This window comes from Rhodococcus sp. IEGM 1302 (assembly GCF_030056935.1).
Taxonomy (GTDB): domain Bacteria; phylum Actinomycetota; class Actinomycetes; order Mycobacteriales; family Mycobacteriaceae; genus Rhodococcus_F; species Rhodococcus_F qingshengii.
Genome location: NZ_JASHKY010000021.1, coordinates 1 through 57671 on the forward strand (window position 1 = coordinate 1; position 57671 = coordinate 57671).

The following is a 57671-nucleotide window of genomic DNA, read 5'->3' on the forward strand; positions in this document are numbered from 1 at the left end:
TCCTTGTTTCAGTCTTCAGTGCCTGCCTGAGCAGACTCCGTCTCTTCAGCGCCTGCCTGAGCCGACCCTGTTGGTGTGTTGCGATCAGAGTAGATCCGGCCACCGACAGACTTTTCGATCTTGCTTTAGCGCTTGTCGATCACCGCGTTTGTAGGTCACCGCGTTTGTAGAACATCGAAAGTTCGCAGTTACCAAAGGAGCGTCACCACCGAACAGGTTCAGCATAGACGAACACGTGTTCGAACAGAAGATGGGAGACGTTCGACACGCCGAAGAATCAGCGGCGGGCGGGTGGTACGTCGAACTCCACACAGAGCGCACGCCACACCTCGCGAGGCTCCCAGCCTGCTTCGACGGCCTCCGCGGCAGTCATTCCGTCGAGACTCTGGAGTACATGGTCGATCAGCATCGAGTCGCCTCGTACCTGCCCGAACTCTTCGCGCACCATTTCATGAAATTCGGTCAACCGCACAGCCGCCACCGTAGTCCACAGAGCGGTGCACCTGCATTCAGGCGCAACGTGCTCACGCCGTCACACCACCGTTGACCACCTGTCGGCACACCGCCACCGGATCGATGACCTGCGACGCAGTCGCGGCAGCAGACTTCGCAGCTTCCGCGAATCGTCCGTCGGAGAGCACCTGCAGTACCGCATCGCGAATCGACTGAGCATCTGCGGGCCGCACGATCACCGACGTCCCTGCCCGCGCAGCGCGATTGGCCAACTCCCACTGGTCCCCGCCCCCGGGAACGACGACCGTCGGCACGCCGGCCAGCAGGGCCTTCGCCAACATGCCGTGCCCGCCGCCGCATACCAACACCGACGCGTCACGCAGCATCGCGTCCTGGCGTCCGAGACCTGCACGAACCCAATCAGGATGCTCACCTTCAGCCCCGTCGAGCATCGACGCGATCAGCCGCACACCGGCTCCGCCGAGTCCTTCGACCGTGCCCTCGAACATTCCCACTGCGCCGGTGTGCGCCGTGGACGGCGCCACCATAACCAGCGGTTCGTCACCTGGCGGTGGATCCAGAATCACCTCGGTCGGCTCCCACAGAAGCGGTCCGACGACGTGAGCGCGCTCCGGCCAGTCGGGGCGAGGCACTTCGAGGGCCGGAAGTGTTGCGATCAGCCGCGCTTGCGGACCGGGATCCAGAGCGGGCAGTCCGACACCGACACGGGCCTGGGATCGCTGGGCCAACCCTTGCTTGATCGAACGTCCCGTCGCTGCGCGCATCAGGGTATCGCGGAGTCGACCACGAATTCCGACGCCGGGCGCGAGCCCACTGCCGATCGGCGGCAACCCCCGTGAAGGTGAGTACAGCGGGTGAGGCGAGAGTTCCACCCAGGGGATGCCAAGTCTTTCGGCGGCCAATCCGCCTCCGGCAGTGAGGATGTCGGAAACGACGAGATCCGGGGAGACGGACTTCAGGTCGGGAAGCAGTTCGGTGGAAATATAGGCGGCGCGCGAATGAATCCGAGCGCCTGCATCAAGATCGTCGTCTCCCGGCCGCGGGGCCAAGCCCTTGAGCGGCTCGGCTTCCACGCCGGCTGCTCGCGCTGCCTCGACCCACCGGGTCCCCGTGTACAGGATCGGTTCGTCGCCGGCCTGGATCAACGCCAGCGACAACGCTATTGCGGGAAAAGCATGACCCGGGTCCGGCCCGGCAACAACGGCTACACGCACCGGATCAGAGTGTCACACCGAGTGAAAGGCCTGTTCCGCCGCACCCAGTGCGCGTTCGCGATCCGAAGCCACCAATCCGATTCTCGTCCTGCGATCGAGGACGTCGGCGACGTCGAGGGCGCCTTCATGCGACACCGCGAAATCGAACTCGGCACCGCAGATCTCCAAGTCCGCAACCGACCGGAGACGATCGCCGCTCGCCGCGGCAACGACCTCGGCCTCGGTGCCGTATCGCGCCACCAATGACGCGGGTGCCTTGATCTTCTTCAATTCCGCCGGTGATGCAGCGCCTACCAGCGGCAACGCGCGTGTCCGACATGCCCCGGCGCTCAGCGACCCGACCTCGACCGCAGCGTCGACGGCGTCTTCGGCCATCTTGCGGTACGTCGTGAGTTTTCCGCCTACCACCGTGACCAAGCCCGAGTCCGAACGGACTACAGCGTGATTGCGCGAGAGGTCGGCCGTCGAGCCTTCACCGGTGTCCAGCAGCGGACGCAGACCCGCGAAGGTCCCCAAGACGTCCCCACGGGTCAGCGGAACTTCCAACGCCGTGTTCACGGTGTCGAGCAGGAAGTCGATCTCGTCCTCGGACGCCGTCGGTACGTCAGGCACCGGTCCCGGCGCTGCTTCGTCGGTCAACCCGAGGTAGATCCGGCCGAGCTGGGCGGGCAGGGCGAAGACGAAACGGTTGGTCTCGCCGGGAATCGGCACGGTCAGCGCTGCCGTGGGGTTCCCCAATCGCGCTGCATCGAGCACCAGGTGCGTCCCGCGGCTGGGGCGCAGGGTGATGCTGGAGTCGACCTGATCAGCCCAGACACCGGTCGCATTGACCACGACGCGGGCACGCATCAAGAACTCGGATCCAGTCAACTCGTCGCGCAAGGTGGCCGACGTTCCGGATACGTCGTATGCACCGACGCGGGTCAGGATTCGGGCGCCGTGCGACGCTGCGGTTCGGGCGATACCGACGACGAGGCGGGCGTCGTCGATGAGCTGCCCGTCGAACGCGGTCAAGGCGCCTCGTAGGTTCTCCTGCTTGACCGCGGGAGCCAATTCGCGCGCCCGCGCAGCGCTGACCGTCCGTGATCTGGGCAGCACCGAAGCCGGGGTTCGCGCCGACATGCGCAGAGCGTCACCGGCCAGGAAACCGGTACGCACCAGGGCCTTCCCGAAGAACGACGTTTCGGGCAACAGCGGTACGAGTTGAGGCATGGCGCGAACGAGGTGCGGCGCGGTGCGCGTCATGAGAATGCCGCGCTCGACCGCACTTTCACGCGCTATACCGACATTGCCGGAAGCCAGGTACCGAAGGCCGCCGTGTGCGAGTTTCGAACTCCAGCGGCTGGTGCCGAACGCGAGGTCGTGCTTTTCGACCAGCGCAACACTGAGCCCACGAGTCACAGCGTCGAGAGCGACACCGACACCGGTGATTCCGCCGCCGATCACCAGGACGTCGACCGAATCGCCGTTCGCCAACTGCTCGAGTTCACGAGTACGCCGTTGTGCGTTGAGCGCTGAATCGCTGCCTGCTGAATCTAGGGGGCTCACAGCTATTCTCCCGAATTCTTGACGGGTGCCAGATAAGCAGCGACCGCATATCGAAGTTGCTCGACCGACGCATCGGAGGAAAGCTCCGGCTCGAGAGTCGGCGCAGAAATGACGACGGACTGAGCCATCAGTAGAACCATCGCCGCGATCTCGTTGACGCTTCCCTCGCGAATCGAACCGTCTTGTTGGCCGGCCGCGACAACGGATGTGATCAGCTCGAGAATCGACTTCTGGCTCGCGCCGAGCCGGTCCACGATGTAGGTCGTCAGCAATTCTTGATCAGCTTGCCGAATTTTCACGAAGAGCGGATGGTCGCGAATCTGGCCGACGACGTCACCGATCGCCTCCACGAGCAACGTGCCGGCAGACCCGTTGAAGGTCACCTCGGGCAGCACCGATCGGATCTCCCGGGTGAGCAGGTCCGCGACGACAGCTCGCGTGTCCGGCCATCGCCGGTAGACCGTCGGTCGGCTCACGCCGGCGCGACGCGAGATCTCGGCAAGTGTGGTTCGCTGCATTCCGAAATCGAGGACACACGACCTTGCTGCGTCAAGAATCACGTCGTCGATCTCGCGGCTGGGGATGCGCTGACCATCTGCCTTGCGAGGGGCAAATGAGTCATCTGCGTTACGGATTACCATCGTGTGTAACACAATACCGGACAAGTCACCGGTAATCCCGTCGGGACTTGCGATTTCTCTCGCTCAGAGATCATCAGAAATAGTACAACTCGAAACCAACTGCTCGCTCGGCGTCGAAACCAGGCTTCGGTCCGCTGACCATGTCGATCTGTGCGCGCGCCTGTTCCCGGATCGGCGTGGAACTCAGCGCCGCCAGATATCGCGCATGTTCCGCGAGCGAATCCACGGCGCGATCGACCGTCGACGTCACGTCGACGCAGTGTGTGGGAGTCATCGTATTGACCGCAACCCACCGAACACCGGGCCACGGCGCCAGTCCCTGCGCCGTCAACGAGGGAAAGATCCATTCGTTTGCTGCGTCGGCAGTTGCGTCGAGAACGCTGATCCCGAGTGCACGGTGATCTGCGCTGTTCAGATAGCCGGGGCCCCAGGTGTGGGAGAAGTTCATCGTCACCACCAATTCCGGACGGTGGCGGCGAATTGCTGCGGCGAGAGTCGAGCGCAACTCCAAGCCTTCCGCGAGACGACCGTCGGGCAGGCCGAGGAACTCCACCTCACCGACACCGACGATCGCGGCCGAGCGACGCTCTTCTTCCTCGCGGATCGGGCCGGACTCCTCGGGCGACAGACCGGCGATTCCGGCCTCGCCGCGCGTGGCCAGGACATATCGCACGTCTTTGCCGCGATCGGTCCACTGCGCCACTGCTGCGGCTGCGCCGTATTCGATGTCATCGGGATGCGCCACGATGACAATCGCGCGCTGCCAGTCCTCGGGGAAGTTTTCCATAGGGCAGATCTTGCCCGTCAGAACCGCGAAGCGGGCGAATTGTCGTCACTTCCCGACATCGCCTTCACCAGGAAGTAGATTCCGAAGCCGACAGCGCCGACCACCAGAACCCAGAAAAGCCCCTTGATCAGCGCACCGACCACCGCGAGTGCGACCCACACCAGTACGACGGCCAAAACGATCTTCCAAAACATGCTTACCTCCAACGTGCCGTTGAATAATCAGTCGAATCGGACAGGTGCTGCGTCGTCCGTAGAACCAGCCTGACAGGTCTGGCGTGACAAAGCAGCAGCTCAGCGGCAAGTTCAGGTAAAGATCAGGGTTCACCCCGAGACCGGCCCTCACGCAGGTCAGGTGTCCAACCCATGGGAGCTTGCTCCTGGCGTAAACTCGCGAAGTTCGATCCCGTATGCCGAAGGAGCACGTCCGCAGTGTCTACGACCCGTTTCCCCGCTCGCGATCTCGCGCATGTAGCCGTCTTCGCCGCACTCATCATCGCGCTGGGCCTACCCGGGTCGATCAACATCGGCATTTCCGGCGTGCCGATCACCCTTCAGTCCATGGGCGTCATGATGGCCGGCGCTCTACTCGGACCGCGCAAGGGTGTTCTCGCCGTCCTGACGGTCATTGCTCTGGGATTGGTCGGTCTACCGGTCCTTGCCGGCGGTCGCACCGCACTCGTGTCTCTATCGAGCCCGACAGCCGGATTCCTCATCGGTTGGATCCCGACGGCGTTTGTCATCGGATGGCTGACCGCCAAGATGCTGCCCAAGTACCGGATCATCGCGGGCATCGGCATCAACCTTCTCGGCGGCGTCGTCGTTCTCTACGCGTTCGGCATCGTTGGAATGATGGTCCGCGGACACATGAGCTTCGTTGCCGCATGGTCGGCCAACGCCGCCTTCATCCCGCTCGACGCCGCAAAAGCAGTCGTCACCGCGTTGGTCGCGTCCCAGGTTCACCGGGCATACCCGGCACTACTGCGCGACTCGGTGATCTCGTCGAACAAGACCGTGGTGGCGAATTAATCTCCGATGAGTGAGATCGTCTTCGAGAACGTCGGACACAGCTTCGGTGAACGAACGGTCCTGCAGCAGATAGATCTGCGACTGAGCGAGCAGCGAATCGGAATCGTGGGTGCGAACGGAAGCGGCAAGTCGACGCTCGCTCGCATGATCAACGGACTGGTCGTTCCGACGGAAGGACACGTCCACGTCAACGGCTTGGACACGGCGAAGAAGGGCCGCGACGTACGCAAGCAGGTCGGATTCGTCTTCACCGATCCCAACCACCAGATCGTGATGCCGACGGTTGCCGAGGACATCGAATTCTCGCTCCGCCGTAGCGGATTGGGCAAAGCCGAGCGCGCCGCAAAGGTGGCCTCGGTGCTCGAACGCTACGGCCTCGCCGGGCACGCCGACCATCCCACCCACCAGCTTTCGGGCGGGCAGAAACAGCTCCTCGCGCTCGCGGCCATCATGGTGACGGAACCGAACGTACTCGTCGCCGACGAACCCACCACGCTCCTCGACCTTCGCAACTCTCGGCTGATCAGCTCGGTATTCGAGTCACTCGATCAGCAACTGATCGTCGTGACCCACCAACTCGATCTCCTCGAGTCCTTCGAACGGGTGTTGGTCGTCGACCAAGGCCGCGTCGTCGCTGACGGCTCCCCCGCCGACTCCATCGATCACTACCGGTCGTTGGTCTCGTGACCACTCTCGGCGTCTACCGTCCGGGCCGCTCACTCCTGCACCGGATGCCGACGGGAATCAAGCTCTTCGCCTTGGTCGTGGCCATCCTCGCCGTCTCGATCTTCGTGCGTGAGCCGTGGCAACTGGCAGCTCCCACGATCGTCGTTGTGGCCCTGTACGCGATTGCGCGCATTCCTCCGATGACTGCAATCCGGCAGCTGCGTCCGGCGCTGTGGATGTTGCTCTTCATCGGGGCGTTCCAGCTGGTAGTCGCGGGATGGCAGCGAGCGGCCGTCGTTTGCGGGGTTCTGATCATTTCGATCGCCTTCGCGGCGATCATGGGTCTGACCACACGGATCTCCGAGATGCTCGACGCGATCACCAGATTTCTGACACCCTTGCGACGCTTCGGCATCAATCCCGAACGGATCGCCTTGCTCCTCGCAATGACGATCCGGTGTATCCCGCTGATGTTCGAGGTCATCACACAGGTGTCCGAGGCACGCAAGGCGCGAGGGCTCGGATTCTCGCTGCGATCCTTCGCAGTGCCGGTCATCGTCGGCACCCTGATGACCGCGGACGCAATGGGCGAAGCATTGGCGGCCCGCGGCGCCGACGACTGAGATGTCGAACAGTGTGCATCGATCAGGCGCGAGAGCCGATCAGTTGTACTTGCGGGTGATGTCGTCCACCTCGCCGATGGCGTCGGCAAGCGCCGAGAGCCGCTCGGCGGCCGCGTGCAGCGCCGAAAGCTCTCGGTTGAATCCCACGAGCGCCGACGGGCCGTGAGGCGCTGTCAGAGCAGCTGCCGAAGTCACCAGATCCTCGTACTGATCCAACCCCGACTGCAACTCACGGACTGCGCCGTCGATGGTGGGATCAAGAGGTTCGGTTACCTTCGGCGTCGCGGCCACAGCGCGTTCCATCGCGACGACATCCGAAGACACCGCGAACATCGCTCTCAGTGCCGAATCGGCGGTAACAGTGATTTCGTCCAACTCACCGGGGTCGATGGTGTCGGCGCGTCTGAGCACACTCAAGATCTCGAACAGCGAAGTCTCGGCGCCGATGAGGCGAGACATCGGGATGAACGCGCGAGACGACGACGGTGGCAAGCGCCGGCGAATCGGCGCCGGCGGCGGTGGGCCGGAACTCATCGAACGGTAACGGCCGACCGCGATGACGGCGGGAACCGCGAACAGTGCCGCTCCCCCGCCTGCCACGACCACCGACCACTCGGGGGCCGACGCAACAGCAAGGCCGGCCGTGCCGACCACTGATCCGCCGGACATGAAACCCCAACGCTGAGCGCGTCGACGTGCACGGGCACGTTTGCGCTCGAATTTGGCGCGCGGGTCCTGCCACCGCCGAGCGGCATCCGCCGCAGACAGTCCGACCTCGCGCAATGTGTCCGCGGTGCGTCCCAACGCTCCGAAGGCGCCGGATACGGAAACGGGAACGGCCGACCGGGGCTCGCGCCCAGATCGACCGTCTCGTGAAGAAAACATCAGAGCATCACTGCCGACATCGAGGATTCGGCTACTGCCCGGTCTGACCGGCAGCCGGGGGCTGCTTCTCGACGGACGGAGTCGCAGGAGTGGCTGCTGCGCCGCCGGAAGGCAGTGCCTCGCCCTTCATGGAAGCACGAATCTGCTCGAGGCGACTGTGCCCTGCCATCTGGACCGAGGCCTGCTGGACCTCCATCATGCGGCCTTGAACGGAGTTCTGGGCGAGCTCGGCAGAGCCGAGTGCGTCGGCGTAACGCCGCTCGATCTTGTCGCGCACAGCATCGAGGCTGGGTGTGTTGCCGGGAGCCGACAGCGTGCTGTCCATGGACCGAAGGGACTCGCTCACGCGCTCCTGCATCTTGGCCTGCTCCAGCTGGCTGAGCAGCTTGGTGCGCTCGGCAACCTTTGCCTGCAGAGTCATCGCGTTCTGCTCGACAGCCTTCTTGGCCTGAGCGGCGGCCTGCAAGGACTGGTCGTGCAGTGCCTTCAGATCTTCGACGCCCTGCTCGGCCGTCACCAACTGGGCCGCAAAAGCTTCGGCAGCGTTGGTGTACTGGATCGCCTTGTCGTTGTCGCCGGCAGCAGCGGCCTGATCGGCGAGGTTGACGGCCTGGCGCGCGTTGGCGTTGAGCTTTTCGACCTCGTCGAGTTGACGGCTGAGCTTCATCTCGAGTTGACGCTGATTACCGATCACCGACGCAGCCTGCTGGGACAACGCCTGATGCTGGCGCTGTGCGTCCTCGATCGCCTGCTGAATCTGAACCTTTGGATCTGCCTTCTCATCGATCTTCGAATTGAAGAGCGCCATCAGGTACTTCCAGCCCTTGACGAAAGGATTAGCCATTGGTTTGATCCTGCCTCCATCTGATGCGCCGCGCCGAACGCGACCCGGAGCGCGACCGTCGCGCACCGAAACAAGGGCTGCGCCCTATCTGCTCTGACCCCACCTGCTGGAAACCGGCGGTTACGTACAAAATCTATCGGTTACGGCCGGTAGTGGCTACGCCGCCGCCAACCTTCGAGCGTTCGGTGCCGGAATCACGACGCGGGTGTCGCGTGCGATAGTCGGCGAACCAGAAGCCGAGACAGAGCCGGAAGCAGACACGGCAGGTTCGGCAACCTGCCGACCAGCTACCGGAGCGCTCTTCTTCGTGGCCAGGGTCTCGCTCACGTCGACCAGCACGTCGGACAGTGGGACTGCGAGCGCATCACAGATCGCCGCCAACAATTCGCTCGATGCTTCCTTACGCCCACGTTCCACTTCGGACAGATAGCCCAAGCTCACACGCGCGCTGTTCGACACCTCACGTAGCGTGCGGCTCTGCGAAACGCGCGTACGCCGGAGACTGTCACCGATTGCCTCACGCAATAGCAGCGCCATCTCGCTCCTCCTTCATCCGTGACCTCATCGTGCATGGTCGTACGTCTTCACAATCGTCAACGTCCGAACACATCCGATTGGTTCCCGAGCCTATCGTGCCGCACGCTCTGCGACACGATCACGTAACCGCGACACGGCAGTTGCGACTGCGGTTGTCCGAATCTCCCACCGTTCGCCGCCGAGCGCGAGCGGTACGCATTCGGTTCCGTCCGGGCCGGCGATACCGAGAAACACCGTTCCGACCGGGTGTCCGTCCTGCTCACTCGGACCGGCGACTCCGGTCAGTCCGATACCCCAGTCGGCGCCGCACCTCGTCCGGGCGCCGAGCGCCAAAGCCACGGCGGTGCTCTCGGACACGGGGCCGTCCGTTGCCAGACGCTCGGGATCCACGCCCGCCAGCGTCGCTTTCAGGTCGGTCGCATACACGACCAGGCCCCCACGCAGCACCGCGCTCGACCCTGGCACGGACGCGACCGCAGCCGTGAACAAGCCAGCCGTCAGAGATTCGGCGGCGGCGACAGTCTGCCTCGCGGCGCCAAGGGCGTCGACGAGTTCGACCACTCCGAGTGCGAGCAGCGGGTCCGTCATGACTCGACTGCGCGAACTCCGGCGCGAAGCCTGATCGCCTGCACGATGTATTCGATTCCCGTCGCCACCGTCAGCACGACGGCAGCAGCCATCAGCAATCCGCTGACGATGTCCCAACTGCTCGGCAGCGGGCACAGGTAGAACCCGATCGCGACGGCCTGCACGAGGGTCTTGAGCTTGCCGCCCTTGCCCGCCGGGATGACCGCGTGCCGCAGTACCGCGAACCGCAACAGCGTGATTCCGAGTTCTCTGGCGATGATCACTCCGGTCACCCACCACGACAGGTCACCGAGAACCGAGAGACCGATCAGCGCGGCGCCGATCAGTGCCTTGTCCGCGATCGGGTCCATGAGTTTGCCGAAATCGGTGACCAGACCGTACTTCCGAGCCAATTGGCCGTCGATCCGATCCGTGATCGCGGCGACGATGAACACGCCCATTGCCCCGAGACGCCACCACGTCGAGTGTCCGCCGTCGACGAACAGAACAACGAGAAAAACCGGAACGAGAACCATTCGGACCATCGTGAGAATGTTCGCGATGTTCAGCAACGGAACCGGGTTGTCCGCGACAGGTGTGCCGTCGGACGGGCCGACGGCGGCGCGATGGGCGTCGGTCTGATCGCGCGGGGTACTCATCGGATCACCGCACAGGCGGTGAGCCGAACCCGGGACAAAGCCGAGCGGCGCGGGAATTGCGTGGGGCGGACAGGCACGCGACTTAGAATATCGGTAGGGCCATTGACTAATGTGCACCACATGACTTCGACCGCGCCGACCTATACCGAGAGCCAGTTGATCGTGCGTCGCGCGCGAACGTCGGACATCCCCGAAATCAAGCGTCTGATCGACATCTACGCCGGCAAGATCCTCCTCGAGAAGAATCTCGTGACGCTGTACGAGGCAGTCCAGGAGTTCTGGGTCGCCGAGCGAGGTGACCAGGTAATCGCTTGCGGCGCACTGCATGTGCTGTGGGCGGACCTGGGTGAGATCCGCACCGTCGCAGTCGATCCGACTGCCAAAGGCCAGGGCGCAGGTTTCCACGTCGTCGACAAACTCATCGAGGTCGCCAAGGAATTGGAGTTGGAACGGTTGTTCGTTTTGACGTTCGAGACCGAGTTCTTCCACCGTCACGGATTCGCGGAGATCGACGGCACCCCCGTCACCGCCGAGGTCTATGCGGAAATGTGTCGGTCCTACGACGCCGGCGTCGCCGAGTTCCTCGATCTGAGCTATGTGAAACCCAACACACTCGGCAATACTCGCATGCTCCTGACTCTCTGAACCGTTCAGACTCTTCACACACCACCATCTCGATCACCAGCCCCGAAAGCGGTTCACGATGTCGTTGTTCCTCGTCGAATACACCTACGCGCCCGAGAAGAACGCTCAGCGCGACGAAGTCCGTAGCGATCACCGCGCGTGGCTCGCGGATCTGGTTTCCCGCTCGATCGTCTTGTCATCCGGCCCGTTTGCAGATGGAAACGGCGCGCTGATCATCGTCGACGCCGCAGACGCCGACACCGTTTCCCTCCTCTTCACCCACGATCCGTTCGCGATCGCCGATTTGATCGAGAAGGTCCGGATCACCGAGTGGGTTCCGGTGTTGGGTCAGTTCAGCGCCTGAGAGCCCCGGCCCCGGCTTACTCCCCCGCCCGGTCGCGAGTCTTCAACAGGCTCGCGACCGTCGTCACCGCCAATACTCCGATGATCACTCCGAGTGAGAGTGCCGTGGAGATTTCCGGGACGGAGACGTGTTCACCTCCGTTGACGAACGAGAGGGTGTTCTCGTGCAACGCGTGAAGTACCAATTTCACACCGATGAACGCCAGGATTATCGAGAGCCCGTACGAGAGATAGACCAGCCTTTCGAGCAACCCACCGATCAGGAAGTACAGCTGCCGTAGACCCATCAGCGCGAAGGCGTTGGCGGTGAACACCAGATACGGTTCCTGGGTCAGACCGTAGATCGCCGGAATCGAATCGAGTGCGAAGAGCACGTCGGCAAACCCGATTGCGATGAGCGCCAACAACAACGGTGTCACGACGCGCTTGCCGTCGATCCGGGTGATCAGTTTGTCCCCGTCGTATTCCTCGGTTGTCGGCAGCACCCGCTTCACGAGTGAGATGATGCGACTGTCGCGCTTCTCCTCGGCTTCCTTCTCATGCCCGTGATCGCGGATCAGGGTGTACGCGGTGTAGATCAGGAACGCACCGAAGAGGTAGAACACCCAGCTGTACGCATTGATGGCGGCGGCGCCGACTCCGATGAAGACTCCGCGCATCACCAATGCGAGGACGATGCCTATCAGCAGGACTTTCTGCTGGAACTCTCGCGGGACGGCGAACGTCGACATGATGATCACGAAGACGAACAGATTGTCGACCGAGAGCGCCTTCTCCGTGACGTAGCCGGCGAAGTACTCACCGCCGTACGTGGTGCCCCAGATCCACATCACGACGAGGCCGAAGACGATGGCAATCGAGATGTAGACCGTCGACCAGAATGCGGACTCCCGGAACGTGGGCGCATGTGGCGTGCGGACGTGGGCGAAGAAGTCGAAGACGAACAGGCCGAGGATCACCACGATCGTGATTCCCCAAGCCAACGGCGTCACATGCACGGGTTCCTCCGGTCGTCTGTCGACGGCTTGTCCGCCGAGGTGTCCCTACTCGTCTGCAGGTGCCTCATCCGGGTCGCCGCCGCGTATCGACCACAGCAGACCGTCGAGCTCCTCGGGCTTCATGAGCACCTCGCGTGCCTTCGAGCCCTCGCTGGGTCCGACGACGCCGCGGTTTTCCATGAGGTCCATCAGTCTGCCGGCCTTGGCGAACCCGACTCGTAGCTTGCGCTGCAACATCGACGTCGAACCGAATTGACTCGTGATGACCAATTCCACGGCCTGCAGGAGGACATCCATGTCGTCGCCGATGTCGGGGTCGACGTCTTTCTTCTCCCCGGCCTTCTGTGCGGTGACACCTTCGGTGTACTCGGGCTCGGCCTGGTTTTTCGCGAAGTCGACAACCGCCGAGATTTCCTCGTCGGTGATGAACGCGCCCTGCATACGGGTCGGCTTACCCGCGCCCATGGGCAGGAAGAGGCCGTCACCCATACCGATGAGCTTCTCGGCGCCGGGCTGATCGAGGATGACTCGCGAGTCCGTCAGTGAAGACGTCGCGAACGCCAGACGCGAAGGCACGTTGGTCTTGATCAGGCCGGTGACGACGTCGACGGACGGGCGCTGCGTTGCCAGCACCAGGTGGATACCGGCAGCACGGGCTTTCTGCGTGATGCGGACGATTGCTTCTTCGACGTCGCGCGGCGCGGTCATCATGAGGTCTGCCAGCTCGTCCACGATCGCCAGGATGTAGGGGTACGGACGGTAGACGCGCTCGCTGCCCAGCGGGGCGGTGATTTCGCCGGACTTGACCTTGGAGTTGAAGTCGTCGATATGACGCACCCGGTTGGCCTGCATGTCCTGGTAGCGCTGTTCCATCTCCTCGACCAACCAGGCCAGCGCTGCCGCTGCCTTCTTCGGCTGAGTGATGATCGGCGTGATCAGGTGCGGGATACCTTCGTACGGCGTGAGCTCGACCATCTTGGGGTCGATGAGGATCATCCGTACTTCTTCCGGCGTTGCTCGGGTGAGCAACGAGACGAGCATCGAGTTCACGAAGCTCGACTTACCCGAGCCGGTCGAACCTGCCACCAGAAGGTGGGGCATCTTCGCGAGGTTCGCACTGACGAAGTCACCTTCGATGTCCTTACCCAGACCGATCACCAGCGGATGGTGATCGCGTCGGGTGCTCGGCGCGTTCAAAACGTCGGCGAGGCGGACCATTTCGCGGTCGGAGTTCGGTACCTCGATACCCACCGCGGACTTACCCGGAATGGGGGCCAGGAGGCGGACGTTGTCGGTTGCCACGGCGTACGCGATGTTGCGGGCGAGCGCGGTGATCTTCTCGACCTTCACGCCTGGGCCGAGTTCGACCTCGTAGCGTGTCACCGTCGGTCCGCGGGTGAAACCGGTAACAGCGGCATCGATCTTGAACTGTTCGAGGACTTCGCTGATCGCCTCGATCATCGCGTCGTTCGCAGAACTGCGGAGCTTGGGCGGGTCTCCCTCGATCAGCAACGTCGTCGGCGGGAGGTTGTAGTCGCCGTCGGTGACCCGATCGGTGACGAAGTGTTCCTTCTCCTCCGGCTCCGGTTCGGGTTTCGGCACGGGCTTGGCGATGGGGACCGAACGCGCAGGCACCTTGGGGCGCGGCGCCGGAGTCTCCACCACGGGCGCTGCCGCAGCCGCGACGGGCTCGTCGGGTACTGCGGTGTCGTCGGCGTTCCACAGACCGAGGACTTCGGTCTTCTTGTCTCCGGATTCGAACTCGTCCGTCGGGTAGTTGTCGATCGGTGCGCGTCGGCTGGTCCGCTTGGCGGGCTTGAGCGGCGGCTCGGCGTAGGTGTCGACCGGGTAGCCGTCGGCGTCGAACAGTGAAGGATCGTAAGCAGATTCGCCGTAGTGGTGCTCACCGTCCTCGTCGAATTCGGATCCGTAGTCGCCGTATTCATCCGAGCGATACGAGGCGCCGAAGAAGGACTGGAACTTGCTCGGCACCTCACGCAGAGTCGTTCCGGTCAGAAGGAGGATTCCGAATCCGGCGGCGATGACCAGCAGCGGCGCAGACAGCCAGACGGTGAGCCCGTTGGTGAGCGGGCCGCCCACGACGTATCCGACAAACCCTGCGCCGTTGGAGCGACCGGTGGCGTCTGTCGGTGAACCCGAGATGATGTGCCAGAGGCCGAGCGCCGGCAGACCGACCAGCAGCGATCCCATGATCAGTCGGGGCCGGATCTCAGGTTTCGGTTCGGTGCGCATCAACAGGATCGCGAGGCCGACGCCGACGATGGGGAGCACGGCCGAGGCCGCGCCGAAGATCGCCCGCACGAGGGTGTCGATGCCGCCGCCGATCGGACCACCGGCCTTGAACCAGACGCCACCGGCGATGACGACGCTGAATGCGATCAGGCCGAGCGCTATTCCGTCGCGGCGGTGGCCGGCTTCGATCTCGCCGACCTTACTGACGGTGCGTGTGGTGGCGCCGACGCCGCGGGCAGCCAGGGACCACCCGGCTCCGATTCCCTTGCCTACAGCGGCCAACGGGCTGGCCCGCTGAGAGGTTTTCGATACCGGGCGGCGCGCGGCCGACGACGTACCGGACGCCTTCTTGGGCGCCGGCTTGGAGCCTTTGCCCGACGCGGGGCGCCCACCAGCCCTGGCCGAAGTCGTGACATTTCGAGGAGTCGATACGGTTCGCGTGGTGCGCGAGGCACGAGGTTTTGCGGTTGCGCGCGCGCTCGGAGTAGAGGCTGACGACCTGGTCGATGCCCTGGACGTAGACGTGCTTGTACTGGATCCCCGGGCGCTCGACTTACCTGCCATGGAGTTCAGGCTAGTCTGTGCGACCCCATCTGGACCATCCGCAACACCAGCAACACTGGTGGCGAGTGCGAAACGTGATCTTCACAACCCGTCTGTCGAGCTCGGCTCCGGCAGAAGGGGGCCATCAGAAACTGCGATCGAGCGCCATCACGGATTGAACGTCGGCCAGTTCACCTTTGGCTTCGATCTTCACCTCGTTGCGACCGAAAGCGTGCAGCAGCAACTCGGCGGGTTCACCCTGCAGGACAACACTGCGAGAGCCGGATTTGTGGACGACCGCACTCTCGCCGGACGGAAGTTCGAAAATGACCTCGACAGCGGCTTTGCGGTAACCCATCTTGCCGATCTGCCGGGCGTACTTCCACAGCTGAGCCTGCCGACCCTCCGACAACGGACGCGGCGCCCAGTTCAGATGTGCGCGTCGTACATCTTCGTGGTGGATGAACATTTCCGTGGTATTTACCTGCGCGTCGAGCCAGTACATCGGCGACCACCGAGGCGGCCCACTCCGAACGTCGTCGAGGATCTCCTCCCACGGACGCGCCGCTGCGGCCTTACGCACGCTCTCGGTGTGACCGGCAAGAGGGCTCAACATGATTCCGGGAGCGGCGTCGAGACGCCGCTCCCGGACTATCAGATGTGCTGCCAGGTCACGATTGGTCCACTCCCCACACAGTGTCGGAGCATCGGGGCCGAATTCGACCATGCTGTCCACCAGGGCGAGTCGTTCGTCATGAGCGAAGGTCACCTTCGCCAAAGTACTCGAACCGGACCGGGTTCGAGCGGAAGCGACCTGCTGTGCCGAATCTACGGAACCGCGATGACCGTCGGAATGATCATCGGACGGCGGCGGTACTTGTCCGCAACCCAGCGTCCGACGACGCGGCGCACCGACTGCGCGATGCGATGAGCGTCGATGACGCCTTCGCTCGCCAACCGGGCCAGGTCCGATTCCACGAGATCCGCGGCAGCCTTGAGCGCAGTCGGATCGTCGGAGAAGCCGCGACCGGACACCTCGGGGGTGCTGACCGCACGGCCCGTCGACTCGTTGATGACGATGGTGATCGCGATGAAGCCGCCCTCACCGAGCACGAGACGATCGGACAGCGTCGGCTCACCGACATCGCCGACGGACAGACCGTCGACGTAGACGTGTCCGACCGGTACGCGTCCGACGATCTCGGCGAGGCCGTCCACCATGTCGACCACGACGCCGTCCTCGGCCAATACGATGCGCTCTTCCGGCACGCCGGTTGCCTTTGCCAGCGCGGCGTTGGCACGTAGGTGCCGCCATTCACCGTGGACGGGCATGGCATTGGTGGGCCGAACCGCGTTGTACAGGTAGAGCAACTCACCGGCGGACGCGTGGCCCGAGACGTGAACCTTGGCGCTCTGCTGGGTCACGACGGTGGCACCGCGCTTGGCCAAACCGTTGACCACGGCAAAAACGGAGTTCTCGTTGCCCGGGATCAGCGAAGACGCGAGAACGACAAGGTCGTTGGCGCGGATGTTGATCTGACGGTGTTCGCCGCGCGCCATCCGCGAGAGCGCTGCCAACGGCTCACCCTGCGAACCCGTCGAAATGAGCACCAGGCGATCGTCGGGAAGGGTGGCGGCGGTGTCGATGTCTACGACGAGGCCGTCGGGCACCGTCAGGTAGCCCAGATCCTGGGCGATCTGCATGTTGCGGACCATCGAGCGGCCGACGAAGACGATGCGGCGGTTGTACCGAGCGGCTACGTCGACGACCTGCTGGATGCGATGCACATGGCTGGCGAACGATGCCACGATGACACGCTGCTTCGCCTTGCCGATGACGTTGTCGAGCACTCCCCCGATTTCGCGCTCGGGCGTGACGAATCCCGGAACCTCGGCGTTCGTCGAGTCGACGAGGAACAGGTCGACGCCCTCGTCGCCCAGGCGGGAGAATCCGGCGAGGTCGGTCAGGCGGCCGTCGAGAGGCAGCTGATCGAGCTTGATGTCACCGGTGTGCAGTACGACGCCGGCGTCGGTGCGAATCGCGATCGCGAGAGCGTCGGGAATCGAGTGGTTGACCGCGAAGTACTCGCAGTCGAACGGGCCATGGGTGGTGGTGTTTCCCTCGACGACCTCGACCAGGTTCGGACGCAGGCGATGCTCGCGGCACTTGGCGGCAACGAGAGCGAGAGTGAACTTCGCGCCGATGACCGGAATGTCCGCGCGCAGACGCAGCAAGAACGGCAGAGCACCGATGTGGTCCTCGTGTCCGTGAGTCAAGATGACGGCTTCGACGTCGTCCATACGGTCTTCGATGTAGCGGAAGTCCGGGAGGATCAGGTCGACGCCAGGCTGCTGGTCCTCGGGGAACAGCACACCGCAGTCGACGATCAGCAACTTGCCACGGTGCTCGAACACCGTCATGTTGCGACCGATTTCGCCGATGCCGCCCAGCGCGACGATGCGCAGACCCGATGCCGGCGCCTTCGGGGGTGTTCCGAGGCGACCCGTGGGATCGACGGCCGGACGGTTCTCGGGGCGCTTGTTTCCGCGCCCGTTGCCCGACTTCGATGCTGCCGGTCGGTTACCGCCGGAAGATTTGCGCGGCGACCTCTCTTCGGTCGACTTCTTGGGTGCAGCAGATTTGGTGGCAGCGGACTTGGTTGCTGCAGATTTGGTTGCTGCGGCCTTCTTGGGCGGGGCGGCTGCGGCGGGGGCCGCTTCTGCCGCCGGCGCAGCTGGTGCCTCTACCGGTGCGGCCTTTGCGGCCGTTTCGGGAGCCGGAGGCGAAGGCGGACCGGCTTGACGACTGGCACTACGACGTCGGGGGGGACGGGTCATTTACAAAACTCCTGCCGCATGCAGATCGGCGGCAAGACCGTCGATCTGCTCTTTAGTGGGTGCAACCTGCGGAAGGCGTGGTTCTCCGACATCGATTCCGATGAGTCGCAGACCCGCCTTCGAAGCGCTGACACCGCCGAGGCGGGCAACGGAACGAATCACAGGGATCAAACTGAGGTTTATCTCGCGTGCGCGGGCGATGTCGCCGGACACGAACGCGGTGTGAAGGTCACGGAGACGACCCGGAACAAGATGGCCGATGACGCTGACGAAGCCGGTGGCGCCGACAGCGAGCCACGGCAGATTCAGCGGGTCGTCGCCGGAGAAGAACTGAAGCTCGGTGGTGCCGATCAACTCTGCGCCGGCGTTGAGGTCGCCCTTGGCGTCCTTGACGGCCTTGATTCGCGGGTGCTCGGCGAGTCGGCGGATCGTCTCGGTCTCGATGGGAACGACGGAGCGGGGCGGAATGTCGTACAACATGACGGGCAGGTCGGTCGCGTTGGCGACGGCGGTGAAGTGTGCAAACAGTCCGGCCTGGGGCGGACGTGAGTAATACGGGGTGACGACGAGCAGACCGTGCGCTCCGGCGCGAGCCGCGTCACGTGCGAGTTCGACGCTGTGAGCGGTGTCGTTGCTGCCGGCGCCTGCAACGATCTTCGCGCGGTTACCGACGGCGTCGATCACTGCGCGGAGCAGGTCGAGCTTCTCGGACTCGGTGGTGGTGGGAGATTCACCGGTGGTACCGGCAAGAACGAGGCCGTCACAGCCGTTGTCGACGAGATGGGCTGCGAGGCGCACTCCCGCGTCGACGTCCAACTTCCCGTCGGCAGTGAACGGGGTCACCATCGCAACGGAAATGGTGCCGAACGGACGCTCGACAAGAGAAGCGGAATCACCGTAGGTCATGGTCAGAAGGTTACCCGGTTCAGCTCTTACTTCTGCACACGAGTCACGACTCGGCCGCAAATGCGCTGACGGCAATTTCCGATCCGTCGCTTCCGCGAAGAATCTCGTAGTCCCCGAACACATTTGGCGCGACATCACGAAGCTGACGCAGGCACTCGACCGCGACTCGCCGGATCTCGACATCCGCATGTTCGGTGGCACGCATCTCGACGAAGTGCCGCCAGGCCCGATAGTTCCCGGTCACGACCAAGCGCGTCTCGGTGGCGTTGGGCAGCACCGAGCGCGCAGCCTGCCTGGCTTGCTTGCCCCGCATCGGGGCACCGGGCACCGATTGCAGTTTCCCTTCGAGGGCAGTCAGCAGTTCCCCGTAAGCGCGACGGCTTTCGTCGGTGGCATTCAGAAACAGTGCTTCGAGCTCGGGATCACCTTCGACAGCAGGAGGCACGACGACGTTTGCATCGTTCTCACGGACGAATCGCTGCGAGAGTTGCGAGTACGAGAAGTGCCGGTGACGAATCAATTCGTGAGTGCACGAGCGCGAGATACCGGTGATGTAGAAGCTCACTGTCGCATGCTCGAGCACCGAAACGTGTCCGACCTCGAGCAGATGCCTCAGATAGCCGGCGTTGGTTGCGGTTCGCGGATTCGGCTTGGACCAACTCTGGTAGCAGGCTCGACCGGAGAACTCGACCAGCGCTTCGCCACCATCCGCGTCCGTCTCCCACGGAATGTCCTCGGGCGGGAAGAACTCGGACTTCGCCACCAACTGCACTTTCAGTGACACCGTGTTCGGCACAACCCACTCCTCGACAAGCACGAAACGACCAGCACGAAACCCGGGCGCCGTTCGCCTCAGGTGCTGGGCAACTCTATAGCGGTCGACCGCCCTCGATACCGAGTGACGTCATCACATCCTTGACTGACGTCACTTTTGACGCCACTGTGGTGTCATGGACATTTCGGAGTACACCGCAAAGCTGCAGAACGACCTCGCCACTGCAGCCGAACTCGGCGACGATCACACGCGCCGGATTGCGGCGTCGTTGTCCGCCGCCATCGAACCCTCGGTCCGCCTGGTCTTGTTGGCCGCGGCGACGGAACTGGCCAAGGAGATCGGGGCGAAGCTGGGCGACCGAGAGGTCAAGGTGAATCTCGACGGAAGCGAATTACTGGTCGACGTCGTTCGCCCGCCGAACTCGACCGGCGGCGAAGGTGCAAACGAGAAGGCAGACGACGAGAAGAAGGACTCAACCTACTCGTTCGACGACGTCAGCGGAGATATCAGCCGGGTGACGTTGAGGATGATGGAACAGATCAAAGCCCGCGCCGAGGAGGCCGCCAATCAGAACGGAGTCTCCCTCAACTCGTGGGTTTCACAAGCCGTCCAGGGCGCATTGCGGGACCAGATGCGCAAGAACGGCATGGACTAGCTCGACGCCAACCCGATCACCGAATGATCTAATTGCGCAACTGCAGTAATCACGAACCGTTGCCGCAAGGCGAGAAGGAGCACGTTCATGGCCGTTTCGGGCGTCAAGGAATTCGAGATCAAGGCTGATCCGGAAACGGTGATGAAGGCCGTAGCAGCCGTCGATCGGCTGCCGGAGTGGTCGTCTGCACACAAGAAGATCACCATCGAGAGCACCCACGACGACGGTCGCCCCCATCGCGTTCGCATGGCCGTGTCCATTCTGGGAATCAACGACGAGCAGGTAGTCGACTACACCTTCGAGGGCGACGAGAAGGTGACCTGGACCCTCGTGGAGAGCGGTCAGCAGAACCAGCAGGACGGCTCGTACGTCTTGACTCCCACCGACGGTGGAACCAAAGTCACCTTCGAACTGACCATCGATCCCAAGATCCCGCTGCCGGGCTTCCTGGTGAAGAAGGCACAGAAGACGGCGCTGGAAACAGCGAGCAAGGGCCTGACGAAGTTCGTCGAAAACTTCTGAGCGCACACGCAATTCAGGCGGCCCTTACTTCCGGCGTTCATCGCCGGGTAGGGGCCGTTTGCCGTGAAGCCGAGCTGTGTTTTCGCGGAAGTCCCTGCCGATGTTGAAGATTCGCCGGTAGCCAGGGACCGCCCGGAGTAACGTCGGCCGCGTGTCCGCCGAGACCGCAGAGCCCAACTCCATGGCACCCGTGCGCATCCTCGTCTACAGCGACGACGCACACACGCGCGAGCAAGTTCGGCTCGCTCTCGGAGAGCGCCCACATCCGTCGATGCCCACCATCGACTACATCGAGGTCGCGACGGCACCGATCGTCGTAGCCAAGCTCGATGCCGGCGGAATCGACCTCGCCATTCTCGACGGCGAGGCGAGTCCGGCGGGCGGCATGGGCGTCGCGAAACAACTCAAGGACGAGATCGCCGACTGTCCACCGATCCTCGTACTGACCGGTCGACCCGACGATGCGTGGCTGGCGTCGTGGTCGAGAGCGGAAGCCTCAGTGCCGCAGCCGATAGATCCGATCGAACTTGCTTCCACCGTCATCGCGCTTCTGCGTCGACAACTGAGCCGGTGAGCACCCGTTGCAGCGGTGATTCGTTGCGGCGCCGACTACTTCGGACTTTCGAGAGCGAAACTCGGCACCCCGAAAACGAACCCAATGTCGGAGGCCTCCCCTAGTGTGGGTGTCGCAGGTCACATAAGTATCGAATTGCTGGCAGTATCGAAATCGAACGGCACCTTCGGGCTGGGCGGACATCCGCACAGCGGAGAGGAGTTCGGGTGACATGAACGCTTACATCCCCATTCTCGTCCTCGGGGTCATCGCGATGGCCTTCGCTGTGGTGTCGGTTGTTCTCGCGTCCGTGGTCGGCCCGAAGCGGTACAACAGGGCGAAACTCGAAGCCTACGAATGCGGAATCGAACCGGCACCCCGTACCGCCGGTGGCGGGCGGTTTCCCGTCAAGTTCTATCTGACGGCAATGCTGTTCATCATCTTCGACATCGAGATCGTTTTCCTCTACCCGTGGGCGGTGCATTTCGATTCGCTCGGCCTGTTCGGCCTCGCGGCGATGGGCCTTTTCATAGTCAACGTCTCGGTGGCATACGCATACGAATGGCGACGAGGCGGTCTCGGTTGGGACTAGGCCAGCGGACACAGGTACAGCACACATACGTCAGACAAAACCGGTCACACCGCAGCTGTTACGACTGAAAAGAGTCGGATATGGGTCTCGAAGAAAAGCTCCCCAGCGGATTTCTACTGACCACTGTCGAGGGCCTGGCAGGGTATGCCCGCAAAGGATCACTGTGGCCTGCCACCTTCGGGCTCGCGTGCTGCGCGATCGAGATGATGGCAACCACGTCAGGTCGCTTCGACCTGGCGCGGTTCGGCATGGAGGCATTCCGCGCGTCGCCGCGACAGGCAGACCTTCTGATCGTGGCCGGGCGGGTCAGTCAAAAGATGGGGCCGGTACTTCGTCAGGTCTACGACCAGATGGCCGAGCCGAAATGGGTTCTGGCCATGGGTGTGTGTGCGTCGTCCGGCGGAATGTTCAACAACTACGCAGTGGTACAGGGCGTCGACCACATCGTGCCGGTCGACATCTACTTGCCCGGCTGTCCGCCGCGGCCGGAGATGCTCCTGAACGCGATCATCGAACTGCACCGAAAGATCCAGGAGATGCCCCTCGGCGTGAACCGCGAAGAGGCACGCGCGGCAGCCGAGCGCGCCGCACTGGCATCCACCCCCACCATCGACATGAAGGGGCTTCTGCGATGACCGCGGGCAACAACGGATCGAGGGGGATGTTCGGGGTCCGCGGCAGTGGTGACACCTCGGGCTACAGCCGGCTCGCCCCGCCGATCTCAGTAGAGGACAAGGCCTCTCGACCGTTCGGTGGATACTTCGACGAAGTTGCGGACTCCTTGGATGCCGCATTGCGCAGCGGGGGCAGCACTTTCACCGATGCAATCGAGCGGGTAGTGATCTTTCGAGACGAGATGACGCTGCATGTCGAACGGTCTCACCTCCCGCAGGTCGCGCGCAGACTGCGCGACGAATCGGAACTGCGCTTCGAACTTTGCCTGGGTGTCGATGGAGTCCACTATCCGCAGGACACCGGTCGCGAGCTCCACGCCGTATATCCATTTGCTTCGATCACGCACAACCGCCGGATCAGACTGGAAGTGTCCGTGCCGGACTCCGATCCACATATTCCGTCCATCGTCGGGATATACCCCACCAACGATTGGCACGAGCGTGAGACCTACGACTTCTTCGGGATCGTCTTCGACGGTCACCCGGCCCTGACCCGTATCGAGATGCCCGACGACTGGAAGGGCCACCCACAGCGCAAGGACTATCCGCTCGGCGGTATCCCGGTCGAGTACAAGGGCGCCCAGACTCCTCCACCCGACGAGCGTAGGTCGTACAACTGATGAACGAGACGACAGGAAGCAACTCCGGTGCCACGACGGAAACCGTCGTCACAGCATCGGGTCAGGACTGGGACGACATCGTCACCGCGGCCGCTCGCCAGCGAACCGGCGAGGCCGAACGGATCGTGGTCAACATGGGCCCGCAGCATCCGTCCACTCACGGCGTCTTGCGCCTCATTCTCGAAATCGAGGGTGAGACAGTCGTGGAAGCTCGGTGTGGAATCGGCTACCTGCACACCGGAATCGAAAAGAATCTCGAATACCGGAACTGGACGCAGGGCGTCACTTTCGTTACTCGAATGGACTACCTGTCACCGTTCTTCAACGAAACCGCGTACTGCCTCGGAGTCGAAAAACTTCTCGGCATCACCGACGACATTCCCGAGCGAGCCACCGTCATTCGCGTGATGATGATGGAGCTCAATCGAATCTCGTCGCACCTTGTCGCCCTGGCAACCGGTGGAATGGAACTGGGCGCCGTGACGGCGATGCTGTTCGGATTCCGCGAACGCGAATTGATTCTGGACGTGTTCGAGACGATCACCGGACTGCGGATGAATCACGCCTACATCAGGCCTGGTGGTCTCGCTCAGGATCTACCCGACGGGTCGGTCGCGAAGGTACGAGAACTGTTGAAGGTCCTACCGAAACGGTTGCGTGACGTCGAACTGATGCTCAGCGACAACTCCATCTGGAAAGCCCGCACCCAGGGAATCGGATATCTCGATCTCACCGGCTGCATGGCGCTCGGCGTGACGGGGCCGGTCCTACGCGCCACGGGTCTCCCCCACGATCAGCGTCGAGCGCAGCCCTACTGCGGCTACGAGAACTACGAGTTCGACGTCGTGACGCACGACGGATCCGATTGCTACGGAAGGTACGTCATCCGTGTCGAGGAGATGAAGGAGTCCCTCAAGATCGTCGAGCAGTGCCTCGACAAACTGCAACCGGGGCCGGTCATGGTGGACGACAAGAAGATCGCCTGGCCTGCCGATCTCGCTGTCGGACCGGATGGCCTCGGCAATTCGCAGAAGCACATCGCCAAGATCATGGAGTCGTCCATGGAGGGTCTGATTCACCATTTCAAACTGGTCACCGAAGGAATCCGCGTGCCGCCCGGCCAGGTGTACGTCGCCGTCGAGTCCCCGCGTGGCGAGTTGGGTGTGCACATGGTCAGCGACGGGGGAACCCGGCCGTACCGCGTCCATTTCCGGGATCCGTCATTCACCAACCTTCAAGCGGTAGCGGCGATGTGCGAGGGAGGCATGGTGTCCGACGTGATCGCCTCGGTTGCCAGTATCGATCCCGTCATGGGCGGAGTGGACCGATGACCGGCCCGAACGGCTCGTCACGGGTGTTCATCGAACTCGGGCCGCGCCCGGACGAGCCCACGCAACTGGTACGCCCTGGCGCACGATCGAGTTATCCGCCTGACGTACTCGCCCGACTCGACGCCGATGCCGAAACCGTCATCGCTCGTTACCGTGAGCCTGACGCCGCGGCGACCACCAGTCGATCAGCCCTCCTGCCGCTCCTTCATCTCGTGCAGTCCGAGGACGGGTACATCACCCCGGCCGGGATCGATTTCTGCAGTGCCAAGCTGGGTTTGACCGGCGCCGAGGTTGCCGCCGTTTCCACCTTCTACTCGATGTATCGCCGTGGTCCGACGGGTGAGTATCTGGTCGGAGTCTGCACCAACACGCTGTGCGCGATCATGGGCGGAGACGACATCCTCGCAGCACTCGAAGAGCATCTCGGGTCAGCAGGCTCCAGAGACGAAGGCGGACACTCCATCTCGACGTCCGACGGCAAGATCACCCTCGAACACATCGAGTGCAATGCGGCGTGCGACTATGCCCCCGTCATGATGATCAACTGGGAGTTCTTCGACAACCAGACTCCGGAATCGGCGCGCTCACTCGTCGATGCGCTCCGCGCCGGAGAGCGCGTGACACCCAGTCGCGGTGCCACACTGTGTTCGTTCCGACAGACCGCACGCACCTTGGCCGGTTTCCCGGATACGCGAATCGAAGCAGCCGAAGCACAAACAATCGGCGGGGCAACTCTTGCCGGACTGCGTATCAGCCGATCTCACGACGACAACCCACCCGGCTCGGCCTCAGCAGCCGACGCTCCCGACGAAGGGAAGTGACATGACACTCGCCCCCGTCCTGAGTCGCTACTGGGATCAACCGAACTCGTGGACTCTCGACAGCTACCTTCGTCACGACGGCTACCAAGCCCTACGCAAAGCGCTAGCCATGTCCCCCGACGCCGTGATCGAAACGGTCAAGGACGCGGGCCTTCGTGGGCGCGGTGGCGCCGGTTTCCCGACGGGCCTCAAGTGGAGTTTCATCCCACAGAGCACCGAAGACAAGCCAGGAGACGGCAAGCCTCACTATCTCGTCGTCAATGCCGATGAGTCCGAACCGGGCACATGCAAGGACATGCCGTTGATGATGGCGACCCCACACACGTTGGTCGAGGGAGTCATCATCGCGGCGTATGCAATTCGAGCGGCCAAAGCGTTCATCTACGTCCGGGGCGAGGTGGTCCCGGTCCTGCGACGTCTGCAGACCGCCGTGGCCGAGGCCTACGCGGCCGGATACCTGGGCCGCAACATCCTCGGTTCGGGATTCGACTTGGATCTCGTCGTGCACGCCGGAGCAGGCGCGTACATCTGTGGTGAGGAGACAGCCCTCCTCGATTCGTTGGAGGGACGACGCGGTCAGCCTCGACTGCGGCCGCCATTCCCCGCCGTCGCCGGCCTCTACGCCTGCCCGACCGTCGTCAACAACGTCGAGTCCATCGCGAGTGTGCCGTCGATCGTCCTGGGCGGCCCGGAGTGGTTCCGGTCGATGGGAAGCGAGAAGTCGCCGGGGTTCACGTTGTACTCGCTCTCTGGTCATGTCACCACTCCCGGCCAGTACGAGGCGCCGCTCGGCATCACGTTGCGAGAACTTCTCGACTACGCGGGCGGCGTTCGCACCGGGCACACCCTCAAGTTCTGGACTCCCGGCGGATCCTCGACTCCGATCTTCACCGACGAACATCTCGATGTCCCACTCGACTACGAGGGCGTCGGCGCGGCGGGATCGATGCTCGGCACCAAAGCACTGCAGATATTCGACGACACAACCTGCATCGTGCGTGCGGTGCTGCGGTGGACCGAGTTCTATGCCCACGAATCTTGCGGTAAATGCACGCCGTGCCGCGAAGGCACGTACTGGCTGGTGCAGATCCTGCGTCGGCTCGAAGGCGGAACAGGTACTGAAGCTGATCTCACCAAACTTCTCGACATCTCGGACACCATCCTCGGAAAATCCTTCTGCGCGTTGGGCGACGGAGCGACCAGCCCGATCATGTCCTCCCTGAAGTACTTCCGCGAGGAATACGTAGCGCATTTCGACAGCAACGGATGCCCGTTCGATCCTCGCCGATCCGTTCTCGCGACAGGAGCGTTCGTCTCATGACTGCAGCCGACGCTACCAAGAACGACGCCACCAAGACCGACACGGCACCGCCCACTGATCTAGTCGCCCTCACCATCGACGGCCGGGAACTCCAGGTACCCAAGGGCACGTTGATCATTCGCGCTGCAGAGATGATCGGCACACAGATTCCGCGGTTCTGCGATCATCCTCTTCTGGACCCGGTCGGGGCGTGCCGACAGTGCATCGTGGAGGTCGAAGGTCAACGCAAGCCGGTGGCGTCCTGCACGACACCGGTTGCGGACGGAATGGTCGTCACCACACAGCTCACGTCACCGGTGGCGGAGAAGGCGCAGCGCGGGGTAATGGAACTCCTGCTCATCAACCACCCTCTGGACTGCCCCGTGTGTGACAAGGGCGGCGAGTGTCCGCTTCAAAACCAGGCGATGTCGACCGGTCGCACCGAATCCCGGTTCGGTGAGGAGAAAAGGACCTACCCCAAGCCCATCCCACTCTCGTCCGAAATCCTGCTCGACCGCGAGCGTTGCGTCCTCTGCGCCAGATGCACACGGTTTTCGGGCCAGATCGCCGGCGACCCGTTCATCGATCTCCTCGAGCGCGGCGCGCTTCAACAGGTCGGGATCTACGCCAACGAGCCCTTCGAGTCCTACTTCTCGGGCAACACCATCCAGGTGTGCCCGGTCGGCGCGCTTACCAGTACGGCATACCGATTCCGGGCGCGACCGTTCGATCTGGTGTCCAGCCCCAGCGTGTGTGAACACTGCGCCGACGGATGTGCTCAGCGCACGGACCACCGTCGCGGAAAGGTTCTCCGCCGTCTCGCCGGGGACGACCCCGAAGTCAACGAGGAATGGAACTGCGACAAGGGCCGTTTCGCATTCACGTACACGACCCAAGGTGATCGGATCACCACTCCCCTGATCCGCAACGCTGACGGCGAATTGATTCCGGCGTCGTGGCCCATGGCACTCGACCTCGTTGCGCGATCCTTCGCGCAGGCCCGCGGTGACGCAGGCGTACTCGTCGGCGGACGCTCTACCTTGGAGGACGCCTACGCCTACGGCAAGTTCGCGCGAGTTGCTCTCGCTACCAACAACATCGACTTCCGAATCCGTGCTCATTCTGCCGAAGAGGCAGGTTTCCTCTCAGCACACGTCGCCGGCCGCACACTCGAAGAGTCGGTGACGTACCAGGACCTCGAGTCGGCCCCGGCCGCATTGCTGGTAGCTCTCGAGCCCGAGGAGGAGTCACCGATCATCTTCCTGCGGCTACGCAAGGCCGCACGTTTCGGCAAGACGACGGTGCTCTCCAGCGCGCCATTCGCTACGCGCGGCCTGCAGAAGATGGGCGGCTCTTTGCTTCGGACCGTACCCGGAAGTGAAGCAGCTCTGATGGATTCGTTGTCTCACCCCAGCAGCGAGGAGGGCCAGCTCCTCCGGCAGCCCGGTGCAGTGATCCTGTTGGGCGAACGACTCAGTGAGGTGGCGGGCGGCTTCGCCGCGGCGGTACGTCTCGCCGAAGCGACAGGAGCTTGTTTGGCTTGGGTCCCACGCCGCGCTGGTGATCGCGGCGCCGTCGAGGCCGGCGCACTACCGGGATTGCTTCCCGGCGGACGCCCCGTTGCGGACCCGGCAGCACGTCGGGAGGTGGAATCAGTGTGGGGGGCCTCCATCCCGGCATCCGACGGGCGCGACGCCGCGAGTCTGCTGGGTCCGGGGCAGACGACTGCTGCCCTTCTTGTCGGCGGCGTCGAATTGAGTGATCTCCCGAACCCGGCGAAGGCAAGGGCCGCGATCGAAGCAGCAGGTTTCGTGGTGAGTTTGGAGATCCGTCACAGCGGAGTCACCGAACTCGCCGACGTCGTCTTCCCGGTGGCACCGGTCGCCGAGAAGCCCGGAACCTTCCTCGATTGGGAAGGCCGCGAGCGCGTGTTCGACACTGCGTTGAGAACGACAGGAGTGATGCCGGATCAGCGCGTTCTCCACGCGATCGCAGCCGAGATGGGCATCGATCTGGGCCTACCCGACGCAGATTCCGCACGCTCGGAGATACATCGCCTCGGCGATTGGTACGGATCGCGCCCCACCTCGCCTCAGGTCCCGTCAGGCACCATGCCCACACCGGCACTGGGCGAGGCAGTGTTGTCGAGTTGGCGAATGCTGCTCGACAACGGCCGATTGCAAGACGGCGAGCCCAACCTGGCGGGTACGGCACGGCTCCCACTCGTACGTTTGTCTGCCGAGACCGCTGCCGAGATCGGCGCCGACAACGGCGATCACGTTGCGGTGTCGACTGAATCCGGTTCCATCACATTACCGTTGGAGATCACCGAACTCCCGCCTCGAACAGTCTGGCTCCCGCTCAATTCACCGGGTAGCACGATCTACGAAACGCTCTGCGTTACCGCGGGTTCCGTGGTGAAGATTGCGAAGGCGGGAGCGCAATGACCACCCACGAGTACGGGACCGTGTCAGCTCCGGTCGACCTGTCGGCGTTCGGGCACGACCCGTGGTGGTTGGTGATCGGCAAGGCTCTCGCCATTTTCGTGTTCCTCGTACTCACACCGCTGGTGGCAATTTACGCGGAACGAAAGGTCATGGCACGCATGCAGATGCGTGTCGGACCGAACCGCGTCGGCCCCCGTGGAATGCTCCAGAGTCTCGCTGACGGAATCAAGCTCGCCCTCAAGGAGGGCATCACACCGACCGGCGCCGACAAACCGATTTATCTCCTCGCGCCCGTCATCGCAGTCGTGCCCGCGTTCATGGCCTTTGCCGTCATCCCGTTCGGTCCGCAGGTGTCGATCTTCGGAACCCTTTCACCCCTGCAACTGACCGATCTTCCGGTCGGAGTTCTCTACATCCTCGCCGTGACTTCAATCGGTGTGTACGGGATCGTGCTTGCCGGCTGGTCGTCCGGATCGACGTATCCACTACTGGGCGCACTTCGATCGACCGCGCAGGTCATCTCCTACGAGGTAGCAATGGGGCTGTCCTTCGCCGCAGTCTTCCTCTACGCCGGCACGATGTCCACGTCCGGCATCGTCAGCGCCCAACAAGGTGCCTGGTACGTCTTTCTCCTCCTGCCGTCCTTCCTGATCTACGTGACAGCCATGGTCGGCGAAACCAACAGGGCTCCCTTCGACCTTCCCGAGGCCGAGGGTGAACTGGTGGGTGGGTTCCACACCGAGTACTCCTCACTCAAGTTCGCGATGTTCATGCTGGCCGAGTACGTGAACATGGTGACGGTGTCCGCTCTGGCCACGACACTGTTCCTGGGCGGGTGGCACGCACCGTTCCCGTTCAACCTGTGGGACGGCGCCAATTCCGGTTGGTGGCCGGTGCTGTGGTTTGTCGCCAAGGTGTGGGGCTTCCTCTTCGTCTTCATCTGGTTGCGCAGCACGCTTCCTCGATTGCGCTACGACCAGTTCATGAATCTCGGATGGAAGATTCTCATCCCCGCTGCCTTGGTGTGGGTGATGGTGATCGCGACCGTTCGTGCGTTCCGCAACGAGGGTTACAACACCTGGGTCGTACTTCTTTGCGTCGCACTGGTTCTCGGAGCTGCGCTCCTGATCGTGTTGGCCGGGACTTACCGCAGCCGACGCCGAACCGCCGCGTTGGTGCCCGATTCGGGGACCCGGCCTTTCGATGCGATGTCGGGCGGCTTCCCGGTTCCACCCCTACCTGGTCAAACGCTGCCGACCCGAAAACTACCGGGTCAGAAGGTGCCACCGCCGCGGCGGACAGATGTTTCCGACACATCGGAGGACTCCCATGCCTGATTTCCTCGGACCTATCGCGGGTTTCGGAGTGACGCTCTCGACAATGTTCAAGAAGCCCGAGACCGAGTTCTATCCGGAGGAGAAGCGCCCCACCGCGCCCGGATACCACGGTCGCCATCAACTCAACCGGTATGCGGACGGACTCGAGAAGTGCATCGGTTGCGAACTGTGTGCCTGGGCCTGCCCCGCCGACGCGATCTATGTCGAGGGTGCTGACAACACCGAAGAAGAACGGTTCTCCCCCGGCGAGCGTTACGGGCGGGTGTATCAGATCAACTACCTGCGGTGCATCGGCTGTGGCCTCTGCGTCGAGGCTTGCCCCACTCGGGCTCTCACCATGACCAACGAGTACGAGATGACCGACGACAACCGAGCCGGATTGATCTACGAGAAGGACCGCCTTCTCGCGCCCCTGAAACCCGACATGGCAGCGCCACCACACGCGCTGCGTCCCGGCACAACTCAGGACGACTACTACCGCGGCGACATCACAGCAGCTCCCGAACAGCCAGCACCCGAGCAAGAGCCGAACCCGGAGACCGAGAAATGATCGCGTCGGTCACGACCACGATCCTGGCGGAGGGAACGATGACATCGACCTCCACCGGCGAGGCGGTGCAGTTCTGGATCCTCGGAACCCTTGCGGTGATCAGCGCTTTGGGCGTGGTCGCCGCCCCCAAGGCCGTCTACTCTGCGCTCTTCCTTGCAATGACGATGATCATCCTGGCCGTCTTCTACATCGTGCAGGGCGCACTGTTCCTGGGTGTCGTCCAGGTCGTCGTCTATACCGGCGCAGTGATGATGTTGTTCCTGTTCGTCCTGATGCTGGTCGGCGTGGATTCTTCGGACTCCTTGGTCGAAACGCTACGGGGACAACGCGTCAGCGCGATCGTGATCGGTGTCGGATTCGGACTGCTCCTCATCGGCGGACTCGGAAATGCGTCGATCTCGGGCTTCACCGGATTCACCGGACTCGACCAGGGCAACATCGACGCTCTCGCCGATCTCATCTTCATCCGCTACGTCTGGGCCTTCGAACTGACTGGCGCACTGCTGATCACGGCGACACTTGGTGCAATGATGCTCGCGCATCGGGAGAAGATCGGAGCCACACTCAGCCAACGCGAACTCTCGCAGCAACGATTCGCGTACCTGGGCAGCGATGAGAGTGATCCCGACAAGGGCTCGGCCACTCCCCTCCCCAGTCCCGGCGTGTACGCACGTCACAACGCAGTGGACATGCCGGCACTGTTGCCCGACGGAACGTTCTCGACGCTCTCCGTCAGCAGCGCACTCACTCCGCGTTCCCCGGATCCGAGTACCGGTGAGGAGTCTGCGCGATGAATCCCGAGAATTACCTGTATCTGTCGGTCCTGTTGTTCACCATCGGGGCTGCGGGAGTCCTCCTGCGACGCAACGCCATCGTGGTGTTCATGTGTATCGAATTGATGCTCAACGCCGCGAACCTGGCATTCGTGACCTTCGCGCGCATGCACGGCAATCTGGACGGCCAGATCTTCGCCTTCTTCACGATGGTGGTAGCTGCGGCCGAAGTAGTCGTCGGCTTGGCAATCATCATGATCATCTTCCGATCTCGGCGTTCTGTGTCCGTCGACGACGCAGACCTGCTGAAGTACTGACATGTCAGGAGGAATCACGTCCGCCATCTGGTTGCTCCCCGCCCTGCCCCTGTGCGGCGCCGCTGTCCTGTTGCTGGCGGGTCGTCGCACGAACGCGTGGGGCCACCTGTTCGCCAGCGTCATGGCACTCGCGTCGTTTGTCGTCGCAGTGGTGTTTTTCATCGCCATGCTCGGCCGCGACACCGCCGACCGCACCGTCACCGAGCACCTGTTCAGTTGGGTCCCGGTCGACAGTCTTCAGGTCGAGTTCGGACTGCAGCTTGATCAACTGTCGATGTGTTTCGTCCTGCTCATCACCGGTGTAGGTTCGCTGATCCACATCTACTCGGTCGGCTACATGGCGCACGACCCCGAGCGTCGTAAGTTCTTCGCCTACCTCAATCTCTTCCTCGCTGCGATGCTGCTCCTCGTGCTCGCCGACAACTTCCTCGGGCTCTACGTCGGCTGGGAAGGCGTCGGTTTGGCGTCGTACCTGCTGATCGGTTTCTGGCAGCACAAGCCGTCGGCGGCGACCGCTGCCAAGAAGGCTTTTGTCGTCAATCGGGTGGGCGACATCGGATTGATGATCGCGATGATGTTGATGTTCAGCACGTTCGGCTCGCTCTCGTTCAGCAGCGTCTTCGCCGACGCGTCTGGTGCAAGCGAAGGTGTCCTGACGGCGATCGGCCTGATGCTCCTCCTCGCTGCATGCGCGAAGTCCGCGCAGGTGCCACTGCAGTCGTGGCTCGGCGACGCGATGGAGGGCCCCACCCCCGTCTCGGCTCTGATTCACGCGGCCACGATGGTCACGGCCGGCGTCTATCTGATCGTGCGCGCCAATCCGATCTTCGATCTCGCACCCGACGCTCAACTCGTGGTTGTCATCGTCGGTGCCGTGACGCTGCTGTTCGGTGCGATCATCGGCTGCGCGAAGGACGACATCAAGAAAGCGCTCGCCGCGTCGACCATGAGTCAGATCGGATACATGGTCCTGGCGGCGGGCCTCGGACCAGCTGGATACGCCTTCGCAATCCTTCATCTGATCACCCACGGATTCTTCAAGGCGGGCCTGTTCCTCGGCGCGGGTTCGGTGATGCACGCGATGAACGACGAAACCGACATGCGGCGCTACGGCGGACTTCGAGCGTTCATGCCACTGACTTTTGTCACGTTCGGGCTCGGATACCTTGCCATCATCGGTGTTCCGCCGTTTGCCGGGTTCTTCTCCAAGGACAAGATCATCGAGGTTGCGATCGGCGAGGGTGGCGTCAAGGGTGTTGTGCTGGGCATCGTCACCCTGTTGGGTGCGGCCCTCACTGCCTTCTACATGAGCCGCGTGATGCTGATGACCTTCTTCGGGAAGGCCCGCTGGGAGAACCAGAAACCTCACGAATCTCCGGCAGTGATGACGTCTCCGATGATCATCCTGGCGGTGGGGTCCGTCGGCGCCGGGATGCTCCTGACCATCGGGTCCAGCTTGCAGAACTGGCTCGAACCGGTTGTCGGCTCACATCACGTCGAACCGCCGATACCCGCATGGTCGATCACCGCGCTGGCGCTGCTCGCAGTTGCCGCCGGCGTCGCGATTGCGTATCGCGAGTACGCCACCCGGGAGATTCCACTTGTGGCACCGACTCCGGTTTCACCGTTGACCGGTGCGGCTCGCCGCGATCTGTACGGTGACGCCTTCAACGAGACGGTGTTCATGAAGCCCGGACAACAACTCACCAAGTCGTTGGAAGTGTTCGACACCAAGGGAATAGGCGGCGTCGTGGGCAGCTTTGCGGTGGTCGTCACCGGGCTGTCCGCGCTCACGCGGAAGCTACAGACCGGGTTTGTTCGCTCGTACGCGCTGGTGATGTTTGTCGGAGCAACACTCGTGGTCGCGACAATGATGGCGGTGACACTGTGGTGATCGAAGCGGCGGTGGGCGACTCTGTGACCAATACCGGCTTCCCCGCGCTGACGGTGCTCTGGTTGCTTCCGCTCATCGGAGCGGGTGTTGTCCTCGCTCTGCCGGCACGGTCGTACCAATTTGCGAAGTATCTCGCATTGGCTGTGTCCGTGGCAGTCCTGGTGGTCGCCGCCGTTCTCGGAGTTGCGTTCGACCGCGGCGGCGAACAATTTCAGTTTGTCGAAAGCCACAGCTGGATACCGGCTTTCGGCACCAGCTACGCACTCGGACTCGACGGGATCGCACTCGTTCTGGTTCTTCTCACCGCAGTGCTGGTGCCATTACTACTGATCGCGGGCTGGAACGACGTCCCGGCAGACCCAGCATCACCCAAGAGAATGCCGCACACCTATTTCGCGCTGATCCTTGTTGTCGAGTCCATGGTGATGATTTCGTTCAGCGCCTTGGACATTCTCTTGTTCTACATTTTCTTCGAGGCCATGCTGATACCGATGTATTTCCTCATCGGCGGGTTCGGCGGAGTGGGCAGATCTCGCGCAGCCGTGAAGTTTCTGCTCTACAATCTCCTCGGCGGCCTGGTCATGCTCGCTGCGGTCATCGGCCTGTACGTGGTCACCACGCGCGACGAGAGTCCCTTCGCCAGCGGCACTTTCGACTTCCGGGCGATCGCCTCAGCGGCAAACAGCGGTGAACTCGGTGTGGGACCCGGGGTGCTCAACGCCTTGTTCCTCGGATTCATGTTCGCGTTCGCGGTGAAAGCACCGCTCTGGCCGCTGCACAGTTGGTTGCCGGACTCCGCGGTGGAATCGACTCCGTCGACAGCAGTGTTGATGATGGCGGTCGTGGACAAGGTGGGCACGTTCGCGATGATTCGCTACTGCCTGCAACTGTTCCCGGAGTCGTCGTCGACCTTTGCACCGTGGATCATCACGCTCGCCGTTATCGGGATCGTCTACGGCGCAATACTGGCGATCGCGCAAACAGACGTCATGAGACTGATCGCCTACACGTCGATTTCGCACTTCGGCTTCATCATTCTCGGAATCTTCGCGATGACCAGCCAGAGCCAGGCGGGTTCCGCGCTGTACATGGTCAATCACGGAGTCTCCACTGCGGCTCTGTTCTTGATTGCGGGATTCCTCGTCTCGCAGCGAGGTACTCGATCGATCGCGGCGTACGGCGGCGTCCAGAAAGTTGCACCCGTACTTGCCGGCACATTCCTCGTTGCGGGGCTGGCAACGCTGTCGCTGCCGGGTCTCGCGCCGTTCATCAGTGAGTTCCTGGTGCTGATCGGGACGTACTCGCGATACCACGTGGCCGCTATCGCGGCGACTGCCGCGCTTGTCCTGTCCGCGATCTACATACTCTGGCTCTACCAGCGCATGATGGGCGGACCTGTGAAGGAAGGGCAGGGAACGATCCGCGACCTCGCTCGACGCGAACTCGTGGTGGTCGCCCCTCTGATCGCACTCCTGTTGCTTCTCGGCATCTACCCCAAGCCTGCCTTGGACGTCATCACTCCTGCAGTGAGCCATACGGTCGTCGACGAGATTCCGACCCCGCTCGTCGCCGACCACGAAGGAGGTGCCCACAAATGAGTTCCTTCAACGACGTGACCATCCTCGGCTCAGCCGGCACGGCGTCACCCAGTGTCGAATACAGCTTGCTCTCGCCAATGTTGATCGTGTTCGGTGTTGCGGTTGTGGGCGTACTCATCGAGGCATTTGCACCCCGGCGTTTTCGATACCCCGTGCAACTCGTCCTCGGTGTCGCAGGCTTGGCGGCCGCATTCGTGGCAGTGCTTCTGCTCGCCGGCACGCGGTCTACGGCGATGATGGGTTCTGTAGCGGTCGACGGTCCGACCCTTTTCCTGCAGGCCACGATCCTTCTCGTGTCGATCCCCGCAGTACTGCTGATCGCCGAGCGAGGCTCGGGCAACACCGCCGAGGTGATCGCGCAACACGACGCGCTCGGCGGTTTCACCCCTCAAGCGTCGAGCGTCCCCGGAAGTGTTGCGGAACAAGAAGCAGTGAAGGTGGGTCTCGCCCAGACCGAGGTCTTTCCGCTCACCCTCTTCGCTGTCGGCGGCATGCTCCTTTTTCCCGCGTCCAACGATCTGCTGACGATGTTCGTTGCGCTCGAAGTGTTCTCACTGCCTCTGTATCTCCTGTGTGGTCTGGCACGCCGACGTCGCCTGCTCTCCCAGGAAGCTGCGCTCAAGTACTTTCTGCTCGGGGCATTTTCGTCGGCGTTCTTCGTTTTCGGAATCGCGTTGCTGTACGGCTATGCCGGGACGGTCACGCTCTCCGGTATCGCCGACGCAGCACGCAGCGGGTCGGGTACCGACGCCTTCCTGTGGCTCGGGACAGCACTCGTGGCCGTGGGATTACTGTTCAAAGTCGGTGCCGTGCCGTTCCATTCGTGGATTCCCGACGTCTATCAAGGGGCGCCGACGCCGATCACCAGTTTCATGGCTACTGCGACCAAGATCGCCGCATTCGGTGCCATCCTTCGTGTCTTCTATGTGGCTCTGCCCAACGAGTACGTGAACTGGCGTCCACTGATGTGGGCGGTCGCGATTCTCACGATGGTTGTCGGATCGATCGTCGCTGTGACGCAAACCGATATGAAGCGGATGCTCGCGTATTCGGCCATCGCGCACACCGGATTCATTCTGACTGCTGTGGTTGCGGATTCGGACGCCGGCCTGGCCTCGGCGATGTTCTACCTACTGGCCTACGGATTCAGCACCGTGGGCGCGTTCGCCGTCGTGAGTCTGGTTCGGGACGCAGACGGTGAGGTCGCGACGCTCTCGCGCTGGGCCGGATTGGGCCGGCGCTCACCGCTGGTCGGAGTTGTGTTTGCACTGTTCCTGTTGGCTTTCGCCGGAATCCCGTTGACCAGTGGGTTCATCGGAAAGTTCGCGGTGTTCAGCGCGGCAGCCGAGGGCGGGGCCGCACCTCTCGTGATCGTCGGCGTCCTGTGCAGCGCGATCGCCGCGTACTTCTACGTGCGAGTGATCGTGTTGATGTTCTTCACCGAATCGGCCGCAGACGCTCCGACCGTCGTGGTGCCGAGTGCACTGACCAGCAGTGTGATCGGCCTCGGCGCCGGTGTCACGCTCATCCTCGGCATACTCCCCCAGCCGGCGCTCGACCTCGCCGAGCGTGCAGCGGACTTCCTACACTGAGCCGATGCGTGAATCTGATTGCGACGCCGGACTGCCGAGCACCATCCGGTCGCCATGGTTCGTGGGGTTTTCAGCGGTAGCGATTGTCCATCTGATCCTCAATGCCGCTGATGCTGCGCCCTGGGACGGGATCACCAAGGTCATGCTCGCTCCGATTCTGGCTGCCTGGGTTGTCGCCCGACGCGGACCTCGAATTGTTGCTGCTGCACTGATTGCCTGTGCTTTCGGAGATTTGTTCCTGATCTGGGAGACCACGTTTGTCATCGGGATGGCAGCCTTCGCGATCGGTCACCTCTGCTTCATCCGATTCTTTCTCTCACACGGCGCGCTTCGGGAGATACGAAGGCGGCCATGGTTTCTGTGCGCTTACACCGTCGCTGGGATCGCTCTTGTGTCGTACACCTGGACCGGTCTCGAACCTGAACTTCGAATTGCCGTCCCCGTGTACGCCGCAATCCTGGTGGGAACCGCATCAACCGCACTGACGTACAACTCGATCACCGGTATCGGCGGCGCGCTGTTCCTCACCTCTGACGCCCTCATCCTGCTCGGCCAGGCGAACAAGTGGCAGCCCGCCGCTGCGGGCATCTGGATCATGACGCTGTACATCCTCGCTCTGTTGCTTCTGACAGTGGGAGTTCTCGGCCGGAGTAACACGCCAAACCGTCCATTAGCTCAGAGGCTGTAAGGATCAGCAACCAGCCGGACATCTCTTCATATGACCCCGAAATCCGAGGAACAACCGCCGCCGAGCGGCGAAGAGCGGTTCACCGCCCTGTGGGACGCCTACGCCGGTCGGGTGTTCGCGTATACCTGTCGCCACGTTGATCATCACAGCGCGCAGGAGGTTGTCTCCGAGACGTTCCTCGTTGCCTGGCGACGCTTGGACGAAGTGCCCGAGCATGCACTGCCGTGGCTGTTGGTGGTGGCTCGTAACACCGTGAACAACAACCGTCGCAGCGTTCGGCGCCTTGACGCGCTCACCGAGAAGATGGGACGCATCGAGCAGATTGCGGCATCGACGCCGGGCGCCGACGTCACTGTCACCGAACGCACGGAACTGCTCGAAGCACTGGCAACACTCACCGTCACCGAACGTGAAGCCCTGCTCCTGACTGCCTGGGACGGGTTGACCGCCACCGAAGCCGCGCGGGTCGCTGGGTGTTCGGTTCCGGCCATGCATGTTCGTCTCTTTCGCGCTCGGCGTCGATTGCGCGCCGGGTTGACTTCAGAATCCGACACCGTAATCCCGATGAACACCGCCCGACCTTGCGCTGCCGCCGAACACGGGAGTACCCCATGACCAAAGATCCGCTCACCACGCTCGAGAAGCTGCGGCCGAGCGATACGGTTTCCGCCGAACTCTGGCCCGAGAACGTCCAAGATGCCGCACGCACCCGAATCATGGCTACCGAAAACAACATTGGGGCAACCAAAGCTCCACGCCGTCGCGTCGGTGCCATCGTTCTCGTCGCGGCGATCTGCGCAGCAGTGGTGGTGGGCTGCGCCGCTGCCACGGGGATGATGCCGAAAGCGTTCACCGACATGTACTCGGGTTGGCAGACGATGCCGGGAACCAACGGCGGAATAGATCCGTCCACCGCCGAGCGGGTCGGGTCCATTCCCGGACCTGACGGAACCTTGTTCAGCGTCTTTGTCGCCCACGGCGCTAATGGCTGGAGGTGCGTCGCCCCGGTTTTCGAGGCGTCAGCCGACATCGACAAGGTTGGTCCGTCGAAATTCATCGGCCTCGGACACGGCTGCAGATCAATTGACTTGTACGGCGCAGATTCATTCGGGGGCGGCGCCGGGTACGAGGCCGGTCCGCACGAGGCGACCTACGACGCAGGAGCAGGAGGTGCTGTCCGAGCCGAACTTCACACCGCAGACGGCCAGATCTATCCGACAATTCTTGCCGAAGACCGCTTCTACGGATGGATTCCCCTGTCGCTCACGTCCCCTCGTCCAACCCTCGTCGGATATGCCGCAGACGGGACGGTCGTCGGCACCCGGTGAGCTGTCGGTACCCTCGAAAGATGACTGCACACGCCCCGAACGAGCGCATCCCCAGCCAGTGGGAAGAGATCACTGCAGCCGACTCGACGCATTCCACACGATATGTCGAGCGTTTCCGTTCCATGAGAGCGGACGGCAAGGACATTGTCGGGGAAGCACGTTTGATCGACGCGATGCTCGGACGCGGTGGCCGGGTTCTCGATGCAGGGTGCGGGCCTGGCCGACTCGGCGGTTATCTGCACGACGTCGGGCATGTGGTTGTCGGAGTCGATGTCGACCCGGTTCTCATCGCTGCCGCAGAAGAAGACCACCCCGGACCGACGTGGCTTGTCGGCGATCTCGCCGAACTCGATCTGCCGGCCCGCGGTGTCGAGGCGGATTTCGACGTCATCGTGTCGGCAGGCAATGTGGTGGCGTTTCTCGCGCCGTCCACCAGGCAAGCAGTATTGTCAGGATTTGCTCGTCATCTCGCTCCGAGCGGCCGAGTAGTCATCGGATTCGGTGCCGGCCGTGGCTACGAGTTCCCCGAGTTTCTCGCCGACGCGACCGCGAGTGGCCTCGAGGCTGATCTGCTGCTCTCCACGTGGGATCTTCGCCCGTTCAAGGAGGATTCCGAATTCCTGGTCGCGGTGTTCTCCCGCGCCTGACCCGGCACTTCCCCCGCAGTCCCTGCGATCCGTCACACGGCGATCAACTCACCCTGATCACAATGGTGGCGACTGTTGTTCACTACGAACATAATTGGATCAATGCGGGTGTGGCCGAGCGGCAAGGCAGCGGTCTGCAAAACCGTCCACGCAGGTTCGACTCCTGCCATCCGCTCCCCTTGCGAACCAGCGACTCATGTCGCAACCCTCACCTAGGAATGACATTCGGTGCACGCAGCCTGCATCGCTCCGCTCCGTCTCCGCGCACATGGCTCCGGACAGTTACCCTCGATCGATGCACCCTCTCCCCGAGACAGGACAGCTACCTCCCGGACCGATGGCTTTGCAAGTGGAACACCTCTGCATGGCGTTCGGCGCGAAAGTTGCTGTGAACGACCTTTCCCTTGCGGTGCCCTCAGGTTCGTTGTTCGGTCTGGTTGGGCCGAATGGTGCGGGAAAAACGACCACACTGTCGATGGCTGTCGGATTGCTTCGCCCGCACTACGGTCGCAGCCTGGTGTACGGCTACGACGTGTGGAACGACCCTGTCGCAGCGAAGAGTCTGCTCGGCGTCCTACCCGACGGTCTGGCGCTACCCGCCCAGTTCACCGGCCATGAACTACTCACCTATTTCGGACGCCTGCGCGGTATGCCAGAGGACGTCATCGCGTCACGACGCGACGAACTGTTGGCCGCGCTCGATCTCGCCGATGCAGGTGGAACGGTCATCGCCGATTATTCAGCGGGCATGACGAAGAAAATCGGGTTGGCCTCGGCCTTGCTGCACGGCCCTCGCTTACTGGTACTGGATGAGCCGTTCGAAGCTGTCGACCCCATTTCTTCGGCCGGAATTCGGAGCATTCTGCTCTCGTTCGTCCACTCAGGTGGCTCGGTCATTCTTTCCAGTCACGTGATGGCCCTTGTCGAACAACTGTGTACTCACATCGGAGTCATCGCAGACGGTCGCGTCGTGGCTTCAGGAACGGTCGACGAGGTGCGCGCAGGCAACACTCTCGACGAGGCATTCGTTCGCCTTGTCGGTAGCCGCAGTCCCAATCCCGACGGACTGTCATGGATGCGCGCATGACCACCACCAGCTTTTCACCGACACGCTGGAACCCGTCGGTCTCTGTGTGGCGCACTGTTCTCCGCATGCGCATGACCCTCTACAAACGTCAGTTCACCGGTGGAAGAGCTGTAATCAAGGTCATTGCAGCGTTGTTCGGGGTTCTGGGGGCAGCGCTACTGTGCCTACGAGCTTCGGGAAAGAACGGTGTTTCTCCCGATCTCGTCAGCGGCACAACCAGTCTCGCACTTTCGGCTATCGCCGTGATGTGGATCTTGATGCCGATCATGTCTGGTCTGTCAGATGACAATCTTCACCCCAGACATTTCCAACTACTCCCCCTGGAACCCGTCCGACTCGCCAGAGCACTGTTCTCGACGTCGCTGGTCGGTATGACCGTGCCGATTACCGCGTTGGCTGCAGCAGCGATTCCAATTTATGCCGCTACACACCACCCTGCCGCACTGCCATTGGCCATTATCGCTTGGCCCGCAACGGTCCTGCTCATTGTCGGCACCTCACGGGTCGCGATGCTGGCGATGTCGCAGCTCCTGCGGAGTCGTCGCAGCCGCGAACTGGGACTGTTGGCATTCGGCACGTTCTTCGGCGGACTGTATCTGCTGCAATTTCCGCTGCAGAGTCGCCTCGGCACGGTCGTGGACGGCGACGTCACGTGGCCGCTCACGGTCGCGCATTCGATCCCGTTCGCGTGGGGAATCACCAGTGTCGACGCAGCAGCAGGAGGCGCCTGGCTCCTCGCCGCCGGAGCAGTCCTCGCCCTGGTGCTGGTCGATCTCGCACTGCTGTGGTCATGGCAACGCCTGGTCGTTCGCTACTTCAACGGGAAGGTCGCAGAATCAGCGGGCGCCACTTCCGTGCAATTGAAGAACCAGGGCCGCGACATTCGAACCGGTTGGCGCGCATCCCGACTGGGCACCGTCATCTCTCGCGAGCTTTCGCTCTGGCACGGAGACATGCGCCGACGAACACAACTGCTCTCCGTTGCCATCATGACCTTGGTCTCCGGCTTCGGACCGCTGATCTCGTCATCGATCCCCTTCTCCGCCGCATGGGGTGCCTGGTTCCTGATCTACCTGGCAATGGCAGCCGGATCGAATCTGTACGGATTCGACGGCGCATCGATCTGGCATCTGGTGATGATCCCCGAAGCCGCTGCCGCTGACGTCCGGGGCCGACAAATCGCGTGGGCAATCGTGATGACACCCTTCGTGGTCGTCGCAACAGCTGCTGTACGGATCTTCGGGGACCTCGGGACCGACCGACTGGCCGTGCCGCTCGCCGTCGGCATTTCGATGATGGGAGTCGGTGCAGGATTGGTAGTGGCGATATCCGCCAAAGCGCCCTACCCGGTTCCGGAGATGAAGAAGACGTTCTCCTTCAACACCCGCGGGTCCTTCAACGGCTCGTCCTTCGGACTGATCATCCTCGCCATCGTCATCTTCGCCGCGACAACGGCGCCCGGCGTTCTACTCGGGGCGCTGCTACCGAACCCGGTGAACTATTTCGCCATCCCTGTCGCTGTTGCGATTGGTGCACTTGGTGCTTGGATCGGGGGCCGCGTCGCGATCACCCGTATGCAACGCGAGCCGGATCGGATTCTGTTCGCGGTTACCACCACATGATCGTTGCCCAGATAGTCCGAGAATTTCTGGGCGTCAGCGCAGTAGCCGCAACTTGCACCAAAAAACTCAGTCTGGGCAATCGGATTATCAGGGATCCAGGTAGCGCAGCTCAACGGGTTCGGTCCTCGGATATCGCCGCCGGGCTTTCGTGACATAGCTTCCGCTCGAGCCGAACCATTGCCCTGGAAACATCGCACCACCAAGATGTTTGGCATGCCCCCGGAGCACCACGGTTCCGTACGTGTCGCCGAACGTCCCGGCCGATGCGGGAACTGCGCGCACCCCGCCCCTTCGCTGGAGCGTGGGTGGATCGAGCGCTGCCTCAGGTTCGCTCCGCAGCCCGCTCGGTGTGCAGAAATCCTGGTGATGGACCACTACACCGGAGCGATGGAATTCTGCCGGTGCCGACATCCGTTCCACGGGTCCTGATCGCGCCGGATCCTCGAGATCCGCTGTCGAGCCGAGTCCCTCGGCGCCCCGGCTCGACAGCGAAATCACACCTGAATCAGCTCAGCGAGCTCAGCAGCGGCTCGAGAAGCTTGTAGAGCTCGAAGATTCCGATGATCGTTGAAATAGAACCCATGATGATCCTCCATGATTCGTGAACTTTCCGTGACGTCGCGTCACAGGCAGAAAGCTAACAAACCCGGCATTCAAACGGGGACCTTGGATGTGTCCGGTAGATGAACTCCCTGCTCGGAGAAGCATTTTGGTGACCAGCGTCATGCTCATCGAGAAATGAGCCCCATCGTCACATCACCTGACACCAACCGACGGTGGCAGCAAAAGTCTGCCCGTTGCGATCTGGCGATACATGACACCATTTCCACCCCATCCGACTCTTGCTTTGTGCGCTGAATCCGATTACATTTCTCCACAATAACGGTACGCGTAACGAAATAAAGAGACGGTCTACTTCACAGCCCGATATATCCAGTGCCACAACCCTTCCGGGCTCTTGGAGGGGCGGCGTTTCGTCGCGTCCATAAGCTCCTCACTCCCCGATCGAAAGAGAGCACGATGACCACAGAGAGCGTCTCCGGCAATCAGCCGCGACCGGTAGCAACTATCGCAAGCCTGACCCTGCTGATCGCTGCCGTGGCCGCGCTCGAAAGCATCATCGTCCCCGCACTCCCCCTGATACAGAGAGACTTCGGAGTGACGGCCGACGTCGGAGCGCTCGCATCCGTCGCTCTGACGTTGAGCACTGTCCTCGTCACGCCGATGGCCGGGCGAATAGCCGACGTGTACGGCGCCCGCCCCACCTTGCTCGCGATCACGACAATCGTTGTCCTGGGCGGCAGCGTGTCCGCTCTCGCAACGATCTTCCCGCTGTTCGTCCTCGGCCAATTTCTCCAGGGATTCGGGCTCGGGTTGCTTCCCGTGAGCTTCGTGGTCCTACGACGCACTTTATCCTCGGACCGACTGAAGACGGCCACGGGTTTGCTCGGGGCTGTTGTAGTGGCCGGCGGCGCTCTGGGAGTCGTATTGTCCGGGCCCGTCGCGGAAAACGTCTCACGCACCGCGATGTATGCAGTTCCGACCGCGTTCGTTTTGCTCGGCGCAATTGCTTTTGCCGTGAGCACACCACGAGATCACATGTCGAACGTCGGCGGCCGACTCGATTGGCCGGGAGCGGGCGGATTGGCTCTGGGATTGTTGACGCTGACGGCGTGGCTGGCGAGCGCATCGAGCAACGGGTGGGGCGCACCGACGTCGATGCTGCTGCTTCTCGCTTCCGCTGCCGTGTTCGCGATCTGGGCCAGGTATCAGAGCCGGACAACCGAGCCGATGGTCGACCTGACGATGATGCGGCATCGTTCGATGTGGAGCGCCGTGGTCGTCGGCGTGGTTTTCGGGTTCACCTACGGCGCTGTTGTCTATCTACTTCCGCAACAACTCGCCGTGCCGGCAGAGAGCGGATTCGGCCGCGGTGCGTCGACCAGCGCCATCGGCTTCCTGCTGTGCGTCGGCTACGGCGCAGCGGTCATCGCGTCGGTGATCTCCGGAAAGCTCGCACAACGGGTCGGCACGAAAGCCATTGCGGTAGCGGGAGTTGCCTTCCTCGGCCTGAGCGGCGCCGTCGGCGTCTTTGCAACAACGATGTGGCAGATCGTTGTGGTGCTGATCCTTGCGGGTACCGGCGTTGCCGCCGCGTCGACGGCAGTGTTCGTCATCTCCGCCGACAGCGCACCGGCAGACCGCGTAGGTGTCACGACGGCAATAGTCACGATCGCCAGATCGCTGGGTTCTGCTGTGGGAACCCAAATTGCCGCCGGGATCATCGCGAGCGCGACTTCATCCGGCGGCCTTCCCCAGCACTCGGCATTCGCCACAGCTTTCGGAGTGGCGGCAATCGTTGCGATTGTCGGACTCGTTGTCGCGGTGACGATGCCGAAACCGGCATCAACCGATGTTCAGTGGTCGTCGTCCTCGTCGAAGTCTGCGACTCCGCGCTTCCAGTAGCCCGTGATCAGGTGGTCGCCCGAACTCAGGCCGAGTTCGTCGCGCACGAATCTGCGAATCGGCTTGAGACTGGTGGCCTCACCGGAGATCCAGGCGTAGACACGCTCACCTTCGGGCACGGTGACCGTCCGTACTGCCTGCTCGAGCAGATCCGAGTGACCGGCTGGGACGTCACCGCGGTGCAGCCATCGCACCTCGACGCCTTCCGGAACAGTGAGTTCGATTTCCTGTGAAGGGTCGGTGATCTCGACGAACACCCACCCGGCGGCAGCAGCGGGCATCATCTCGAGCCAACGAGCAATGGCAGGAAGGGCGGTGATGTCACCGGCCAGCAGATAGCGGTCGTACGTCCACGGAACCACGACGCCACCGGGCGGACCTGCCACGTGCACCCGAGTGCCGACGGTCGCCGCCTGAGCCCAATCAGAGGCGTACCCACCTTCGTGGAGCGCGAAGTCGAGGTCCAGCTCCCCCGCCTCGGCGTCGTATCGACGGACGGTGTACTCACGCGAGATCGGCAATGGACGAGGCCACTTCAGGCTGAATCCGTCGCGTTCGGGTAGACGTAAAGTTCCGTCTGCATCCGGGTAGACCAGGCGAACATGCTCGTCGGGAGCGTGCGATTCGAAGCCCGCCAACTCCGGTCCACCCAAGGTCAGACGCAACAGTCCGGTCCCGACCATTTCGCTGCGAACAACTTCGAGTTCGCGAATACCGATGGGGTACGGCACTTTTGCGCCGGTGGTCCCCGCCAGAACTTCGGCGATGGTCGCGAGGTGGTCTCCTCGGTTCATGAACTACCTTCCTTTTCCGGCGGAGCATTCCCCACCGGCACAGTGTTTTCGGAGAGATCGACTTCGTTGATCTCCGAAGTTACCCGGCGCACCGAACCCAATGCTGCCAGGAGAACCAGGCCCAGTGTCACACCGGCGAGCCCCAAGACCAGTAGCGCGGCGCCAGGCTCGAGCCACTGCCCGAGGAACCCGGCTGCCATCGAACCGATCGCCGTACCCGTGACGGCTTGCACCATCCACAGACTGGACACGCGTCCGCGCAATTCGTCCGGCGTGTTCTGTTGAAGGACTGCAAATCTCAGAATGTCGTTGAGTGCGCGGCCGAGGCCGAATCCGGCCAGGCCCAGGAACGCGACAATCGCTGCTCCCGACGCACCCAGTACCACCAGGCCGAGAGGCATCAGCGCAACAGAGATCAACATCGCGGCGCCGTTGCGGTGGACTCGTCCGGTCCAACCGCTGGTGAGGGAACCGACCACAGCGCCGACAGCGGGGGCGCCGTAGAGCAGACCGAGCATGGTGGGTCCGCCGCCGAGGACCTGGTCGACGAAGGCAGGCAGCAACACCATCGGCCCGCTGACGAACATGACCAACAGACCGCTGATCAGGATGCCGCGAATGACTGTGTGCGTGCCGGCGAATTTCACGCCGGTCACCAGCGCGCGCATCGGGCTTTCGTGATTCGTGCCCGGTGCAGGAGAAGGGCCGATGGCTTGGAACAACGTGACAGTTGCTGCGGTGGCCACCGCAGCAACAAAGTATGTCGCGGGAATGCCGCCGGAGGCGATGATCACGCCGGCGATTGCCGGCGAGATCATCGTCCCGATGTCGGTGGTCAGCGCTACCAAAGCGCCGGCCGCAGCCATCTTGTTGCGCGGCAACAACGTCGGCATCAAAGCCATCAAGGCCGAGCTGCTGACACCGCCGGCCAAGCCGTCGACAGCTGCCGCGACGTAGATGACCCACATCGACGGGTGTGGCAAGAGCGCATTGCACCCGAGAATGACAAAGCCGAGACCCGCAGCACTGCGGGCCAACTGGATGGTGCGTCGCCGATCGTAACGGTCAGCGAGCACGCCGCCGAACAGGCTGCCGAAGAACATGGCGATGGCCATCGCCGTGGACACTCCGGCAACCTGCAAGGTCGAGCCGGTGAGCTGGTACGTCTGCGCGGGGACGGCTACGACGAGCAGTCCGATCCCGAGCAGCGAGATCAATCGCCCGGAAAAGGCGTACCTGAAGGGACGGCTGGTCCGCAAGGGTGAAACATCGATCACCAGCCCACCGAATCGAGTCATGCGAAGGTCTGGCCGATCAGGTCGAGGGTAGCCATTGCGCCGTCGTAGTCAGGACGGTAGCTGCTGGCGGGGAGCTCGAACGTCGTGCCTGCCTTGAAGGACGGCAACTGCGAGTAAAGCGGATCGGTGGCAAGTTCGGCCATCGGGCGACCGGACACCGGAATCACAAAGGCGACAGGAGCATCGGCGACCTGCGAGAGCAGTTCCGGGCTGACCTCGAACGAGTCACCCGAGCCGAAGAGCTGCGGGTTGCCGGCCTTGGCCATGACGTCGTCGGCCTTGAAACCGAGCTCGGCGAGCATCGCGGGCAGCGCGGCCGTCGGCGGAACGAGGTACGGCTTGTTGCTCGAGACCGAGAGGAAGTAGACGACGTTGCCCTCGGGAACCTTGATCTTGCCCTTGACCTCTTTGACCTTGTCCTCGTATGCGCTCATCAGTGCCGGAACCTGGTCGGAACGGCCCGCCGCGTCGGCGACGATTTCGAGCTGCTTGTCCCACGCGGCGACCGTCTTGGGGACCAAGACGGTGGGTGCGATAGCAGTGAGCTGATCGTAGAGTTCCTCGGACTGAACCGAGGTGATTCCCTGGCCACCGCCGATGATCAGGTCGGGCTCAGCCGCCGCGACGGCTTCGATGTTGAGCTGCTCGCCGGCCGGCAATTCCTTGGTGCCCTGCGCCTTTGCGGCGTCCGCCCAAGCCGGCGGGAATCCACCGTCGAGGTTCGTGACACCGAGGACGCGGGTATCGGTGGCAACCACCGGTGCGTCCAGGGCGTACAGGTATCCGGCGAGACCGCCGCTCAGAACCACGATGCGCTCCGCCGACGCGGGCACGGTGACCGAGCCCTTCTCGGTCTCGATCACGCGGGTCGTGGGCTCTGCAGCCTTGGTCGGTTCGTCGTTCGAATCGCTACTGCAACCGATCATCGCCACGAGTGCGACGATCAGCAACCCTGCGATGGCGACGAATCGTCGCCAACTCCGTATCGCGAGGGGCGGTGTGGACTTCATCATTGAGCTCCCATTGTGTTTCAACTGTGTGGTTTTCGAACTATGTGGCCGTGCGTTTCGACAAATAGCTGTCGAGCAGCGGGGCAATCGCCGCCCACCCGGCTGGGGTCACCAAACCGGCGTGGTCGTACGGCAGATGGTGTACTGCCATGTCCTGGTCCCCGCGGACTGCGCGCCAGCGATCAGCCAGCAGCTGTCCGGACGCCTCGGCGTCGGCGGTGATCAGAGTAACCGGTCCGTCGTAGGTTGTGTCGGTCGAGCTGGCCACGAGCAAACGAGTGGCATCAAAACCCGCCCGAACTGCGTCGACCAGTCCCGGTGCCTGAGTGAGGATCTCGGGTGGCAGGGCGGCGGCCAGATCTCGGTCGTCGGCATCGTCGCGACCGCGATCGTCACGATCTCCCAGTGGATGAGTATCGATCAGACCAGCGAACTCCACTGTCTCGCCGATATCGACCAGCTGAGCCGCCATCGCGGCAACGACGTTGCCACCGAACGAGTAGCCGAGCAGGTGGTACGGCCCGCTCGGTTGCACGCCGCGAATCGTGTCGACGTACATCGCTGCCAGTTGGTCCACGTTCGTCGGTTCGAGTGGCTCCCCGGCAACTGTGGGCAGTTGCAGGCCGAACAGTGGACGGTCGGCCTCGAGAACACCGGTCAAAGGCGCAAAGGGCCAAGCGAATCCACCGGCCGGATGCACGCAGAACAGTGGTTCTCCGCTGCCTTCGGCTCGCAGTGTCAGGAGGCGATCACGACTCAGATCGATTTCGGACGCCGACTCGTCAAGGTGTACTGCAAGTTCTGCAACTGTCGGACGGGCCATCAGCGTTCCCACACCGACGCTCACCGACAGGTCGTGCTCCATCTCCCCCACCAGTCGCATGGCTCGAAGCGAGTCGCCGCCGAGATCGAAGAAACTCTCTTCGGGATCGACTGCCTCGACGCCGAGTACCCGCGCAAAGACCTGGCACAGTTGCCTTTCCATCTCGGTTCGCGGTGCTCGGGCCGCTGCTCGGGCGGGGGGTGCCGGCAACGCACCGCGGTCCAGTTTTCCGTTGGGCGTCAACGGGATCGAATCCACGACGACGATGTCCGACGGAACCAGGTGTGCCGGTACGCTTTCCCGCAACGCAGCTCGCAGATCGACTGGATCAGCGCCGGGTTCTTCGATGACGTAGCCGACCAGTCGCGGCAGCGCACCGCCTTCGCTACGGACTGACGCTGCCGCTCTCAACACTCCCGGCAACGACGCCAGCGCGGATTCGACTTCACCCAATTCGATCCGAATGCCTCGGATCTTGACCTGATGGTCTGCGCGACCCAGATATTCGAGTTCGCCGTCGCGGCGACGCAGTACAACGTCACCCGTGCGGTACATGCGCTTGCCGACGGAGTAGGGATCAGCAACGAACACAGCGGAGGTCAACGCGGTCCGGTGAAGGTAACCCATCGCCGTTCCGTCTCCGGACATGTACAGCTCGCCCGCCGCTCCGATCGCTACCTCCCGCAGACCCGAATCGAGTACCCGCGCAGACGCGTTCAGAATCGGACGACCCAAGCAGGGTGTCTCGCTCCCCTGAACCGGGGATCCCATCGCGTTGATCGTGAACTCCGTCGGCCCGTAAAGGTCGTACCCGTCGACACCGTCCTGATCGCGCAATCGCGACCACAACTCGGCAGGTACAGCTTCTCCGCCGAGCATCACCAACACCGGCGTCCGCTCACCGTCGAGGAGACCGGCGGCCATCAGTTCCCGTGCATACGAGGGTGTTACATTCACGACGTCGATACCGACTTCGCGGTAATGCTTCACCAGAGACGCGGGGTCCAGTCGCGCCTGCTCGTCGATCACGTGAACTTCGTGCCCCGCGAGCAACCAGAACAGTTCCTCCCACGACATGTCGAACGAGAACGAGACTGTATGCGCGATGCGCAGACGTCGGCCACCCACACTGTTTTCGGTCGGAGTGAATATCTCGGCCTTGTGATTGTGATACATCGTCGTCAACCCGCGGTGACCCACCACGACGCCCTTGGGTTTTCCGGTACTGCCCGAGGTGTAGATGACGTAGGCAGGCTGGTCCGGTGAGGTCGGCCCGCAGACCGCGGCCTCGTCGACAACTGGTGCCGAAGACTGCCCGTCGAGTACCCCGGCCACGTCCGGGTCGTCGAGGACCAGACATGCCTGTCCATCGGGAACAACGAGGTCAAACGTCTGAGTCGTGGTGACTACCAGCGCCGCATCGCTGTCGAGGATGAGTTCGCGCAGGCGTGCCGGCGGGTGAGCCAGATCCAAGGGAAGGTAGGCCGCTCCGGTTCTCATGACGGCGAAGATTGCGACGACGTGATCGGCAGTACGCGGAAGCGCGAGCGCGACAACACGGGTCGGTCCCCCGCCTGGTACCGACTGCCCCAGCGCCGACGCGAGTATCCGTGCCAGTCTGTCCACCCGAGAGTTCATCTCGGCTGCGCTCAGTGTGACGTCTCCGAAGACCAGCGCCGTCTCGTCCGGAGTTGCCGCTGCCCTTTCGCGCAGTAGTGCGTCCACGCTACCGCCGGCCTGGTCCGGCCGTGGCATCACGACGTGCTCCGAAGCGAATTCCGCGGGGGTGCGCGAAAACGGAACCGCCGTGTCCGCCACCGTGGCGGTATCGGAATTCGCCATCACTTCGAGGATCGTGATGGTGCGGGACAGGATGTCCCGAGCCACGTCGTGGGGAATCAGGTCAGGACGGTTTTCGAGTGTGAGCGCCATCGGCGCATCCCCGACACCCGGATCCACGTCGAGCGTGAGCGCATAGTGCGTGCCGTCCACCGCATCGAACCCGACGATTCCACTGCGACCGAACGTGTCTCGCCGCGCCTGTTCGTCGCGAGGGGTGTTGCGGAAAACGTAGAGCGTGTCGAAGAGCGTGGCGAACCCTGCACTTCGCTGCACGTCGCCGAGCCCGAGATGGTGATGCCCCAGCAGCGAACCTTGTTCGCGGAACAGGCGTCCGAGCAACGCCGAAATCTCCTCGCCGGGCCGGACCCGGACACGTACCGGAATGGTGTTGAGCGCCAAGCCCACCATGCGGTCGGCGCCCTCGACCTCGGGTGAACGTCCCGAAACCGTCGATCCGAAGACCACGTCGTCACGGCCAGTCACTGCGCGCAATGCCAGGCCCCACGCCGCAGAAACCACGGTGGAGAGCGTCACTCCGCTACGTCTGGCCAACTCGCGTACGTGCTCGGTGATGCTCTGTTCGAGCTGAACCCGGGTGAACACCGGCAACGGAGCGCGCCCGCCTGATCCAGTACCACCCACGAGTGTGGGTTGCTCGAGATCCGCGAGGTAGTCCTTCCAGGACGAGATGGCGTCCGTGCGATCCGCTTCGGCGATCCATCGCAGGTGATCACGGAAGTCCGCAGGCTTGTCGAGCGCGCCGTCGAGTCCGACCGGGTCCGTGCCGTGTGTGCGAGCAAACTCGTAGAGCGCAAACAACTCCGCGTACATCAAGGTCTGCGACCAACCGTCGGTCAGCAGGTGGTGCTGAGTGAAGACGAGGTGCGCTCCCCCACCTGGCAACCAGACCAACACCATTCGAATGAGTGGCGGCGCACTCAAGTCGAACAGCCTGCCGAATTCGGCCTCGTCGACGGCGCGGACCTCGATATCCAAGTCCTCGGGTGCGACTGCGCTCAGATCGACCTCACGGAAAGGCATTTCGGCTTCCCTGGGCACGAACTGCACCGGAGCGTCGAACCCGGCGTGTGTGAAACCGGCCCGCAAGTTCGGATAGCGTCGCAAGAGCGCATCCCCCGCTGCTCGGAGTGAGCGAACGTCGACGGCGGCATCGGCGGAGAACTCGAATCGCGGCTGCATGTGATAGACATCCGTGCCGCCGGCGCCGTCGAGAACCGACTGGAAGTACATGCCTTCCTGCAAGGGACCAAGTGGCAGCACGTCCTGCCAGCCCGGGCTCAGCGACTCGAGCCGTGCCCGACGATCCGCATCGACGGCTACGAGTGGGCTCGGCACACGATCCGGCGCGGTGTCGGGCAATGCCTTCCGGTCCACCTTGCCGTTGAGGGTGAGTGGTAGTGCTTCGAGCACCGTGATGGTCTGCGGCACCATGTGTTCGGGTAGGAGCCGCGCAATCTCCTTGCGCACCAGTACCGAATCGAGCGTGGTTGCACCTTCGGGAACCACATATCCGTGCAGACTTCCGGTACCCGCCGCATCGACGCGAACGGTGGCTGCCGCGCGGAACACACCTGCCACCGATCCGAGCGCGCCTTCGACCTCGCCGAGCTCGATGCGGAAACCACGAACCTTCACCTGATCGTCAGCACGACGAAGGAAGTGCAAAACCCCGCGCCGGCGTCGGACCAGATCGCCGGTGCGGTAGAGGCGTGCCCCCGGCAGAGAAGGATCGGCGACGAACCGAGCGACGGTCAGATCGGGGCGGTTCAGGTATCCGCGGACCACCTGCGCACCGCCCAGATACAGCTCGCCCGCAACGCCTTCCGGAACCTCACGCAGGTCGTCGTCGAGGATTCGCACGTGCACATCAGTCCAGGGCTGACCGATCGTGACTCGGTCGCCGGTCGTGATGACCGAAGATGTCGCCCACACCGTGGCCTCGGTGGGTCCATAGACATTCCGGACCGAAGCAGCGTTGGCCACCAGATCGTCGGCCAGATCCTGCGGGAGGGCTTCCCCTCCCACCAGGGCTCGCACCATGGCGAGTCCGACTGCGTTCTCGTGTTCGGTGACCACTCGCCACAGCGCCGGCGTTGCCTGCATCACTGTCGCATCGCTTGCGATGATCAACGCCGACAACGCATCCGGGTCGCGAACCGTCCTGCGGTCTGCGATCACGACAGTCGCGCCCGCCGCGAGCGGGCACAGCAACTCGAGTGCCGCGATGTCGAACGACACCGTTGTCACCGCGACGATGCGATCGCCCGGCCTGATCCAGCAATCCTCGAGTACCGTGTCCGCGAAGGCTGCGAGGTTGCCCGTCGAGACCATCACGCCCTTGGGGCGACCCGTCGAACCGGAGGTGTGGATCATGTAGGCGAGGTGATCACCCGCCGCGGGCGGCGGAGGAAGCACGACACCCGAGTTGGTGAACTCACCGTCCACGAAGACACTCGTGGCGACCGTCAACGGAAGTTGCCCGGCGCTGTCGATACTGGTCAGGACACACACCGGAGCCGCGTCCTCGATCATGAACTCGAGCCGCTCAGTCGGGTAATCGACGTCGAGTGGCAGGTACGCAGCGCCGATGCGCAGTACCGCGAGCAGTCCGGCCACCAGATCCGCATTTCGATCCAGCGCGACGGCGACTACCTTCTCGGGTCCGGCGCCGACCGCGAGAAGTTCGCGGGCCAGCTCGTCGACGCGCGCCGACAGTTCCCCGTAGGTAATTCCGACCTCGCCGGAGATCACCGCGATGTCGTCGGGGTGGCGGCTGACGTGTCGAGCGAACAACTGCGAGATCCCCGACGGCGACGTCGCGCGTCGGCCCGGGTCGCGATCCGGCTTGTTTTCCGCCAGTCGCAGATCCGCGACGACAGTGCTGATTTCGTGACCGAGGACCGCGATCACACCGTCGAGCAATGCGTCCGCAGTCGCGGCGTCGAACAGCCCGGCATCAACCGTCAATCGAAGTTCTGTTGCGGTTCGGACGAATTCGAGGTCGACGCTCTTTCCGGGCGAGTGACCGACACGGGCAGCGAACAGGCTGCTCGTCGGACGCCCGAGTAGATCGGCGATTCGGTCGAGGCTGACATCGGAATGCGCAAGTGCCTCGGAGACAGCGTTATCGACTCGCCGAACGACATCGGCAATTCTCGGCCGACCGGACAGGTCGACCCGAATCAGGGTGTCAGTCCCTTCCGAGACCAGTCCGACCGCAAGGTCCCGACCACCGCCGAAGCTGTTCAGCGTCGCCGCCACGGCGGCCAACAGCACCGCGTCGAATCCTGGTTCGTCACCGAACCGGGCATCGCGTAGCTGACGAAGGTAGGTGTGCGGGCGGTACTCTTCGCCGCGCGGGCGGTCATACGGAAGGTCCGTTTCGAGGGGCAGGTCCGCGAGCGTGCGAACCCAGTACCGCTCGTGATCAGGATTTCCCGCCACCGCCGGGGCGCGGAACGTCGCCACGGTCACGACGGGTCGATCGACGCCAACGACCGAATCCGGCGAGAACTTCGTCCGATCGACGCGTGCGGCCACGGCAAGACCGAGGGGGGTCGGGGTGTCGAAGACATCCGAGACGACGACGCGAATTCCCAGCTTGCGCAGGCTTCCCACCAACCGCATCGCAGTGAGCGAGTGACCGCCGAGAGTGAAGAAATTGTCGCCCGGATCGACGTCGGGAATCTCCAACACCGTTGCGACACAGGCGCACACTGCATCCACGACCGCGGGATCGACATCGATCGCAGGATCGGACGCGGCCACCTTTTTCGTGACAGCGACATTTTTCGCGGCAGACACCGCAACGGCAACGGACGCTGCCTGTCGGACTACCGTGAGCACCGCGGATGCGGGAGCTGTCGGTTCGGTCAGCAACCCACGCAGGATCTCCGCGAGCCGTGTGACCATTCGCTGCGCCGTGGCGTCGGAGACAACTGCCGGATCGTGGTACAGAACCAGATCCAGACCGGTGCTCGGCGGCGCCATCAACGTCATCGGATAGTGCGTGACTCCGCGGTTGGTGAATCCCTCGACCCGCAGTGTGTGCGATGCAGGCTGTCCCGCACCGGAGTTCGGGAAGTTCTCGAACACCAGGAGCGTGTCGAACAGTTGCCCGATTCCGGCGATGCGTTCGATCTCGGCCAAACTGGTGTGTTCGACGTCCACGATGTCGAATTGGGCGTTCTGCAGACCGACGAACTGATCGAGCAAAGGCCGGTGCGCGACGATGTCGAGGCGGGCCGGAATCGTGTTGCTGAACAACCCGACCATTCCCTCCACCCCCGAGAGTTCGGCAGGTCGGCCGGACACCGTGGCCCCGAACACGACGTCCCACTGTCCTGTCGCTTCGGCGAGCGCTGCTGCCCACGCACCCTGAACCAGGGTGTTGACCGTCAGCGCTCGCGCACGGCCGAGTTCGATCAGCGCTTCGGCGTCCGATGTCGCGAGAGGAACCTCGAGCGCGACGGGCACACTTCGCGGCGCTCCGGCATCGGCAACGAGAGTCGGCGCGGTGAGCCCACGCAAACGCTCGCTCCACGCTGCGCGGGCAGAGTCCTGATCACGGCCGGCGATCCATGCCAAGTAGTCGCGATACGGCGTCGGCGCAGGGAGGCGGCTGTCGCCGTCGTGGTAGACGTTCATCAGCTCGCGCAGGACGATCGGAGTCGACCAACCGTCGGTGAGCAGGTGGTGCGCGTTGAGGACCAAACGGTGCACCCCGCCGGGCAGCCGAACCAGTAGTGCACGCAGCAGAGGCGGTGTACTGACGTCGAAGACATGCTTGGCGGCCTCGTCCTCGAGCTGATCTGCAGAGCGGAATGCAGTGTCAGCTGGAACGGAGGTCAGATCGACCGAACGCCACTCGACTTTTGCGCCGCGCGGAATGATCTGAACGGGCCGTGCGAACTGCTCGTAGTGGAACGCGGCGCGAAGGTTCGGGTGCCTGTCGATCACGGTCTCGAACGCGTCGGCCAACTTCGCCTCGTCCAGTGGCCCGGAGAGGTCGAAGCGTGCAGTGAGCGTGTAGACGTCTGCGGCTCCGTCACGGACCGCATGGAACAGGAGACCTTCTTGTAGCGGCGAGAGCGGAAGGACGTCGGCAAGCGGTCCGTGGACGGCTTCGAGTTCGTTGATCCCTGCCTGATCGACCACCGCGCCCTGGCCGAAGATCGTCGCCGAGCAATCGGAAGGCGTCAAACCACCCTCGAAGAGCGCGGCATGCGCGGTCAGGGCAGCGAGCGCACGTTCCCAATGCTCTTGCAGCTCGACGATCGTCGCGCCGTCGAGCACTGAACCCGCCGCAGTCCATTCGACCGCCAGCGTCGTCGAGTCGTCCTCTCGGACAAATGCGTTGAGCGCCAGCACTTCCGACATAATCTTCGTCGCCGGCTCGATGACCGCGAATGGATCCTGCTCCGGCAATCGCCATCCGGTTCCGGGTAGGGACGGGAAGCGGCCCAGATAGTTGAGCAGCAGTTCGGGTGTAGCGCACGCGGAAAGGTCAGGTGCGGTGTCGGGATCCAGATGCCGCAGAACTCCATAGCCGACTCCGCCTCCGGGTACGGCGCGTTTTGCCTCCTTCACCGCACGAAGGAGATGTCCCGCAGCTGCTCCGCCGCTCAGTGCGTCGGCAAGATCGTCTGCGGTGAGCAGTGCATCGGTGGGAACCCGGACGGGGAACTCACTGGTGAACCACCCGATGGTTCCGGCGAAGTCGGTGTCGCTGGTGAGCGCGTCGCGGCCATGACCTTCGACGGTAACTGTCTGCGCGGGCAGCCCAGTCAGGCCGCGACTGTGCTGCCATGAGCGCAAGGCAAGCATCAAACCCGAGAGAAGCACTTCGTCGGCCTTGGCTCGATACGCCGCCGGAAGCGTGGTCAACAGCGCGTCGGTGACGGCCGGGGGCGCAATGGTTGTCGTGCGAGAGGCGGTTGCGGTCACGTCGATCTTCGGGTCGAGACGACGACTGCCGATCGGCTCGTCGTCCGCCTGTACCGACGCGGACTTCCAGTACTCGAGCTCTGACGCCCTGCTGCCAGAGGCCCCGAATTCCGCGAGCAACCCTGCGTATCGACGCCACGAACTTCCGCCTGCAGCCAACCGGGCCGACCTACGCTCGCGCGCTGCATCGGTAGCTTCGTGGAGGTCTGGAAGCAGAATTCGCCAGGACACACCGTCGACGATCAAATGGTGAGCCACGACGATCAATTGGTCGGGTCGACCGGCCTCGGTATTGACCAGTACGACTCGCAGGAGTTCACCGGCGCGTGGGTCGAGACTCGCCGCCGACGCCTCCGCGAGCTCTCTGATCCGGGACGGCTCGGAGGTGTCGGACACCTCGCGAACGAGTCCCTCGCTGCGCACTGCACCGGCGTCCCGGACGATCAATTCGGCAGTGCCGCTGTCGTTGTCACGGCGCAGGAGCAGGCGTAGAGCGTCATGGTGATCGAGGATCGTCTGCACGCCGGACTGCAGGTCACCCAGTGAAAGGCTGTCGTCGATGCGCACTGCGGTCCATTGCGCGTAGCCCGCGATTGCCTCGTCTGTCGGATTCTTGTCGATCAGTGCTCGAACGATCGGCGGGGCGATCACGGTGCCGGTCGCCACGTCCGCAACCGAGGCTACGGCGTCGGCGTCATCGGCAATCTCACGCGCCGCAGCGGCGATGGTTCCCAGATCTCGCTGTGCCAG

General features: G+C 63.1%; 51 protein-coding genes and 1 tRNA gene (1 of these 52 running past the window's edge). 30 read left to right on the forward strand and 22 right to left on the reverse strand.

What is annotated here, in order from left to right; translation table 11 throughout:
* Positions 1-277: 277 nt before the first annotated feature.
* The 6 genes from QM609_RS22500 to QM609_RS22525 form a co-directional block, all read right to left on the reverse strand.
* Positions 278-472, reverse strand: coding sequence for a DUF3046 domain-containing protein (locus QM609_RS22500; RefSeq protein WP_003942185.1), 195 nt, complete (start codon positions 470-472; stop codon positions 278-280).
* A gap of 52 nt (positions 473-524) precedes the next feature.
* A complete protein-coding gene (locus tag QM609_RS22505; protein ID WP_050655794.1) occupies positions 525-1688 on the reverse strand; it encodes a glycosyltransferase in 1164 nt (387 codons plus the stop codon).
* A 12-nt stretch (positions 1689-1700) separates the two neighbouring features.
* Entirely contained in the window at positions 1701-3236 is a 1536-nt protein-coding gene (locus QM609_RS22510; RefSeq protein WP_050655793.1) for a glycerol-3-phosphate dehydrogenase/oxidase, read from the reverse strand.
* 2 nt (positions 3237-3238) lie between these two features.
* On the reverse strand, positions 3239-3877 hold the full coding sequence (locus QM609_RS22515; RefSeq protein WP_050655792.1) for a TetR/AcrR family transcriptional regulator: 639 nt from the start codon (positions 3875-3877) through the stop codon (positions 3239-3241).
* Between the two features lie 73 nt (positions 3878-3950).
* Entirely contained in the window at positions 3951-4664 is a 714-nt protein-coding gene (locus QM609_RS22520; RefSeq protein ID WP_050655791.1) for a PIG-L deacetylase family protein, read from the reverse strand.
* Positions 4665-4681: 17 nt separating this feature from the next.
* A complete protein-coding gene (locus tag QM609_RS22525) occupies positions 4682-4870 on the reverse strand; it encodes a hypothetical protein (RefSeq protein WP_020907519.1) in 189 nt (62 codons plus the stop codon).
* A 225-nt stretch (positions 4871-5095) separates the two neighbouring features.
* Here QM609_RS22525 and QM609_RS22530 point away from each other — a divergent pair, with 225 nt between their 5' ends.
* From QM609_RS22530 to QM609_RS22540, 3 genes are read left to right on the forward strand one after another with little or no spacing between them, the layout of a single operon-like run.
* On the forward strand, positions 5096-5692 hold the full coding sequence (locus QM609_RS22530) for a biotin transporter BioY (protein ID WP_007735162.1): 597 nt from the start codon (positions 5096-5098) through the stop codon (positions 5690-5692).
* Between the two features lie 6 nt (positions 5693-5698).
* Positions 5699-6379, forward strand: coding sequence for an energy-coupling factor ABC transporter ATP-binding protein (locus QM609_RS22535; RefSeq protein ID WP_007735161.1), 681 nt, complete (start codon positions 5699-5701; stop codon positions 6377-6379).
* Positions 6376-6981, forward strand: coding sequence for an energy-coupling factor transporter transmembrane component T family protein (locus QM609_RS22540; protein ID WP_050655790.1), 606 nt, complete (start codon positions 6376-6378; stop codon positions 6979-6981). The genes QM609_RS22535 and QM609_RS22540 overlap by 4 nt, the downstream gene beginning before the upstream one ends.
* A 39-nt stretch (positions 6982-7020) precedes the next feature.
* Here QM609_RS22540 and pspM read toward each other — a convergent pair whose 3' ends face one another.
* The 5 genes from pspM to pgsA all read right to left on the reverse strand — a co-directional run bounded on the left by pspM (position 7021) and on the right by pgsA (position 10473).
* Complete coding sequence (pspM, locus tag QM609_RS22545; RefSeq protein ID WP_228233000.1) at positions 7021-7866, reverse strand: phage shock envelope stress response protein PspM; 846 nt, start codon at positions 7864-7866, stop codon at positions 7021-7023.
* A 31-nt stretch (positions 7867-7897) separates the two neighbouring features.
* Positions 7898-8710: a phage shock protein PspA gene (pspA, locus tag QM609_RS22550; protein WP_003942098.1), complete on the reverse strand. Its 813-nt coding sequence runs from the start codon at positions 8708-8710 to the stop codon at positions 7898-7900.
* 156 nt (positions 8711-8866) lie between these two features.
* Positions 8867-9247 (reverse strand): helix-turn-helix domain-containing protein, encoded by a 381-nt coding sequence (locus QM609_RS22555; RefSeq protein WP_003942191.1) that lies wholly within the window; start codon positions 9245-9247, stop codon positions 8867-8869.
* Positions 9248-9337: 90 nt separating this feature from the next.
* Entirely contained in the window at positions 9338-9835 is a 498-nt protein-coding gene (locus QM609_RS22560) for a CinA family protein (RefSeq protein WP_003942100.1), read from the reverse strand.
* Complete coding sequence (gene pgsA / locus QM609_RS22565; RefSeq protein WP_003942125.1) at positions 9832-10473, reverse strand: CDP-diacylglycerol--glycerol-3-phosphate 3-phosphatidyltransferase; 642 nt, start codon at positions 10471-10473, stop codon at positions 9832-9834. The genes QM609_RS22560 and pgsA overlap by 4 nt, the downstream gene beginning before the upstream one ends.
* Positions 10474-10593: 120 nt before the next feature.
* Between pgsA and QM609_RS22570 the strand changes: the two genes are divergently transcribed.
* Positions 10594-11118 carry an amino-acid N-acetyltransferase gene (locus tag QM609_RS22570; protein ID WP_019748183.1) on the forward strand — a complete coding sequence of 175 codons (525 nt, stop codon included), beginning with the start codon at positions 10594-10596 and terminating at the stop codon, positions 11116-11118.
* A 58-nt stretch (positions 11119-11176) separates the two neighbouring features.
* On the forward strand, positions 11177-11461 hold the full coding sequence (locus QM609_RS22575) for a YciI family protein (RefSeq protein ID WP_003942124.1): 285 nt from the start codon (positions 11177-11179) through the stop codon (positions 11459-11461).
* Between the two features lie 16 nt (positions 11462-11477).
* Here the strand turns inward: QM609_RS22575 and QM609_RS22580 are convergent, their stop codons facing one another.
* The 6 genes from QM609_RS22580 to thyX all read right to left on the reverse strand — a co-directional run bounded on the left by QM609_RS22580 (position 11478) and on the right by thyX (position 19794).
* Positions 11478-12458: a TerC family protein gene (locus tag QM609_RS22580; protein WP_050655789.1), complete on the reverse strand. Its 981-nt coding sequence runs from the start codon at positions 12456-12458 to the stop codon at positions 11478-11480.
* A gap of 45 nt (positions 12459-12503) precedes the next feature.
* Positions 12504-15275 (reverse strand): DNA translocase FtsK, encoded by a 2772-nt coding sequence (locus QM609_RS22585; RefSeq protein WP_030535561.1) that lies wholly within the window; start codon positions 15273-15275, stop codon positions 12504-12506.
* Between the two features lie 124 nt (positions 15276-15399).
* On the reverse strand, positions 15400-16023 hold the full coding sequence (locus QM609_RS22590) for a TIGR03085 family metal-binding protein (protein ID WP_007735153.1): 624 nt from the start codon (positions 16021-16023) through the stop codon (positions 15400-15402).
* A gap of 59 nt (positions 16024-16082) precedes the next feature.
* On the reverse strand, positions 16083-18092 hold the full coding sequence (locus QM609_RS22595) for a ribonuclease J (protein WP_050655788.1): 2010 nt from the start codon (positions 18090-18092) through the stop codon (positions 16083-16085).
* Positions 18093-18998 carry a 4-hydroxy-tetrahydrodipicolinate synthase gene (dapA, locus tag QM609_RS22600; RefSeq protein ID WP_003942142.1) on the reverse strand — a complete coding sequence of 302 codons (906 nt, stop codon included), beginning with the start codon at positions 18996-18998 and terminating at the stop codon, positions 18093-18095. It lies immediately after the preceding gene.
* A 43-nt stretch (positions 18999-19041) separates the two neighbouring features.
* A complete protein-coding gene (gene thyX / locus QM609_RS22605; protein WP_003942250.1) occupies positions 19042-19794 on the reverse strand; it encodes an FAD-dependent thymidylate synthase in 753 nt (250 codons plus the stop codon).
* Positions 19795-19948: 154 nt separating this feature from the next.
* Between thyX and QM609_RS22610 the strand changes: the two genes are divergently transcribed.
* From QM609_RS22610 to QM609_RS22725, 24 genes are all read left to right on the forward strand, one after another.
* The gene (locus tag QM609_RS22610; RefSeq protein WP_003942206.1) at positions 19949-20428 is read left to right on the forward strand and encodes a toxin-antitoxin system HicB family antitoxin; all 480 of its coding nucleotides are present in this window, start codon (positions 19949-19951) and stop codon (positions 20426-20428) included.
* A gap of 87 nt (positions 20429-20515) precedes the next feature.
* Positions 20516-20950 carry an SRPBCC family protein gene (locus QM609_RS22615; RefSeq protein WP_003942203.1) on the forward strand — a complete coding sequence of 145 codons (435 nt, stop codon included), beginning with the start codon at positions 20516-20518 and terminating at the stop codon, positions 20948-20950.
* A 181-nt stretch (positions 20951-21131) separates the two neighbouring features.
* Positions 21132-21524 (forward strand): Rv3143 family two-component system response regulator, encoded by a 393-nt coding sequence (locus QM609_RS22620; RefSeq protein WP_042450864.1) that lies wholly within the window; start codon positions 21132-21134, stop codon positions 21522-21524.
* Between the two features lie 211 nt (positions 21525-21735).
* The gene (locus QM609_RS22625; RefSeq protein WP_003942165.1) at positions 21736-22095 is read left to right on the forward strand and encodes an NADH-quinone oxidoreductase subunit A; all 360 of its coding nucleotides are present in this window, start codon (positions 21736-21738) and stop codon (positions 22093-22095) included.
* Positions 22096-22175: 80 nt separating this feature from the next.
* Positions 22176-22730, forward strand: coding sequence for a NuoB/complex I 20 kDa subunit family protein (locus tag QM609_RS22630; RefSeq protein WP_003942234.1), 555 nt, complete (start codon positions 22176-22178; stop codon positions 22728-22730).
* Complete coding sequence (locus QM609_RS22635) at positions 22727-23389, forward strand: NADH-quinone oxidoreductase subunit C (protein ID WP_007735151.1); 663 nt, start codon at positions 22727-22729, stop codon at positions 23387-23389. The genes QM609_RS22630 and QM609_RS22635 overlap by 4 nt, the downstream gene beginning before the upstream one ends.
* Positions 23389-24720, forward strand: coding sequence for an NADH dehydrogenase (quinone) subunit D (gene nuoD / locus QM609_RS22640; RefSeq protein WP_007735150.1), 1332 nt, complete (start codon positions 23389-23391; stop codon positions 24718-24720). Before QM609_RS22635 ends, nuoD begins: the two co-directional genes overlap by 1 nt.
* Positions 24717-25541, forward strand: a complete 825-nt coding sequence (gene nuoE, locus QM609_RS22645; protein ID WP_047271447.1) for an NADH-quinone oxidoreductase subunit NuoE — start codon at positions 24717-24719, stop codon at positions 25539-25541. Before nuoD ends, nuoE begins: the two co-directional genes overlap by 4 nt.
* A gap of 1 nt (position 25542) precedes the next feature.
* The gene (gene nuoF / locus QM609_RS22650) at positions 25543-26862 is read left to right on the forward strand and encodes an NADH-quinone oxidoreductase subunit NuoF (RefSeq protein ID WP_050655787.1); all 1320 of its coding nucleotides are present in this window, start codon (positions 25543-25545) and stop codon (positions 26860-26862) included.
* Entirely contained in the window at positions 26859-29288 is a 2430-nt protein-coding gene (locus QM609_RS22655; protein WP_050655786.1) for an NADH-quinone oxidoreductase subunit G, read from the forward strand. Before nuoF ends, QM609_RS22655 begins: the two co-directional genes overlap by 4 nt.
* Complete coding sequence (nuoH, locus tag QM609_RS22660; protein ID WP_007735147.1) at positions 29285-30625, forward strand: NADH-quinone oxidoreductase subunit NuoH; 1341 nt, start codon at positions 29285-29287, stop codon at positions 30623-30625. Before QM609_RS22655 ends, nuoH begins: the two co-directional genes overlap by 4 nt.
* A complete protein-coding gene (gene nuoI / locus QM609_RS22665; RefSeq protein WP_007735146.1) occupies positions 30618-31175 on the forward strand; it encodes an NADH-quinone oxidoreductase subunit NuoI in 558 nt (185 codons plus the stop codon). The genes nuoH and nuoI overlap by 8 nt, the downstream gene beginning before the upstream one ends.
* The gene (locus QM609_RS22670; protein ID WP_050655785.1) at positions 31172-31969 is read left to right on the forward strand and encodes an NADH-quinone oxidoreductase subunit J; all 798 of its coding nucleotides are present in this window, start codon (positions 31172-31174) and stop codon (positions 31967-31969) included. Before nuoI ends, QM609_RS22670 begins: the two co-directional genes overlap by 4 nt.
* On the forward strand, positions 31966-32265 hold the full coding sequence (nuoK, locus tag QM609_RS22675; protein ID WP_003942238.1) for an NADH-quinone oxidoreductase subunit NuoK: 300 nt from the start codon (positions 31966-31968) through the stop codon (positions 32263-32265). The genes QM609_RS22670 and nuoK overlap by 4 nt, the downstream gene beginning before the upstream one ends.
* Position 32266: 1 nt before the next feature.
* Positions 32267-34159, forward strand: coding sequence for an NADH-quinone oxidoreductase subunit L (nuoL, locus tag QM609_RS22680; RefSeq protein ID WP_050655784.1), 1893 nt, complete (start codon positions 32267-32269; stop codon positions 34157-34159).
* Positions 34153-35757 carry an NADH-quinone oxidoreductase subunit M gene (locus QM609_RS22685; RefSeq protein WP_050655783.1) on the forward strand — a complete coding sequence of 535 codons (1605 nt, stop codon included), beginning with the start codon at positions 34153-34155 and terminating at the stop codon, positions 35755-35757. The genes nuoL and QM609_RS22685 overlap by 7 nt, the downstream gene beginning before the upstream one ends.
* Positions 35754-37349: an NADH-quinone oxidoreductase subunit NuoN gene (gene nuoN / locus QM609_RS22690; protein WP_050655782.1), complete on the forward strand. Its 1596-nt coding sequence runs from the start codon at positions 35754-35756 to the stop codon at positions 37347-37349. The genes QM609_RS22685 and nuoN overlap by 4 nt, the downstream gene beginning before the upstream one ends.
* A 4-nt stretch (positions 37350-37353) precedes the next feature.
* Positions 37354-38037: a lysoplasmalogenase gene (locus QM609_RS22695; protein WP_050655807.1), complete on the forward strand. Its 684-nt coding sequence runs from the start codon at positions 37354-37356 to the stop codon at positions 38035-38037.
* Between the two features lie 30 nt (positions 38038-38067).
* Complete coding sequence (locus tag QM609_RS22700) at positions 38068-38652, forward strand: RNA polymerase sigma factor (RefSeq protein WP_050655781.1); 585 nt, start codon at positions 38068-38070, stop codon at positions 38650-38652.
* Positions 38649-39365, forward strand: a complete 717-nt coding sequence (locus QM609_RS22705) for a hypothetical protein (RefSeq protein WP_050655780.1) — start codon at positions 38649-38651, stop codon at positions 39363-39365. Before QM609_RS22700 ends, QM609_RS22705 begins: the two co-directional genes overlap by 4 nt.
* A gap of 20 nt (positions 39366-39385) precedes the next feature.
* Positions 39386-40012, forward strand: a complete 627-nt coding sequence (locus tag QM609_RS22710; RefSeq protein ID WP_003942244.1) for a class I SAM-dependent methyltransferase — start codon at positions 39386-39388, stop codon at positions 40010-40012.
* A 104-nt stretch (positions 40013-40116) separates the two neighbouring features.
* Positions 40117-40187 (forward strand) — tRNA-Cys (locus QM609_RS22715).
* Positions 40188-40307: 120 nt separating this feature from the next.
* Positions 40308-41099, forward strand: a complete 792-nt coding sequence (locus tag QM609_RS22720) for an ABC transporter ATP-binding protein (RefSeq protein ID WP_019748159.1) — start codon at positions 40308-40310, stop codon at positions 41097-41099.
* Complete coding sequence (locus QM609_RS22725; RefSeq protein ID WP_050655806.1) at positions 41096-42721, forward strand: hypothetical protein; 1626 nt, start codon at positions 41096-41098, stop codon at positions 42719-42721. The genes QM609_RS22720 and QM609_RS22725 overlap by 4 nt, the downstream gene beginning before the upstream one ends.
* 87 nt (positions 42722-42808) lie before the next feature.
* On the opposite strand, the gene QM609_RS22730 is transcribed toward QM609_RS22725, so the two are convergent.
* Entirely contained in the window at positions 42809-43219 is a 411-nt protein-coding gene (locus QM609_RS22730; protein WP_050655779.1) for a hypothetical protein, read from the reverse strand.
* Positions 43220-43741: 522 nt separating this feature from the next.
* On the opposite strand from QM609_RS22730, the gene QM609_RS22735 reads away from it, so the two are divergent.
* Positions 43742-45187, forward strand: a complete 1446-nt coding sequence (locus QM609_RS22735) for an MFS transporter (protein WP_050655778.1) — start codon at positions 43742-43744, stop codon at positions 45185-45187.
* On the opposite strand, the gene QM609_RS22740 is transcribed toward QM609_RS22735, so the two are convergent.
* The 4 genes in view from QM609_RS22740 to QM609_RS22755 are tightly spaced (at most 40 nt apart) and all read right to left on the reverse strand, a layout consistent with a single transcriptional unit that may run on beyond the window.
* Entirely contained in the window at positions 45139-45981 is an 843-nt protein-coding gene (locus QM609_RS22740; protein WP_050655777.1) for a siderophore-interacting protein, read from the reverse strand. The genes QM609_RS22735 and QM609_RS22740 overlap by 49 nt on opposite strands.
* Entirely contained in the window at positions 45978-47258 is a 1281-nt protein-coding gene (entS, locus tag QM609_RS22745) for an enterobactin transporter EntS (protein ID WP_256718088.1), read from the reverse strand. Before entS ends, QM609_RS22740 begins: the two co-directional genes overlap by 4 nt.
* 17 nt (positions 47259-47275) lie before the next feature.
* Positions 47276-48289: a Fe2+-enterobactin ABC transporter substrate-binding protein gene (locus tag QM609_RS22750; RefSeq protein ID WP_003942170.1), complete on the reverse strand. Its 1014-nt coding sequence runs from the start codon at positions 48287-48289 to the stop codon at positions 47276-47278.
* 40 nt (positions 48290-48329) lie between these two features.
* On the reverse strand, positions 48330-57671 hold the 3' portion of the coding sequence (locus tag QM609_RS22755) for a non-ribosomal peptide synthetase (protein WP_076948464.1). 3144 nt of this gene lie beyond the right edge of the window; only the last 9342 of its 12486 coding nucleotides appear in the window; the start codon falls outside the window, past its right edge — the gene reads right to left on this strand; it ends in the stop codon at positions 48330-48332.

Coding starts and splice junctions, on each gene's coding strand:
- QM609_RS22670 (WP_050655785.1), top strand. CDS start 31,172: ATGATCGCGTCGGTCACGACCACGATCCTGGCGGAGGGAACGATGACA.
- QM609_RS22725 (WP_050655806.1), top strand. CDS start 41,096: ATGACCACCACCAGCTTTTCACCGACACGCTGGAACCCGTCGGTCTCT.
- QM609_RS22570 (WP_019748183.1), top strand. CDS start 10,594: ATGACTTCGACCGCGCCGACCTATACCGAGAGCCAGTTGATCGTGCGT.
- nuoN (WP_050655782.1), top strand. CDS start 35,754: ATGAGTTCCTTCAACGACGTGACCATCCTCGGCTCAGCCGGCACGGCG.
- QM609_RS22635 (WP_007735151.1), top strand. CDS start 22,727: ATGACCGCGGGCAACAACGGATCGAGGGGGATGTTCGGGGTCCGCGGC.
- nuoI (WP_007735146.1), top strand. CDS start 30,618: ATGCCTGATTTCCTCGGACCTATCGCGGGTTTCGGAGTGACGCTCTCG.
- QM609_RS22655 (WP_050655786.1), top strand. CDS start 26,859: ATGACTGCAGCCGACGCTACCAAGAACGACGCCACCAAGACCGACACG.
- nuoE (WP_047271447.1), top strand. CDS start 24,717: ATGACCGGCCCGAACGGCTCGTCACGGGTGTTCATCGAACTCGGGCCG.
- QM609_RS22620 (WP_042450864.1), top strand. CDS start 21,132: ATGGCACCCGTGCGCATCCTCGTCTACAGCGACGACGCACACACGCGC.
- QM609_RS22515 (WP_050655792.1), bottom strand. CDS start 3,877: ATGGTAATCCGTAACGCAGATGACTCATTTGCCCCTCGCAAGGCAGAT.
- QM609_RS22630 (WP_003942234.1), top strand. CDS start 22,176: ATGGGTCTCGAAGAAAAGCTCCCCAGCGGATTTCTACTGACCACTGTC.
- QM609_RS22555 (WP_003942191.1), bottom strand. CDS start 9,247: ATGGCGCTGCTATTGCGTGAGGCAATCGGTGACAGTCTCCGGCGTACG.
- QM609_RS22585 (WP_030535561.1), bottom strand. CDS start 15,275: ATGGCAGGTAAGTCGAGCGCCCGGGGATCCAGTACAAGCACGTCTACG.
- nuoK (WP_003942238.1), top strand. CDS start 31,966: ATGAATCCCGAGAATTACCTGTATCTGTCGGTCCTGTTGTTCACCATC.
- QM609_RS22520 (WP_050655791.1), bottom strand. CDS start 4,664: ATGGAAAACTTCCCCGAGGACTGGCAGCGCGCGATTGTCATCGTGGCG.
- QM609_RS22735 (WP_050655778.1), top strand. CDS start 43,742: ATGACCACAGAGAGCGTCTCCGGCAATCAGCCGCGACCGGTAGCAACT.
- dapA (WP_003942142.1), bottom strand. CDS start 18,998: ATGACCTACGGTGATTCCGCTTCTCTTGTCGAGCGTCCGTTCGGCACC.
- nuoH (WP_007735147.1), top strand. CDS start 29,285: ATGACCACCCACGAGTACGGGACCGTGTCAGCTCCGGTCGACCTGTCG.
- pgsA (WP_003942125.1), bottom strand. CDS start 10,473: ATGAGTACCCCGCGCGATCAGACCGACGCCCATCGCGCCGCCGTCGGC.
- QM609_RS22720 (WP_019748159.1), top strand. CDS start 40,308: ATGCACCCTCTCCCCGAGACAGGACAGCTACCTCCCGGACCGATGGCT.
- QM609_RS22625 (WP_003942165.1), top strand. CDS start 21,736: ATGAACGCTTACATCCCCATTCTCGTCCTCGGGGTCATCGCGATGGCC.
- pspA (WP_003942098.1), bottom strand. CDS start 8,710: ATGGCTAATCCTTTCGTCAAGGGCTGGAAGTACCTGATGGCGCTCTTC.
- QM609_RS22595 (WP_050655788.1), bottom strand. CDS start 18,092: ATGACCCGTCCCCCCCGACGTCGTAGTGCCAGTCGTCAAGCCGGTCCG.
- pspM (WP_228233000.1), bottom strand. CDS start 7,866: ATGTTTTCTTCACGAGACGGTCGATCTGGGCGCGAGCCCCGGTCGGCC.
- QM609_RS22575 (WP_003942124.1), top strand. CDS start 11,177: ATGTCGTTGTTCCTCGTCGAATACACCTACGCGCCCGAGAAGAACGCT.
- QM609_RS22705 (WP_050655780.1), top strand. CDS start 38,649: ATGACCAAAGATCCGCTCACCACGCTCGAGAAGCTGCGGCCGAGCGAT.
- QM609_RS22740 (WP_050655777.1), bottom strand. CDS start 45,981: ATGAACCGAGGAGACCACCTCGCGACCATCGCCGAAGTTCTGGCGGGG.
- nuoD (WP_007735150.1), top strand. CDS start 23,389: ATGAACGAGACGACAGGAAGCAACTCCGGTGCCACGACGGAAACCGTC.
- QM609_RS22750 (WP_003942170.1), bottom strand. CDS start 48,289: ATGAAGTCCACACCGCCCCTCGCGATACGGAGTTGGCGACGATTCGTC.
- nuoL (WP_050655784.1), top strand. CDS start 32,267: ATGTCAGGAGGAATCACGTCCGCCATCTGGTTGCTCCCCGCCCTGCCC.
- nuoF (WP_050655787.1), top strand. CDS start 25,543: ATGACACTCGCCCCCGTCCTGAGTCGCTACTGGGATCAACCGAACTCG.
- QM609_RS22560 (WP_003942100.1), bottom strand. CDS start 9,835: ATGACGGACCCGCTGCTCGCACTCGGAGTGGTCGAACTCGTCGACGCC.
- QM609_RS22535 (WP_007735161.1), top strand. CDS start 5,699: ATGAGTGAGATCGTCTTCGAGAACGTCGGACACAGCTTCGGTGAACGA.
- QM609_RS22700 (WP_050655781.1), top strand. CDS start 38,068: ATGACCCCGAAATCCGAGGAACAACCGCCGCCGAGCGGCGAAGAGCGG.
- QM609_RS22695 (WP_050655807.1), top strand. CDS start 37,354: ATGCGTGAATCTGATTGCGACGCCGGACTGCCGAGCACCATCCGGTCG.
- QM609_RS22615 (WP_003942203.1), top strand. CDS start 20,516: ATGGCCGTTTCGGGCGTCAAGGAATTCGAGATCAAGGCTGATCCGGAA.
- QM609_RS22710 (WP_003942244.1), top strand. CDS start 39,386: ATGACTGCACACGCCCCGAACGAGCGCATCCCCAGCCAGTGGGAAGAG.
- QM609_RS22610 (WP_003942206.1), top strand. CDS start 19,949: ATGGACATTTCGGAGTACACCGCAAAGCTGCAGAACGACCTCGCCACT.